Annotated in this window: 38 protein-coding genes and 1 pseudogene (1 of these 39 cut by a window edge); 15 read left to right on the top strand and 24 right to left on the bottom strand. The window is 70.7% G+C overall.

Features of this window, described 5'->3' with window-relative positions; translation table 11 throughout:
* Window positions 1-131: 131 nt before the first annotated feature.
* The 4 genes from EDF64_RS10920 to dnaK all read right to left on the bottom strand — a co-directional run bounded on the left by EDF64_RS10920 (window position 132) and on the right by dnaK (window position 4,206).
* Window positions 132-542: a heat shock protein transcriptional repressor HspR gene (locus tag EDF64_RS10920; protein WP_133520026.1), complete on the bottom strand. Its 411-nt coding sequence runs from the start codon at window positions 540-542 to the stop codon at window positions 132-134.
* A gap of 135 nt (window positions 543-677) precedes the next feature.
* Complete coding sequence (locus tag EDF64_RS10915) at window positions 678-1,685, bottom strand: DnaJ C-terminal domain-containing protein (RefSeq protein ID WP_133520004.1); 1,008 nt, start codon at window positions 1,683-1,685, stop codon at window positions 678-680.
* Window positions 1,686-1,723: 38 nt separating this feature from the next.
* A complete protein-coding gene (locus EDF64_RS10910; protein ID WP_133520003.1) occupies window positions 1,724-2,341 on the bottom strand; it encodes a nucleotide exchange factor GrpE in 618 nt (205 codons plus the stop codon).
* A 2-nt stretch (window positions 2,342-2,343) separates the two neighbouring features.
* Entirely contained in the window at window positions 2,344-4,206 is a 1,863-nt protein-coding gene (dnaK, locus tag EDF64_RS10905) for a molecular chaperone DnaK (protein ID WP_133520002.1), read from the bottom strand.
* Between the two features lie 257 nt (window positions 4,207-4,463).
* On the opposite strand from dnaK, the gene EDF64_RS10900 reads away from it, so the two are divergent.
* The 3 genes from EDF64_RS10900 to EDF64_RS10890 all read left to right on the top strand — a co-directional run bounded on the left by EDF64_RS10900 (window position 4,464) and on the right by EDF64_RS10890 (window position 12,019).
* A complete protein-coding gene (locus tag EDF64_RS10900) occupies window positions 4,464-9,923 on the top strand; it encodes a beta strand repeat-containing protein (RefSeq protein ID WP_133520001.1) in 5,460 nt (1,819 codons plus the stop codon).
* A gap of 127 nt (window positions 9,924-10,050) precedes the next feature.
* Window positions 10,051-10,506, top strand: coding sequence for a DUF3060 domain-containing protein (locus EDF64_RS10895; protein ID WP_133520000.1), 456 nt, complete (start codon window positions 10,051-10,053; stop codon window positions 10,504-10,506).
* 19 nt (window positions 10,507-10,525) lie between these two features.
* On the top strand, window positions 10,526-12,019 hold the full coding sequence (locus EDF64_RS10890; RefSeq protein ID WP_133519999.1) for an oligosaccharide flippase family protein: 1,494 nt from the start codon (window positions 10,526-10,528) through the stop codon (window positions 12,017-12,019).
* A gap of 122 nt (window positions 12,020-12,141) precedes the next feature.
* On the opposite strand, the gene EDF64_RS10885 is transcribed toward EDF64_RS10890, so the two are convergent.
* The 4 genes from EDF64_RS10885 to EDF64_RS10870 are packed head-to-tail and all read right to left on the bottom strand — an operon-like array spanning window position 12,142 to window position 16,392.
* Window positions 12,142-13,278, bottom strand: coding sequence for a glycosyltransferase (locus EDF64_RS10885; protein ID WP_133519998.1), 1,137 nt, complete (start codon window positions 13,276-13,278; stop codon window positions 12,142-12,144).
* Window positions 13,275-14,384, bottom strand: coding sequence for a glycosyltransferase (locus tag EDF64_RS10880; protein WP_133519997.1), 1,110 nt, complete (start codon window positions 14,382-14,384; stop codon window positions 13,275-13,277). Before EDF64_RS10880 ends, EDF64_RS10885 begins: the two co-directional genes overlap by 4 nt.
* A complete protein-coding gene (locus EDF64_RS10875; RefSeq protein WP_133519996.1) occupies window positions 14,381-14,983 on the bottom strand; it encodes a low molecular weight phosphatase family protein in 603 nt (200 codons plus the stop codon). The genes EDF64_RS10880 and EDF64_RS10875 overlap by 4 nt, the downstream gene beginning before the upstream one ends.
* Window positions 14,980-16,392 carry a polysaccharide biosynthesis tyrosine autokinase gene (locus EDF64_RS10870; RefSeq protein ID WP_133519995.1) on the bottom strand — a complete coding sequence of 471 codons (1,413 nt, stop codon included), beginning with the start codon at window positions 16,390-16,392 and terminating at the stop codon, window positions 14,980-14,982. Before EDF64_RS10870 ends, EDF64_RS10875 begins: the two co-directional genes overlap by 4 nt.
* Window positions 16,393-16,466: 74 nt before the next feature.
* Here EDF64_RS10870 and EDF64_RS10865 point away from each other — a divergent pair, with 74 nt between their 5' ends.
* From EDF64_RS10865 to EDF64_RS10850, 4 genes are read left to right on the top strand one after another with little or no spacing between them, the layout of a single operon-like run.
* Entirely contained in the window at window positions 16,467-17,807 is a 1,341-nt protein-coding gene (locus tag EDF64_RS10865; protein WP_133519994.1) for a hypothetical protein, read from the top strand.
* A gap of 9 nt (window positions 17,808-17,816) precedes the next feature.
* On the top strand, window positions 17,817-18,995 hold the full coding sequence (locus EDF64_RS10860; RefSeq protein WP_133519993.1) for an ankyrin repeat domain-containing protein: 1,179 nt from the start codon (window positions 17,817-17,819) through the stop codon (window positions 18,993-18,995).
* Between the two features lie 47 nt (window positions 18,996-19,042).
* Complete coding sequence (locus EDF64_RS10855; protein ID WP_133519992.1) at window positions 19,043-19,705, top strand: hypothetical protein; 663 nt, start codon at window positions 19,043-19,045, stop codon at window positions 19,703-19,705.
* Window positions 19,705-20,349, top strand: coding sequence for a hypothetical protein (locus tag EDF64_RS10850; RefSeq protein WP_133519991.1), 645 nt, complete (start codon window positions 19,705-19,707; stop codon window positions 20,347-20,349). Before EDF64_RS10855 ends, EDF64_RS10850 begins: the two co-directional genes overlap by 1 nt.
* A gap of 86 nt (window positions 20,350-20,435) precedes the next feature.
* On the opposite strand, the gene EDF64_RS10845 is transcribed toward EDF64_RS10850, so the two are convergent.
* The 7 genes from EDF64_RS10845 to EDF64_RS10810 form a co-directional block, all read right to left on the bottom strand.
* Window positions 20,436-21,617, bottom strand: a complete 1,182-nt coding sequence (locus EDF64_RS10845) for a family 1 glycosylhydrolase (protein WP_133520025.1) — start codon at window positions 21,615-21,617, stop codon at window positions 20,436-20,438.
* Window positions 21,618-21,625: 8 nt separating this feature from the next.
* Entirely contained in the window at window positions 21,626-22,498 is an 873-nt protein-coding gene (locus EDF64_RS10840) for an alpha/beta fold hydrolase (protein WP_133519990.1), read from the bottom strand.
* On the bottom strand, window positions 22,495-24,294 hold the full coding sequence (locus tag EDF64_RS10835) for an ABC transporter ATP-binding protein (protein ID WP_243736343.1): 1,800 nt from the start codon (window positions 24,292-24,294) through the stop codon (window positions 22,495-22,497). The genes EDF64_RS10840 and EDF64_RS10835 overlap by 4 nt, the downstream gene beginning before the upstream one ends.
* Window positions 24,291-25,247 carry an ABC transporter permease gene (locus EDF64_RS10830; protein WP_243736342.1) on the bottom strand — a complete coding sequence of 319 codons (957 nt, stop codon included), beginning with the start codon at window positions 25,245-25,247 and terminating at the stop codon, window positions 24,291-24,293. Before EDF64_RS10830 ends, EDF64_RS10835 begins: the two co-directional genes overlap by 4 nt.
* Window positions 25,248-25,305: 58 nt before the next feature.
* Window positions 25,306-26,286 carry an ABC transporter permease gene (locus EDF64_RS10825; protein ID WP_133519989.1) on the bottom strand — a complete coding sequence of 327 codons (981 nt, stop codon included), beginning with the start codon at window positions 26,284-26,286 and terminating at the stop codon, window positions 25,306-25,308.
* Complete coding sequence (locus EDF64_RS10820) at window positions 26,283-28,025, bottom strand: ABC transporter substrate-binding protein (RefSeq protein WP_243736341.1); 1,743 nt, start codon at window positions 28,023-28,025, stop codon at window positions 26,283-26,285. Before EDF64_RS10820 ends, EDF64_RS10825 begins: the two co-directional genes overlap by 4 nt.
* Window positions 28,026-28,327: 302 nt before the next feature.
* Entirely contained in the window at window positions 28,328-29,431 is a 1,104-nt protein-coding gene (locus tag EDF64_RS10810) for a LacI family DNA-binding transcriptional regulator (RefSeq protein WP_166645692.1), read from the bottom strand.
* A gap of 237 nt (window positions 29,432-29,668) precedes the next feature.
* Here EDF64_RS10810 and EDF64_RS18220 point away from each other — a divergent pair, with 237 nt between their 5' ends.
* The gene (locus EDF64_RS18220; RefSeq protein WP_166645691.1) at window positions 29,669-29,821 is read left to right on the top strand and encodes a hypothetical protein; all 153 of its coding nucleotides are present in this window, start codon (window positions 29,669-29,671) and stop codon (window positions 29,819-29,821) included.
* Between the two features lie 60 nt (window positions 29,822-29,881).
* Here the strand turns inward: EDF64_RS18220 and EDF64_RS10805 are convergent, their stop codons facing one another.
* A complete protein-coding gene (locus tag EDF64_RS10805; protein ID WP_208108884.1) occupies window positions 29,882-30,583 on the bottom strand; it encodes a GntR family transcriptional regulator in 702 nt (233 codons plus the stop codon).
* Between the two features lie 84 nt (window positions 30,584-30,667).
* Here EDF64_RS10805 and EDF64_RS10800 point away from each other — a divergent pair, with 84 nt between their 5' ends.
* Window positions 30,668-31,873, top strand: coding sequence for an MFS transporter (locus EDF64_RS10800; protein WP_133519987.1), 1,206 nt, complete (start codon window positions 30,668-30,670; stop codon window positions 31,871-31,873).
* A 208-nt stretch (window positions 31,874-32,081) separates the two neighbouring features.
* Here the strand turns inward: EDF64_RS10800 and EDF64_RS10795 are convergent, their stop codons facing one another.
* A complete protein-coding gene (locus tag EDF64_RS10795; RefSeq protein ID WP_133519986.1) occupies window positions 32,082-33,239 on the bottom strand; it encodes a Vms1/Ankzf1 family peptidyl-tRNA hydrolase in 1,158 nt (385 codons plus the stop codon).
* A 226-nt stretch (window positions 33,240-33,465) separates the two neighbouring features.
* On the opposite strand from EDF64_RS10795, the gene EDF64_RS10790 reads away from it, so the two are divergent.
* Window positions 33,466-34,554 carry an acyltransferase family protein gene (locus EDF64_RS10790; protein WP_347813185.1) on the top strand — a complete coding sequence of 363 codons (1,089 nt, stop codon included), beginning with the start codon at window positions 33,466-33,468 and terminating at the stop codon, window positions 34,552-34,554.
* Between the two features lie 120 nt (window positions 34,555-34,674).
* On the opposite strand, the gene EDF64_RS10785 is transcribed toward EDF64_RS10790, so the two are convergent.
* Window positions 34,675-35,199: a hypothetical protein gene (locus EDF64_RS10785; protein WP_133519984.1), complete on the bottom strand. Its 525-nt coding sequence runs from the start codon at window positions 35,197-35,199 to the stop codon at window positions 34,675-34,677.
* 120 nt (window positions 35,200-35,319) lie between these two features.
* On the opposite strand from EDF64_RS10785, the gene EDF64_RS10780 reads away from it, so the two are divergent.
* The 4 genes and pseudogenes from EDF64_RS10780 (at window position 35,320) to EDF64_RS10765 (ending at window position 41,787) form a co-directional block, all read left to right on the top strand.
* On the top strand, window positions 35,320-36,684 hold the full coding sequence (locus tag EDF64_RS10780) for an ABC transporter substrate-binding protein (RefSeq protein WP_133519983.1): 1,365 nt from the start codon (window positions 35,320-35,322) through the stop codon (window positions 36,682-36,684).
* 83 nt (window positions 36,685-36,767) lie between these two features.
* Window positions 36,768-37,610, top strand: a pseudogene (locus EDF64_RS10775) (carbohydrate ABC transporter permease); the annotation flags it as partial.
* A 167-nt stretch (window positions 37,611-37,777) separates the two neighbouring features.
* Entirely contained in the window at window positions 37,778-38,713 is a 936-nt protein-coding gene (locus tag EDF64_RS10770; protein WP_133519981.1) for a carbohydrate ABC transporter permease, read from the top strand.
* A 2-nt stretch (window positions 38,714-38,715) separates the two neighbouring features.
* The gene (locus EDF64_RS10765) at window positions 38,716-41,787 is read left to right on the top strand and encodes a glycoside hydrolase family 2 TIM barrel-domain containing protein (RefSeq protein WP_432207025.1); all 3,072 of its coding nucleotides are present in this window, start codon (window positions 38,716-38,718) and stop codon (window positions 41,785-41,787) included.
* Window positions 41,788-41,968: 181 nt separating this feature from the next.
* Here EDF64_RS10765 and EDF64_RS10760 read toward each other — a convergent pair whose 3' ends face one another.
* Window positions 41,969-42,391: a DUF3151 domain-containing protein gene (locus EDF64_RS10760; protein WP_133519979.1), complete on the bottom strand. Its 423-nt coding sequence runs from the start codon at window positions 42,389-42,391 to the stop codon at window positions 41,969-41,971.
* A gap of 289 nt (window positions 42,392-42,680) precedes the next feature.
* Between EDF64_RS10760 and EDF64_RS10755 the strand changes: the two genes are divergently transcribed.
* On the top strand, window positions 42,681-44,282 hold the full coding sequence (locus EDF64_RS10755) for an ABC-F family ATP-binding cassette domain-containing protein (RefSeq protein WP_133519978.1): 1,602 nt from the start codon (window positions 42,681-42,683) through the stop codon (window positions 44,280-44,282).
* Between the two features lie 43 nt (window positions 44,283-44,325).
* On the opposite strand, the gene EDF64_RS10750 is transcribed toward EDF64_RS10755, so the two are convergent.
* The 5 genes from EDF64_RS10750 to EDF64_RS10730 all read right to left on the bottom strand — a co-directional run.
* Entirely contained in the window at window positions 44,326-45,021 is a 696-nt protein-coding gene (locus EDF64_RS10750) for an SDR family oxidoreductase (RefSeq protein ID WP_133519977.1), read from the bottom strand.
* A gap of 40 nt (window positions 45,022-45,061) precedes the next feature.
* Window positions 45,062-45,547, bottom strand: a complete 486-nt coding sequence (locus EDF64_RS10745; RefSeq protein WP_133519976.1) for a DedA family protein — start codon at window positions 45,545-45,547, stop codon at window positions 45,062-45,064.
* Window positions 45,548-45,583: 36 nt separating this feature from the next.
* Complete coding sequence (locus EDF64_RS10740; RefSeq protein WP_133519975.1) at window positions 45,584-46,621, bottom strand: YihY/virulence factor BrkB family protein; 1,038 nt, start codon at window positions 46,619-46,621, stop codon at window positions 45,584-45,586.
* 4 nt (window positions 46,622-46,625) lie between these two features.
* The gene (locus EDF64_RS10735) at window positions 46,626-47,138 is read right to left on the bottom strand and encodes a hypothetical protein (protein WP_133519974.1); all 513 of its coding nucleotides are present in this window, start codon (window positions 47,136-47,138) and stop codon (window positions 46,626-46,628) included.
* A gap of 274 nt (window positions 47,139-47,412) precedes the next feature.
* Window positions 47,413-47,465, bottom strand: the 3' portion of a protein-coding gene (locus tag EDF64_RS10730; RefSeq protein WP_133519973.1) for a Gfo/Idh/MocA family protein. It continues 991 nt past the right edge of the window; 53 of the gene's 1,044 nt are visible here — the last part of the coding sequence; the start codon falls outside the window, past its right edge; its stop codon occupies window positions 47,413-47,415.

Here is a 47,465-nt window from a genome sequence, read left to right as displayed (position 1 = left end):
CCACCAAGGGCGGCAAGACCACCTACACCAGCCACGACGTCAAGATCGTCAACTGACCAACACACAACCGAACACCACAACGCCCCCGCCCTCCACAAAGGAGGACGGGGGCGTTGTCCGTTCGACAAGCGTCAGCGCGGCGGCCGCCACAACACGATCTGCGTGTTCCGCTGCGGCCGCGACCCCGCCTTCAACGAGATCGCCGCACCACTCGCCGTGGCCGCGAACACCCGCGCACCCGGCCGGCTGATGAGCTGATCGGCCAACGCCGTCTCGAGCTCCCGCACCCGGTCCCGCAGTTCCTTGTTCTCGTTCTCGAGCTCGAGCACCCGCCGGATCCCCTCCAGCGACACCCCCTCGGAACCGAGTCGCGCGATCTCACGCAGCTGCGCGATGTCCCGCATCGAGTACCGGCGCGATCCACCGCGGGTCCGCCCAGGCACGACCAGGCCGAGCCGGTCGTACTGCCGCAGCGTCTGCGGGTGCATCTCGGCCAGCTCCGCCGCCACCGCGATCGCGAAGACGGGCGAGTTCTCGTCCATGTCGGTCATCGAGTGCTCCTTCCGTCGTTCGCGTGGTCTGAAAACCAGCCTGGAGGCTCGGCGAGCGTCCGTCAGGAAGCCGCGCCGCGCCTCCAGGCCCGGTCTACTGCGTTTCTTGCGTTGTCAACGCGCGCGTCAGCTGCGCGCCTTGGCGAGGAGGTCCTCGCGCGGGTTCTCGTCCGGCAGGGCCTCCGCGAGCGCCTCGACGGCCTCGCGCGCCTTGTCGGACAGGTGCGACGGCACCGCGACCTGGACGGTGGCGAGCAGGTCGCCCGTCCCGTTCTTGGTCGTGACACCGCGGCCCTTGACGCGGAGGACGCGACCCGACGGCGTGCCGGAAGCGACCTTCAGCTTGACGGGCTCGCCGCCGAGCGTCGGGACCTGGATCGTCGCGCCGAGCGCTGCCTCGACGAACGTCACGGGGACGTCCAGGCGGAGGTTCTGCCCGTCGCGCTCGAAGACCGGGTGCTTCCGGACGGTCACGGTGACCACGAGGTCACCGGCCTCACCGCCGTCGGGCGACGGTTCCCCGCGCCCACGGAGCCGGATCTTCTGGCCGTCGGCGACGCCCGCGGGGATGCGGACGTTCACCGGGCGGCCGTTGCCCTGCGAGAGCTTGACCGTCTCGCCGGCGATCGCGGTGGTGAAGTCGAGCGTCGTCGTCGCGGTGACGTCGCGCCCCTTCGTCGGACCGCCGAAGCCGCGGTAGCCGCCGGAGGGCTGGCCGAAGCCGCCGCCCGCGCCGCCACCGAACATGCCGCCGAGGATGTCCTCGAAGCCGCCGGCACCGCCGCCGCTCTGGCCGAAGCGGACACGCTGCCCGCCGCCCTGCTGCCCGAACATGCCCCCGAAGACGTCCTCGAACCCGCCGCCCTGGCCTCCGCCACCCGCCGTGAAGCGAGCGCCGGAACCCATGGCGCGGACCTGGTCGTACTCCTGGCGCTGCTCCTTGTCGGAGAGCACCGAGTAGGCCTCGCTGATCTCCTTGAAGCGGTTCTCGGCGGCAGCGTCACCCGGGTTGGAGTCCGGGTGGAACTGCCGTGCGAGCTTCCGGTAGGTCTTCTTCAGCTCGGCGTCGGAGGCGTCCTTGGACACCCCGAGGACCTTGTAGAAGTCCTTGTCGAACCAGTCCTGACTGGCCACGGATACCTACCTTTCGTCCTGCCGCACCGCTGCCCGGCTCAGGCCGGGACCGCCACCGCGACCTTGGCCGCACGGAGCACGCGCTCGCCGAGCTTGTAGCCCGGCTCGACGACGTCCGCCACGGTCTGGCCGGTGGCGCCCGGTGTCGGGAGCTGCACGATCGCCTCGTGGATGTTCGGGTCGAAGGACTCGCCCTTCTCGCCGATCTGCACGAGCTTGAACTTCTCGAAGCCGCCGCGGATCTTCTGGCCGATGACCTGCATGGGGCCCTCGGTCAGGTCGCCGTGCGCCTCGGCGCGGGTCAGGTCGTCGAGCGCCGGCAGGAGAGCCCGGACGACCTCGGCGATGGCGACCTCGCGGTTGGCCTCGCGGTCGCGCTCGACGCGCTTCCGGAAGTTCACCAGTTCGGCCTGCGCACGGAGCATGTCCGCGCGCATCTCGGCGACGAGGTCGCGGTCCGAGTCGGACAGCTTGTCCTCCTGGATTCCGCGAGCGGCGTCGTCGAGCAGTGCCTGGTCCTCGGGGCTCAGGTCGCTGGGCACCTCGACGTCGGGACCTTCGGCCTCGATGAGGTCCTCCGGCTGCTCGGCGTTGGTGGCGTCACCCTCGACCTGGGGCTCGTCCTCGTTGGGGACGTCGTCCTTGGGATCCGTCATCGTTACTTCTTGTCCTTGTCGTCCTCGTCGTCCACGACCTCGGCGTCGACGATGTCCTCGTCGTCGGCCGGCTGCTCGCCCGCGGGCTGCTCGCCACCGGCGGCAGCGCCTGCGTCCTGCTGCGAGTAGATCGCCTGACCGAGCTTGCCCTGCGACTCGTTGAGCTTGTCGAAGGCCGTCTTCACGGCGTCCTCGTCCTCGCCCGCGAGTGCGGACTTCAGGGAGTCGACGTCGGCCTGCACCTCGGACTTGACGTCCGCGGGGAGCTTCTCGTCGTTCTCCTTGATGAGCTTCTCGATCGAGTAGACGAGCTGCTCGGCCTGGTTGCGACGCTCGTTCGCCTCACGACGGGCCTTGTCCTCGGCGGCGTGCTCCTCGGCTTCGCGGACCATGCGCTCGATGTCCTCCTTCGGCAGCGACGAGCCGCCGGAGATGACCATCGACTGCTCCTTGCCGGTGCCCTTGTCCTTCGCGGACACGTGCACGATGCCGTTGGCGTCGATGTCGAAGGTGACCTCGACCTGCGGGACGCCACGAGGAGCCGGCGCGATGCCGGTGAGCTCGAACGTGCCGAGCGGCTTGTTGTCGCGGGTGAACTCGCGCTCGCCCTGGAAGACCTGGATCGCGACCGACGGCTGGTTGTCGTCGGCGGTCGTGAAGGTCTCGCTCCGCTTGGTCGGGATCGCGGTGTTGCGGTCGATGAGCTTCGTCATCAGCCCGCCCTTGGTCTCGATGCCGAGCGACAGCGGCGTGACGTCGATGAGCAGGACGTCCTTGCGCTCGCCCTTCAGCACGCCGGCCTGCAGTGCGGCGCCGACGGCGACGACCTCGTCCGGGTTGACGCCCTGGTTCGGCGACTTGCCACCGGTCAGCGACTTGACGACCTCGGCCACGGCGGGCATGCGGGTCGAGCCGCCGACGAGGACCACGTGCGCGATGTCGTTGACGGACACGCCCGCTTCCTTGATGACGTCGTTGAAGGGCTTCTTCGTGCGGTCGAGCAGGTCGGAGGTCATCTGCTCGAACTGGGCGCGCGAGATGGTCTCGTCGAGGTTCAGCGGGCCGTCGGCCGTCAGCGTGAGGTACGGCAGCTGGATGCTGGCGCTCAGCTGGCTCGACAGCTCCTTCTTGGCCTGCTCGGCGGCTTCCTTGAGGCGCTGCTTGGCGATCTTGTCCGTGGACAGGTCGACGCCGTGCTCGTCCTTGAACTTCTTGATCAGGTAGTCGACGATGCGCTGGTCCCAGTCGTCACCACCGAGGCGGTTGTCACCGGAGGTCGCACGGACCTGGATCGTGGAGAAGTCGTCGTCCTTGCCCACCTCGAGCAGGGAGACGTCGAACGTGCCGCCACCGAGGTCGAAGACCAGGATGAGCTCGTCTTCCTTGCCCTTGTCGAGGCCGTAGGCCAGCGCGGCCGCGGTCGGCTCGTTGATGATGCGGAGGACGTTGAGCCCGGCGATCTCACCGGCGTCCTTCGTGGCCTGGCGCTCGGCGTCGTTGAAGTACGCCGGCACGGTGATGACCGCGTCGGTGACGTCTTCACCGAGGTACTGCTCGGCGTCGCGCTTGAGCTTGCCGAGGATGCGCGCGGAGATCTCCTGCGGCGTGTACTTCTTGCCGTCGATGTCCGTCGTCCAGTCGGTGCCGATGTGGCGCTTGACCGAGGCGATGGTGCGGTCGACGTTCGTGACGGCCTGGCGCTTGGCGGTCTCGCCGACCAGGACCTCGCCGTCCTTGGTGAACGCGACGATCGACGGCGTGGTGCGCATGCCCTCGGCGTTGGCGATGACGGTGGGCTCGCCACCTTCGAGAACGCTGACGACCGAGTTGGTGGTTCCGAGGTCGATGCCTACTGCACGTCCCATGTGTGGGTGCTCCTTCTGTCGGTGCGTGATGCTGAAGTCTGCGGACTTGCGTCCGATGGACTCAACTCTACTCCGGACTGGAGGCGCGTCAACTCTGGGAGCTGAAAGTTGCGTCAGAGGGACGCAAGTTCTCGGGCCGTGCCCGCGTTGGCATCGCACGGCTATGCAATATTGTGCGTTGGTATTTCACATGCTAATCTTGGAGACATCTGCTGAGCCGTGCACGACGCGTGGCCCGACACGAAGGAACCCAACACATGACTCCCTCCATCAAGGGCACGCTCGCCGCCGGCTTGGCGGCCGCGACGATCCTGTCCGGCCTGAGCTTCGGCCCTGCCGCGGCCACCGCCGCTCCCGCCAAGTCCCCCAAGGCCTCTTCGAACGCCGTCCTCGGCCAGACCAAGCTGCTCTTCCAGGGCTGGCAAACCCAGGTCCACTCCGTTGAGCACGCCGACACGTACAACGAGGTCGTTTCGTACTCGACTCTCGCTGCTGCTCAGGCGGGGGCACGTACGTACAATGTTGTGGAATCGAGCCAGAGTGGATGGTTCAGGCTCGAAAACAGCGGCCGCTGCGTCGTTGGAACGACGACGACCGGCCTCGAGACGTACATCGGCATCTCGACCGGCTGTTCCGATTCGGCCACCAACGACTGGCGACTCCAGAACGGCAAGTTGCAGAACCGCCAGTACAACTCCTTCGTCGGCAGTCCGAAAAACCTCGCCGGAGATGGTCGCCGCGTCATGTCATTCGCCACCCCGGGAAGCGACTTCCTCGGGGACACGTCGGCGTTCGTCTCCAAGACTGCGCTGACGGCGTCGGTGACGAGCGTGAACAACGTCGCGAAGTCGGCCGTCATCGGTGGCACCGCGACGAAGAGCGCGACGATCAAGGTCGGCACGCAGCAGGTCACCGCCAACGCCACGACCGGTGCGTGGTCGATGACCATCACCGGCCTCGCCAACGGTGCGAACTCCCGCACGGTCGAGCAGCACGTCGGTGGGACCAAGATCGACCAGAAGGTCCTCTCGATCACCGTCCTCGCGAACGGCGCAGTCGATCCCTCGGCGTTCAGCTCGTTCACGCTCCAGCGGGGCGCTGACACGAACGTGCAGTTCGGCGTCAAGACGAAGGCCGACGGCTTCACCAGCCTCAACGGCACCGTCGTCCTCAACGCGCCGACGGGCACCACCTTCAAGTCCGGCCAGACCTCGCTCCAGGCGCAGTTCCGTCACGCGGGCGAGACGAACTGGTCGAACACGACGGCCCTCAACCTCACGGGCGGCACGCTGAGCAACAGCAACCGGACCCTGACGTTCCAGCTCGCGTCCGCCGCAGGAGTCCGATTCAACAACAACTCCGAAGTCCGATGGGGCGCGCTCGTCAGCACCCCGAGCAATGCCGCCAGCGGCAACGGCACGCTCGGGTTCACGTTCGACGGCACCACCAACAAGGGCACCTACCGAGCACAGGGCACCACAGGCACGATCATCCCCGCCCCGTCCGAGAACGGCGGCTTCATCTTCGCCGACAAGGACGCCGTTGCCCTCGACCGCGAGAAGGCAACCGCAGTCGAGTCCGGCCTCGTGGCGTACGAAGCGGGGATCACCTCGATGACCGGCTCGGTCGTGTTCACCGCCCCCGCCGGGACGACCTTCTCGACCGGGCAGGCCACACTTCCCGGCCAGTGGCGCCAGGCGGGCGACACCGCATGGGACTCCCGCTTCGGCTACAACCTGACGAACGGCGTCCGGAGCAACGGCGGCCGCACGTTGACCTACGACAGCAACATCACCGGGATGAACAGCAGCGTCGGCTCCCAGTACCGTTGGCAGCCCGAGGTCAAGGTCACGGCCGGCGCAGAGGGCGGCTCGGGAAGCATGGCGGCGACGTACTCCGGCGCCACCAACAAGGGCAGCTTCAACCTGTCGGGTTCGACGCCGACGACGATCGAGACCGAAACCGTCGCGCTGTCCGCCGAGGTCCGCAAGGTGAACAGCGTCGCACGCTCCGCCGTCGTCGGCGGCACGGCGACGCCCGGCGCAACGGTCCAGGTCGGCACGCAGGACGTCACCGCCGACGACACCACCGGCGCGTGGTCGATGACCGTCACCGGCCTGGCCGTGGGCGAGCAGAACCGTACCGTCGAGCAGCTCGTCAACGGCACCAAGGTCGACCAGAAGGTCGTCGCGATCACCGTCGCCGAGAACGGCACCATCGTCCCCGGCACCTCCCCCGCGGTCGAGATCACGGCCGGCGAGACCAAGGCCGTTCAGGTCCTCGCGTCCGCCAACGGTCCCGTCACCAAGCCCGAGGGTGCGATCACCTTCACCGCACCGGAGGGCACGACCTTCCCGGCCGGCCAGGACGAGATCCAGGGTGCCTTCCAGACCGGCGGGACCGGCAACTGGAACAACCAGGCGAGCATGAAGCTCACCGACGGCGTCCGCTCCGACGACGGCACGACCTACACGTACAACTGGGACCCGGCCGCCAACGGCTCGCCCGCGTGGAACGTCGTGGACAAGACGAACGTCCGCTGGTCGATCAACGTCGCCGCGAACGCCGACGCCGCCGCCACCAGCACGAACCTCGGCTTCGTCCTCGCCGGTGACGCCACCCAGGGCGACTTCCGCGCCCAGGGCTCCACCGCCGTCACCATCCAGGACTCCAACGTCGACCTGACCGCGCTGCTGCAGAGCACCGACCACGTCGCCAAGTCCGCCGTCATCGGTGGCATCGCGACCCCGGGCGCGACCATCCGCGTCGGCACCCAGACCGTCGTCGCGGACGCCGAGACCGGCGACTGGACGATGACGCTCGCGGACCTCGCGACCGGGGCCAACGAGATCACGGTCGAACAGCTCATCGGTGGCACCAAGATCGACGACGAGTCGCTCACGATCACCATCCTCGAGAACGGCGGGCTCACCCCCTCCGACTACGACGCCTTCACGCTGAACCCGGCGAAGGACACGAACGTCCAGTTCGGCTTCACCTCGGACGTGAACACGCTCACCGCGATCAACGGGACGGTCGTCCTCACCGCGCCCGAGGGCACCACGTTCAAGTCCGGCTTCCCGACGCTGACCGGTCAGTACCGTCACGCCGAGAGCAGCGGATGGACGAACTCCGCCCTCCTGCAGCTGAAGAACGGCACGATCAGCAACGACGGTCGTACGCTGACCTACGACCACGTCAACGGGAGCGGGATCGCGCTCAAGGAAGGCACCCAGGTCCGCTGGGGCGCGGTCGTCACCACGCCGGCCGTGCAGTCTGCCGGGGCCGGTGACCTCGGGTTCGTCTTCGAGGGTTCGAGCAACAAGGGCACGTACCGCGCCGCCGGCACGACCGACGTCGTCTTCAACGCGTCCTTGACCGCCGGGGTCAGCAAGGTGAACAACATCGCTCGCTCCGCCGTCATCGGCGGCACCGCGACGCCGGGTGCGACCGTCAAGGTCGGCACGCAGGAGGTCACGGCGCACGAGACGACCGGCGCGTGGTCGATGACCGTCACCGGCCTCGCCGTGGGCGCGCAGAACCGCACCGTCGAACAGCTCGTCAACGGCACCAAGGTCGACCAGAAGGTCGTCGCCATCACCGTCGGCGAGAACGGCACCATCGTCCCGGGCACCTCGCCCGCGGTCGAGATCGCGGCCGGCGAGACCAAGGCCGTCCAGGTCCTCGCCACCGCGAACGGTGCGCTGCGTCTGCCCGAGGGCACGATCGAGTTCAACGCTCCGGAGGGCACCACCTTCCCCGCTGGCCAGAACACCATCAACGGCCAGTACCAGATGGGTGGCTCGGGTGGATGGGCCGGCACCGGCATGCAGCTGACCGACGGCGTCCGCTCCGACGACGGCAAGACCTACACGTACACCTGGAAGGCCTCCACCGGTTCGCCGACCTGGGCCGTGACGGACAAGACCAACTTCCGCTGGTCGATCAACGTCGCCGCGAACGCCGACGCCGCCTCCGCCACCACGAGCCTCGGCTTCGTCCTCGCCGGTGACGCCACCCAGGGCGACTTCCGCGCCCAGGGCTCCACGACGGTCACCATCCAGGACAGCGCTCCGGCCACTCCGACGGCGGAGGGGTACTTCACCTCCAACGTCCGCGAGTGGGCAGGCATCCGCGGCACCGGCCAGACCGGTGCGACCGTCCAGGCGAAGAACACCGCCGGCGCGGTCATCGCGAGCCAGGTCATCACCAACTCCAACGGCTCGTACAACCTCGCCATCGACCCCTCGAAGGTCGGATTCGGAGCACAGCAGTTCTCCGTCAGCCAGACCCGTGACGGCAAGACGTCCGAGCCGATCGCGGTCACGCTCGACTACGGCCAGAACGCGCCGCGGATCACCTCGGTCGCCGAAGGCGGTGTGATCGGCAACGAGGGCGTCGAGCTCTCCGGAACCGGCACGACCGGTGGCAACGTCCAGGTGAACGGTACGGACTTCTCGAACAACATCTCCATCGCCAACACGGACGTGGAGAACGGTGTCTGGACTGCCAGCAACGCTGATCTGAACCTCCCTGCTGGCCTCTACCAGCTGTGGGCGCACCAGCGCACCAAGGGCGGCAAGCTCGTCATGACCCACGTCACGGTCCGTGTCGAGCAGAGCACGCCGAGCGCGCCGACGGCCGAGGGGTACTTCACCTCGAACGTCCGCGAGTGGGCAGGCATCCGCGGCACCGGCCAGATCGGTGCGACCGTCCAGGCGAAGAACTCGGCCGGTACGGTCATCGCCAGCCAGGTCATCACCTCCGGCGCCTACAACCTCGCCATCGACCCGTCGAAGGTCGGTTTCGGGGAGCAGGCCTTCTCGGTCAGCCAGACGCGAGCGGGCAAGACGTCCGAGTCCGTGCCGGTGACGCTCGACTACGGCCAGAACACGGTCGCGTTCACGGGCCTCTCCGAGGGCGGAACGATCGGCAGTGAGGACCTCGAGTTCACCGGTACCGGCTCCGCCGGCGGCAACGTGCAGGTCAACGGCACGGACTTCACGACCAACACCCCCATCGGGAACGCGGACGTCCGCAACGGAACCTGGACGGTGTCCAACGACGAGCTGACGCTGCCGACTGGCGCCTACCAGATCTGGGCGCACCAGCGCACCAAGGGCGGCAAGCTCGTCATGACCCACACCACGGTGCGGGTCGAGCAGAGCATGCCGAACGCGCCGACGGCGGAGGGGTACTTCACCTCCAACGTCCGCGAGTGGGCAGGCATCCGCGGCACCGGCCAGACCGGTGCGACCGTCCAGGCGAAGAACACCGCCGGCGCGGTCATCGCGAGCCAGGTCATCACCAACTCCAACGGCTCGTACAACCTCGCCATCGACCCCTCGAAGGTCGGATTCGGAGCACAGCAGTTCTCCGTCAGCCAGACCCGCAAGGAGCAGACCTCGCAGTCTGTGCCGGTGACGCTCGACTACGGCCAGAACACTCCTGCGATCACGTCGCAGACGGAAGGCGGCATCGTCGGTGACCGGAACCTCGAGATCTCGGGGACGGGCAACGACGGCGCGAACGTCCAGGTGAACGGGACCGACTTCTCGGCGTCCACCCCGATCGGGAACACGGACGTGCGGAACGGCGTCTGGTCCACCACCAACTCGGAACTGACGCTGCCGACCGGCCGGTACCAGTTCTGGGCGCACCAGCGCACCAAGGGCGGCAAGCTCGTCATGACCCACGTGACGGTCCGCGTGCAGTAGTCAGCAACCGCTGAACGAGCACCACCCGAGCAAGCCCTGAGAAGCGGGGCATCCGGACTCCCGGATGCCCCGCTTTTCTATGTCACATGTTAGTATATTGAGTACCAGAACCTCCGAAAGGACCACCATGCGCACCTCCACGAAGACCCGCCGCACCCTCATCGCCGTCGCCACCGCTGCGTCCCTGGCCGCGCTCCTGGCCGGCTGCTCGACCGGCGGATCCACCCCCGACAAGACGGCCAAGGCTTCCCCCACCGCGGAACGGACCCCCAACCCGACCTCCGACATCGTCGCCCCTCCGCTCGAGCAGGCCGAGGTCCCGTGCACCGACGGCACGGCCACGATCGCCGACGTCAACAACAAGGAGGTGACCCTCGGCGACTGCGCCACCGTCGTGGTCGAGTCGAGCAACACCGTGATCCACCTCGGCGCGGTCGAGAGCCTCACCGTGAAGGGCGCGATCAACGGCATCGACGTCAAGTCCGTCGACAAGGTGGTCATCTCCGGCGACGGCAACCGCGTCAGCACCCCGTCGAAGCCGAAGGTCGACGACTCCGGCAAGAGCAACACCGTCCAGCGCTGATCCCGGCCGGGCCAGAGCGATGCGCACCCGCACCACGGCACCCGACTGGGCGGACTCACGGGAGCTCGGCTCCGCAGCCACCCGTGGTGTGGTGGCATCGGCACTGACGACCTGGGGCCGGTTCTCGATCCAGCTCGTCACGATGATCCTCGTGGCACGCATGATCGGGCCGTCCGAGTTCGGCGCAGCAGCCACGGCTCTCGTCGCGGTCACTGCCGCCGAGCTCGTCCGCTCCGGGGGCATCACCTGGCTCGTGTCCCGGGCACCCGCGCTCTCCGCCGGCGCGGCCAGCACCCTGCACCGCCTCAGCATCGCGGTCGGCGCCCTCGTTGCGCTCGCGCTGCTCGTCGCCGGCGCCCTCACCCCCGCGGCCGTCCTGCCCGCGGGGGTGTGGACGTTCCCGCTCCTCGCGGTCGTCTTCCTCGCCGCGGGTGTCGGCGCAGTCCCGACCGCCTTGCTCGCCCGGAACCTCAGGTTCCGACCGATCGGCACGGCCGAGGTCGCCGCCGCCGTGGTCTCGTGCACGGTCGCGATCAGCGCTGCCGCCGCGGGCCTCGGTGGTGGTGCTCCGCTCCTCCAGGCGGCCTCGTACGCGGTCGTCCTGTGCGGCATCGTCGTCGCCCGGACACCGTGGCGCCCGGGTGTCGCCGCGCCCCTCCGCACCCTCCGCGCCGAGCTCGCCTTCGCCGGCAACGCGACCGTGTCACAAGGGCTCGAGTGGCTGGTCCGCAGCTTCGATCGACTCGTCGTCGCGGCGCTGTTCGGCACTGCTGCGGCCGGGGTGTACGTCCAGGCGTCACAGCTCGTGGTGCTCCCCGTCGAACAGGTCAACGGTCCACTCCGTCGCGTGGCCGTGCCGGCGCTCGCACGCCTCGTCGAGGATCCGGCACGGTACCGAACCGCATTCCGGGCGGTCCTCCTGCTGGCGTGCAGCGTCCTGTGGCCCGCCCTCGCCGTCCTCGCGGTCCTCGCTGAGCCCGCCGTCGTGTCGCTGTTCGGCACCGCGTGGGCCGAGTCCGTCCCGCTGTTCCGCGCGATGGTCCCGCTGGGCATGGCCACCGTGGTGACGAGCGTCACGACGTTCGTCGCGCTCTCCCACGGCCTGGCCGGTCGTCAGACCCTGTGGGACTGCTTCGTCAGCCGCCCGCTCACCGTCGTCGCGTTCTTCGTCGGCAGCGCGTGGGGTGTCACCGGCGTCGCCGTGGGCGCCTCCGTCGTCACGGTCCTGCTGACCGTCCCCGGCTTCCTCGTCATCGCCGCGCGCGCTGGCCTCGCAGTCCGCGACCTCCTCTCGGCACTCGTCGAGCCCGCAGTGGTGGCGGCCGTCTGCACGGCCGTCGCGCTTCTCCTGACGACCGCGACGGATCTGCCGCAGCTCGGCACGCTGACCGTCGCCGGCGGCAGCGCGATCGTCGTGTGGGCGGTCCTGCTCCTCGCGCTCCCCAGGACGCGAACGCTCGTGGCGCGCGCCCGCCGTCGCGGCGTGACGCTCGCAGGTCCGGCGGCCGGCTGACGGCTCGGAGTTCCACCAGCGGCCGCGCCGCTGGGAGCGCCCTGGGCGCGACGACGGACAGGAGGCGCGGTGCGGGTCGGACCCGCACCGCGCCTCCTGTCCGGGGTCGCGTCAACCGCCCGTCAGCGACATGCGCGCAGCAGTGCTTCCTCGAGTTCGCCGACGATGCCGTCCAGTCCGAACCGGCGTGCGCTGACGCGGGCAGCGGCTCCGAGCCGGTCGCCGAGCGCCGTGTCGTCGACGAGCCGACCTATCGCCGCGGCGAGCGCGACATCGTCGCCCGGCGGGACGAGGAGACCGTCGACACCGTCCTCGATGAGTTCTGCGGGTCCGCCGGCCGCACTGGCGATCACCGGTCGACCAGCTGCCATCGCCTCGACGACGACCTGCCCGAATCCCTCGGGCAACGGGCTGGCGTGGACGGCGATGCCGGCGTTCGCGAGTTCTGTCGACACGTCGGTGACGTGCCCGAGGAAGTCGACGCGGTCAGCGACGCCGAGCTGGTCCGCGAGCGCGCGGAGACCGTCCGCGTACGCGGCGTCACGGGGGAACAGCGCCGCTCCGGCGATCCGGAGGCGCGGCGCGGTCGGCCCCGCCGCCCTTGCCGTGGCGCGAGCGAACGCGCGGATCGCGACGTCCTGCCCCTTGAAGGCCGACAGCCGACCGACGACGACGACGTCGGACGAGGCGACGGGTGTGTGCGGAGGGATGCTGACCGGACACCCGACCACGGTCACCGGTGCGCGACCCCCGAGCGAGCGGGCCGTGCAGCGTGAATTGGCGATCACCGCGGACGGGAGTGTCCTGAGCACGGTGCGCAGCAGGACGGTGTTGGCCCGGTGCACGTCAGCGGTCCCGAGCACCCCGTGCAGGTGCGCGACGACCGGCACCCGGATGAGACGACCGGCCAGCCCGCCGTACAGGTGCGCCTTGGCCGAGTGCGTCGTGACGGCGGCCACGCGGCGAGCGCGGAGCACACGCGCGGTCCGGCGGACGGTCGCCACGACCCCCAGCGACTTGCCGATCGTGGCACCGCCGCGGCTCTGCCCGGTGTGGGAGCGGACCGTCGTGGGGAGCTCCACCACCTCGACGTCGACGCCGCGTTCGACGAGGGCATGCTCGAGCGGGCCGTGCTCCCCGAGCACCACGAGCGGCCGGATGCGTCGCATCGCCGCGGTCACCCGCAGGAGGAAGAGCTCGGCGCCGGACAGCTGCGCCGAGTGTGTCAGGAACGCGACGACGGGACGGCTGTCGTTCACCGGCCGGTCCACGCCGTCACCTCCGCTCGGAACCGCTCCGGAGCGAACCGGTCGGCGTCGCGCCGGCACGCAGCCGGGTCGAGGCGGACGGCCGCGTCCACCGCCGACCGCAGGGTGACCGGGTCGTGATCGGGAAGGTGGACACCGCTGCGGGCCGAGACCGAGTCGCGGCTCCCGCCGATGTCGGACACCAGGACCGGGGTGCCGAGCGCCATCGCTTCGACGGGCAGGATCCCGAAGTCCTCGACGCCGGGGAAGACCAACACGGCCGCACGGTCGAGCAGGCACGCGAGCAGCCGGTCCGACGGCGCGGTGACGAAGGTGACGTCCGCGCCCGACGCTGCGGCGAGGGCTCGGAGCCGCGCTTCGTCCGGACCGCACCCGGCGATGACGACCGGCCGCCCCGTGGCGACGCCGGCAGCGATCACGACGTCGAGCCGCTTGTACGCCACGAAGCGGGATGCGCCGAGCACGAAGTCGTCCGGCAGCTCGTCGAGGACCGTGCGCTCGGCGTCGGTGAACGCATCGGTGGCGCGCACGGCGTCTCGGACGCGCCGCACGTCCACCGGCGGGTGGATGACGATCGACTCGACGCCCCACGTGCGACGGACACGCTCCTGCACGAACACGCTGTTGACGGCGAGGTTCCGGATCCCGGAGGCGCGGGCGCGGTCGAGTCGTCGGAACGCCGGCCCGGCGAGTCGTGCAGCGAGCGACCGGCCCCGCTCGTCGAGCTCGGGGCTCCAGAGGTAGCGAGCGGGTGTGTGCGCGTAGGTGAACTGCCGTTCGGGCGCGACCCCGGCGACCCGCACCTGGTGGGCGAAGAGGTGCGAGCTCACCAGCGCCCAGTCGTGCTCACCGAGGGCGGCGGCGGCGCGGCGCCAGACGCTCGGCATGAACGGCATGGCCGCAGCCTTCCGCCCACGAAGCGGCGTCCGAGCAAGGGGACTCTCGTGCACACGACCGGCTCGGTAGCGGTCCGGGTGGTCGTTCCAGAGGCAGAGGATGTCTGCGTCGGGGTGCATCGCCGCGAACTCGTCGAGCACCCGCTCGGCACCGCCCACGCGTTCGATCCACTCGTGGACGATGAGGCCACGCCCGGTCACAGCGCGCCGCCTCGGGTCGCGTCGTCGAACCGCACCAGGAGCGCCACCAGCGAGTCGATCGCGGAATCGATCCGATCGGCCATCGCGCGGAACTCGGCCGCTGCGCCGCGGACCGGATCAGCGAGGTCGTCCACGCCGCCGCCGGGGTTCCCGGTCACGGCGCGCTGGCGGGCGAGGAGTTCGTGGACCGTGTCACCCGCGCGGACGGTGTCCCCGTCCCACGAGTCCAGCAGCGGCCCTGCGAGCCGGTCCAGTTCGAGCAGGGTGAAGGTTCGCCGGAGGACTGCCGGAGCGAGGTCGAGGACGTCGCCCCGCTGTCGTCGTTCCATGGTGAGGACGAGGTGCTGGCCACGGAGCGCGGCCGTCTCGATCGGACGAGCACGGTGGGCGGTGAGGCCGTCGCGTGCGCCTGCCGTCCGGACGAGGTCGCTGAGGCGTTCGTGGGCGGCGGCTCCGGCGGGAGCCTTCGTGCCGGCGCTCGACACATGTGCCGGGCGCGCACCGGGAAGGGTGCGCCAGCGTTCGGCGAAGGCCGCCACCGCGTAGGGCGAGCGGCAGATGTTGCCCTCGCACACGAACAGGATCGACCGCGGGGTCATCGGGGGCCTGCCTTGCCATCGCGAGCCCGGCGAGCACGACGTGGGCTCTCGCTGACCGGCGTGCTCGGCGCGTACCCGTAGTAGGTCGACTGGCGTCGTTGCCCGCGCACACGGTTGGCGACGAGTCCGAGCACGCGCGCACCGACGGCGTCGAGCGTGGCGAGTGCCTGCCCGACCTCGGTCGTCGTCGCCCGCCCGTCGACCGCGGTCACGAACAGCACGCCCGAGGACAGGCCGGCCAACACGGTGGGATCGGTGACGGGGAGCACCGGCGGCGCGTCGATGATGACGTAGTCGTACGTCTGCCGGACGATGTCGAGCAGCATGCTCATCTGGCGGGAGCCGAGGAGCTCACTCGGGTTCGGCGGGACGCGTCCGGCCGACAGGACGTGGAGCCCGTGGGTGCCGACGGTCTGGACGGCGTCCTCGAGCTCGACCTGGTGCGTGAGGACGGTGGAGAGACCGACCCGACTCTCGATGTCGAGCGAGACGCTCGTCGAGGGACGTCGGAGGTCGGCGTCGATGAGGATCACCCGGTGCCCGTTCTGCGCGAGGGTCAACGCCAGGTTGACGGAGGTCGAGGACTTCCCCTCGCCTGGGACGGCGCTCGTGACGACGACCGTCTGGGGTCCGCCGTCGAGGTTCGTGAAGGTCAGGTGGGTCCGGAGTTGCCGGAACGCCTCAGCCCGACCGGAGTAGTTGCTGTCCATCTCGACGAGGGGAGCGGTCGCCATGTCCTCGTCGAGCGGGATCTCGGCGAGCACGGTGCGGTCGGCGGTCCTGCGGAGGATCTCGACGGAGCGGATCTTCGTGTCGACCGTCTCGCGGAGCAGCGCCAACCCGATCCCCGACCCGATGCCGACGAGCAGCCCGAGTGCGATGTTGACGGGGATCCGAGGAGACACCGGCGCAGACGGGGCCGTGGCCTTCTGGTAGACGCTCAGCTGGACCAGCGCCTGCCCGTCGGCACCGGTCCGCTCGATACCGGCGACGACCGCGACCAGTTCCTCGGCGACGGCGTCGGCGAGTGCGATCGCATCGTTCCGAGTCGCCTGGGTGGCGCCGATGGTCAGGATCACGGTGTCGGCCGTCGACGTTGCGCGGACTGCGCGCTCCAGTTCCGAGACCGATCCCTCGACACCGGCCGCCCGCGCTGCGTCACGAAGGACCCGGGGCGCCGTGGCGAGTTCGGCGTAGGACGAGACCCGCGCCTCGGAGAAGGACCCGCCCTGGCTGAGGTCGCTCGCGCTCACGCTGCCGCTGACGGAGACGAAGACCGAGGCCTCGGCGCGGTACATCGGCGTCTGGACGAGGGTGACGACGCCTGCGGCCGCGATGCCCAGGAGCGTCAGAGCTGCGACCCACCACCGGCGGCGGCGCATCACTGCGAGGAACTGCGAGAGCGTCATGGTGGGCCTCCGGGTCGGTTGTGCTGCCGTCAATATACTGTAACATGTATTTCATATTGCATGTGGGGTGAATCATGACGGTGCTCGGCTCGCTCGCCCTCGTCGTCGCCCTGGTGGGCGTCATGCGCCGCGACCCGCGCTGGATCGCAGTCGCACTCGGTTTCGGCGCCGGGATCCCCGCTTCGGCCGGTGTGTCACTCGGCGGGTTCTCCGCGCCCGTCTTCACGTGCGTCGCACTCGTCGCGGGATGCGCATGGAGCCTGGACCGCACCCGGGTCGCGAACTCGGCGGCCGTGACACTGCTGGTCGCGTTCGTCGTCTGGAGCATCGCCGTCACGGGTCTCGGTCCGTGGGCGTTCCGCGGCATCCCGGTCCTGCTCCCGCGCCTCGGGATCGACCACCAGGTCGGCGCGGCGTCCCAGCTGGCGTACTCGATCAGCAATCTCGCTCAGGTCCTGTACCTCGTCGCCGCTCTGGCCGCGGTGCTCTTCCTCGTCCGCAGCGGTCTGGCCACCCGGGCGCTCTGGATCGCCGCCTGGACCGGGACGGCCCTCAGCGCCTTCCGAGGGGCACTCCGCGCCGTCGGCGTCGATGTGCTCAGTCCGGTGTTCGACACGCTGCAGATCTCCTACAGCTCGGCGGGGGACACCCGACTCCGCGGCGTGTTCTCCGAACCGAGCGAGCTCGCGGCCTTCTCACTCGCGGTCGCCGCGCTCGCGATCACCACGGCGTTGACGTCGACGGGTCGGCACCGCGCGGGGGCACTCGTGCTCGCCGGACTCGCCACGGTCGACCTGCTCGCGTCGGCCTCGGGGACCGCGGTGGCGGCGAGCGCCATCGTCGTCCTCGCGATGGTGGTGGTGCTCGTCCTGCGGTACGTCGGCACCGGCGGCCGAGGGACACCGTGGCTCGTCCTCGGCACCATCGGGGTCGCCGTCGCAGTCCTCGCCGCGGGTGACCGCCTGCTCGACCCGGTCCTGGGGATCATCGAGGCCAAGGTGGGCAGCCAGTCCTTCGACTCCCGCACGGCAGCGGACGCGATCGGACTCGGGGTGCTCCGGGACACACTCGGCTTCGGAGCGGGACTGGGCAGCAACCGGTCCTCGTCGTTCGCCGTCTCGTTGCTCGCAACCGTGGGACTCCCGGGCGTCATCCTGTTCGGCGCGGTCATCGCCGTGCTCGTGGTCGTGGCCTTCCGGAACCGTTCGACCGTTCCCGCGCTCGTCGGGCTGCTCGCCCTGCTCGTCGCGAAGAGCATCGCGACGCCCGACCTCTCCACGCCGCTGCTCTGGGTCTCGATGGCCGCGTGCGCTGTGGCCGTCGAACGTCGGCGCGGCTCGACTCCCTCGGCACCAGCACTCGTCGCCCGTCCGGCGCCGGGCCGGACCGGTCGACCGCTCACGGTCGGCCGCTAGTCTCGACCCGTGCGGTGGAGTCGAGTGAACTGGCCCTCGGTGGGCTACGTGTCCCTCGAGGACTTCGAGGGGCACTCGGAACACCTCACCCGCCTGCTCGAGGACGCTCCCCCGTGGGTCGCCGCGCTCGCGACCGTCCGGTGGACCGACTCACGTATCGCAACCTGGCGCGTCGAGGCCAGCCGGCGCCACGCCTCGGAGCCGAGTGACGACACCGCCGCGCTCCCCGACCACGGCGAACCCGACCCGGTTGTCCTGCACGCGCAGGTCACGGTCCGGAACGACGAGGTGCTCGACACACCGGAGGGCCTCTGGCGCCGCTGGAACCACGCGCGGGTCACCCTGCGCTTCGCCGACGCGGTGCTCGAGCCGGCGACGCTCGACCCCGATGCCCTGCTCGCCGGCGATGCCCACGTGCTCCGCGGTGAGGTCGAGCACGCCGGTCGCGACAGCTGGGAGCTCCGCCTGCTCGTCTCCCCCGTCGGTGAGGTCGCGATCCGCTTCACGGACGTCAGCGTCGAGGTCCGGAGCATCGACGAAGCCGTCTTCACAGCACTCGACGCCCGACCACCCCGCGGCTGGCACGGCCCCGTCCCGGACGGCTGGGTCGAGTGGGCGGACGAGGTCGTCCGCGCCGCCGCGTACGGCGACCTGGGCGGCCTGCACCTGGCGGACGACGCCAGTGACGTCGACGACCTCGACCCGCGCTGGGGGTTCGCCCCGCTGCACGCCGCGGCCTGGTTCGACCGCCCCGAGATGCTCGAGGAGCTCCTCCACCGAGGGGCATCGATCGAGCTCCCGGACAGCGAGGGGCGGACGCCGCTGACGCTGGCGGTCGACCGCGATGCGCGCCGTGCCCTCGCGGTCCTGGTCGCCGCGGGCGCGGACCTGGAGGCACGGGACAGCGACGGCAACACCCCGATCGTCCGTGCTGCGTGGGGTGGCCACGCGGCGATCGTGCGGTCACTCGCCGAAGCAGGTGCGGACACCAGGGCGCTCGGGTCACGCGGGGCGACGCTGCTGATCGCGGCCGTGGACTCCGGCGACGTCGAGACGGTCCGGGTGGCGCTGTCGCTCGACGTCGACCGCCAGGCAGTGGACGACGAGGCGTCGACCGCCGTCGACCGGGCCGAGCTGCTCCGTGACGGCGCCATCGCGGAGCTGCTGGCCATCACGCTCCGCCGGTAGTGCTGACACATCAGATTCCACCATGTCGGCGTCGTAGCGTTCCCGGCATGAACAAACAGCGCATCCTGACCACCGCCATCGGAACCGCCGTCGTCGCCGCCGCCACGCTCGGCGCCACCACGCCGGCCATGGCCGCGGCGACCGCTCCGGCAGCCACCACGAGCGCGGCGGCCTCGAGCAGCACGGCCGCCGACGGCTGCGGCTTCGTCATCACCCGCAGCGTCTCCGAGAACGCCGACGGTTCGTTCACGGTCGCCGGCACCGCCAAGGCCGGCAACCGCATCGAGGGCCGCATCGAGGGCACCGTCGTCGCACGCACCGTCGCCACCAACGGGTCGTACACGTTCACCGTGCCGGCGACCGCCGCCGGGCAGCTCCTCGAGACGTTCAGCATCCTCGGCTCGCAGTCGGTCTCGACGAGCGACCGTCTGCTGTCGCAGGAGCAGAACGGCGCGCGGGTCTCGTCGATCGTCTCGCTCGGTGGCGACCGGTGGCGGATCTCGGTCGTCTCGCCGGGTGCCGCGACGGTGGTCGCCACGCCGACCGGTGACGACTCGATCATCCTCGACGAGGACCGCAAGCGCCCGATCGAGAACCCGACGTCCGAGTTCACGCTCGACGTCACGGCAAAGGCCGGGTCGTCGATCACGCTGTGGAGCGAGGTCAAGTTCGAGTACATCAGCACCGACTTCGTGGTGCAGGCCCGCTGATGCGCGGCGTCTCGAAGGCCCGCACCGCCGTGGTCACCACGACCGTCGGAGTCGGGGTCGCCCTCGCTGCCCTGACGGCCGTGCCCGCCACCGCGGCTCCCGCCGGTGCGACGAGCTCCTCGCCCGCCAGCACCGTGCCGGCGCCCGAGGTCCAGCTCGTTTCGCAGCACGGGCTGGTGTTCCAGATCGACGGACTCGTCCGTCCGGGTGACCGCGTGCTGGCCTACGCCGGCGCGTACCCGGTCGGTGAGGGCATCGCGAAGCCGAACGGCGAGTTCGCGATCGTGCTGCACAAGTCCTACGCCAACGCGAAGCTCGAGCTCGTCACCCGCAGCGGGTCGGCGACCTCGGTGCGCGTCCCGATCACGATGCCGGGGCTCGATCAGCCGCCGGCGCCGTGGAACACCACCTCGGAGCGCACCGAGCAGGGCACGTGGGCCGTCTCCGGCAACACGGTGCTCGGCGGCCTCGACGTGCGGGCGCTCGACAAGAACGACCGCGTCGTGGCCTCCACGAAGTCGCGGGCGGACGGGTCGTTCACGCTCGACGCCCCGGGCAAGAGTGGCGACGCACTGTTCGTGTTCGCGATCGTCGAGACGGTGGGCACCGAGCAGGCGAAGGTCGTCCTCGGCGCCGACGGCTGACTACCGGCCACGTCGATGCCGTGACGCAGCGCGACGGACAGGAGGCGTGCCTCCCGTCCGTCGCGCTGTCCGCGTCGTGACCGGACCTACAGGGCGTTCGCCTTCGCGACGCCGCCGTACCACTGCGCAGACGGCTTCGCCGTGCGCTCGAACGTCACCGGGTCCCACGAGACGAGCCCGAAGGTCGGCCGGAACCCCGACGCCCACTCGTAGTTGTCGAGCAGGGACCAGTGCTGGTAGCCGAGGACCTCGATGCCGTCCTCGATGCACCGGTGGATGCCCTCGAGGGCGCCCTGCGTGTACGCCTGCCGACGGGTGTCGTCGGCGGTCGCGATGCCGTTCTCGGTGATCATCAGCGGCACGTGGCCGGACAGCTCCCACGCGCTGCGGAGCCCGTCGGCCGAGGCCTCCGGGTAGAACTCCCAGCCGGTCAGGGTCGTCTCGACGTCGTCCGCGACGGGCAGCGGCCCGTTCGGCCCGATGAAGGTGCGGGTGTACGCCTGGACGCCGAGGAAGTCGTCGCCGGCGGCGTTCTCGAGGTACCAGTCGTCGCGCGGGTAGCCGTACTCGCGGAGCATCTCGTCCGCACCCGGCTCACCGGTGGACTTGAAGGCCTGGGTCGCGACGGTCCACCCGGACTGGAGGCCCGACACCTGTGACAGGACGTCTCGCGACCGCTTGTGGCTGGCCAGCAGAGCGTCGGCGACTCCCAGGTCCGGGTTCGGCAGGCCGTAGGCCACCAGGTTCGCCGCGTCCTCGCCGCCCGCGAGCATCGCCGCGATGTTCGGCTCGTTGATCGTGCACACGTAGCGGACGCCGTCCTGCACGACGGGGAGCGCGGCCTCGGTGTAGCGGGCGAACAGGTCCGCAGCGTCGGGCGCACGCCAGAAGCCGTCGCGTTCGAACCAGCGCGGCACGGTGAAGTGCATGAGGGTGACGATCGGCTCGAGGCCGAACTCGTGGCACGTCTCGACCATGCGCCGGTAGTGGTCGACCTCGGCGCGGCTGACGAACCCGCGCTCGGGCTCGATGCGGGCCCACTCGATGCTGAAGCGGTACGAGTTGAGGCCGAGGTCGGCGGCGATGCGGATGTCCTCGCGGTACCGGTGGTAGCTGTCCGCCGCGTCGCCCGAGGGTTCGACGATGGTGGTGTCCGGCTCGTGCTCGTGCACCCACCAGTTCGAGTTGACGTTGTTGCCCTCGATCTGGTGGGCGGCGGTGGCGGCACCCCAGAGGAAGCCGTCGGGGAACTGCAGTGTGCTGATGATGGTGCCTTTCAGTGGGCAGAGAGGAACGTGTCGAAGACCTCGACCGTCCCCTGCGGGTTCTCGACCTGGGGGCCGTGGTAGCTCTCCGGGATGACCTCGTACGCGGCCCCGGTGCGCTCGGCCATCTCGCGCTGCCACGGGATCGGCCAGGCGCCGTCCCACTCGCCGTGCGTGACCAGGACCGGCAGGCCGGTGGCGCGGAGTTCGTCGGAGGCGTCGGTGTGGTCCTCGAGGATGTGCGCGCCGGCGATGACGCTGAGCGGGCTCGTCGCGTCGAAGCGGTCGCGGACCATCCGGACGTCGTCGGGGAGCTCCTCGTCGGGCCGGTACGCCCAGAGCGGGTTGGTCGAGTCGAACAGCTGCCGGTTGTTGCCGCCGGTGTCGCGCATGATCGTCAGCTCGGTGACCTTGCGGTACGGCCAGCCGTACGGCCCGGAGCAGAACTGCACGACGTCGCGGAACGCCGACGGGTCCTGGATCGCTGCGGCGCGCACGATCACGCCGCCGAGCGAGTGCCCGATGAGGTGCACGGGGGCGCCGTCGTCGAGCAGCCGGGCGACCCGGACGACGTCCGCTGCCTCGTCGTCGAGCGAGTAGTCGCGGGGCTCCGTCGGCGCTGCCGAGTCGGCCTGGCCGCGGCGGCTGATCGCGACCGCGGTCCACCCGGCGTCGCGGAGGACGGGCAGGAAGGTCCGCCAGTCCTCCTTCGAACCGGTGTAGCCGGGGACGATGAGCACCGTGCCCTTCGATGGACCGGTCGGGACGACGCGGTACGCGGTGAGCCGGCCGATCGGCAGGTCGACGCCGACGACGTCGACGCCGTCAGGGGTGGGCAGGTGCCCGAACGGCGGGACCGTCGGGAAGTCGTGCAGGGTGGTCATGGTCGTCCTTCCACGAGCGCCCGCCGCGGGTTCGGCACCGCGTCGAGCAGGTCGATCGTGTACGAGTCCTGCGGGTTCTGCAGCACCTCGGCCGTGCGGCCCCGTTCCACCACGGCGCCGTCGTGCAGCACCATGATGTCGTCGGTGATGAGTCGGGCACTCAGCAGGTCGTGCGTGATGTAGAGGAGCGAGACGCCCCACTGCTCGCGCAGGTCCTCGAGGAGGGCGAGCACGCCGGCACGCAGGGTCACGTCGAGCATCGAGACGGGCTCGTCGGCGATGATCACCTGCGGGTCGGACGCGAGCGCGCGGGCGATGACGACGCGCTGCCGCTGCCCGCCGGACAGCTGGTGCGGGAGCTTCTGCGCGAACTGCTCCACCGGGGTGAGGCCCACGGTGTCGAGGAGTTCGAGGACCCGACGACGAGCGTCCCGCCCCTTCAGGCCGGTGTAGTTCACGACCGGCCGCGTCAGCGTGTACTCGACCGTGTGCAGCGGGTTGAGCGCGGCGTACGGGTCCTGGAAGACCATCTGCACCTCGGACCGGAGGTCGCGGAGACCGCGCCGGCCGAGTCGCGCCACGTCGAGGTCGCCGAAGCGGACGGTTCCCGAGGTCGGCTTCTCGACGCCGGTGAGCATCTTCGCGATGGTCGACTTGCCCGACCCGGACTGCCCGACGAGGGCGAGGGACTGCCCGGGCTCGAGGGTGAACGACACGTCGCGCACCGCACGGACCGGGTCCTCACCGCGGCGCGGCGGGGCGTAGGTCTTCACCAGATCGGACACCACGATCGGGTTCTTCGCCGCGGAACGCTCGCGCGATCCGACGGTGCTGAAGGACGAGGTGGTCTCCTGCCGCTTCGCACCCGACGCCGCTCGCGCCGACCGGTCCGGGAAGCCCGGCAGGCTCACCACCTCGGCGCGCGGGTCGGCGTAGTGCGACAGCAGCATCTGCGTGTACTCGTCCTGCGGGTCGCGCAGGATCGACTTCGAGTCGTTGTCCTCGACGATGCGTCCCTCGTGCATGACGAGGACGCGCTCGGTGGCCTCGAGCACGATGCCGAGGTCGTGGCTGATGAGGACCGCGGTGAACCCCTCGGTCCGCTGCAGCTCGATGATCGTGTCCATCACCGCGTGCTGGACGAGGACGTCGAGCGCAGTCGTCGGCTCGTCGAAGACCATGAGGCGCGGCTCGAGCGAGAGCGCCAGGGCGATCGACACGCGCTGCCGCATGCCACCGGAGAGCTCCCCCGGGTAGCGCGCCAGCATCGACGCGGGGAGCTTCACCTTGCCGATGAGCTCCTTCATCCGGGCGTCCCAGCGATCGCGCGACACGTGGCCGTGCGCCTTGAAGATGTCGATGAAGTGGTTCCGGATGGTCCGCACCGGGTTGAGCGCGTTCATGCCGGACTGCAGCACCATCGCGAAGCCACCCTGGCGCTGCTGGCGCAGCGCCTCGTCGTCGAGGTCACGGATGTCGTGCCCGGCGAAGACGATGTTGCCGCCGTTGGTGCGCGCCGGCGGCTTCTGCAGCCGGGTGAGCGCGTAGCCGAGGGTCGACTTGCCCGAGCCGGACTCGCCGACCAGGCCGACGAACTCGCCCTTCCGCAGGCTGAACGACACGTGGTCGACGGCCTGGACGGCCTCCTGGCCGGCGGATTCGTAGACGACCGACAGGTTGCGGACGTCGAGCAGGACGTCGTCCGTTCCGTTCGTGGCATCGGACGGGAGGCGCGTGGCGGCGCCGTCCCGCGCCTCCAGGCCGTCTGCTGGTTGCGGTGCACGCGACCCGCTCATGCGGTCTTCTCCTTCTTCCGGCGCGCGCCCTCGCGCAGCCGCGGGTTGGACACGGCGTCGACGCCGAAGTTGATCAGGGTCAGGCTCATCGCGAGGAGGGCGATGCAGAGGCCCGGTGCGAACAGCAGGATCCACTGACCGGTGAGCAGCGCGTTGGAGTTCTGCGCCCAGTAGAGGATCGTGCCCCAGCTGACGATCGACGAGTCGCCGAGCCCGAGGAACTCGAGGCCCGCCTCGGCGAGGATCGCGCTCGTGGCCGCACCGAAGAACGAGCCCACGATGAGCGACGTCATGTTCGGCAGGATCTCGCGGAACACGATGCGGGTCGCGCCCTCACCGGAGAACTGCGCGGCGGTGACGAAGTCCCGACCACGGAGCGACTGCGTCTGGCTGCGCAGGACGCGAGCGCCCCACGCCCAGCCGGTCACGACGATGACCGCGATGATCACCGCGATGCCGCCGTTCTGCAGGTACGCCGCGATGACGATCATGAGCGGCAGGCCCGGGATCACGAGGAAGAGGTTCACGATGAACCCGATGACCTCGGCGATCCAGCCGCGGACGTACCCCCAGCTGAGGCCGATCGCGACGGCCACGAGCGTGGACAGGATGCCCGCGACCGCGCCGACCATGACCGAGATGCGGGCGCCGTAGATGATCTGGGACAGGACGTCCTCGCCGGCGGCGGTGGTGCCCATCCAGTGCGCGGCGGTCGCGTCGGCGGACCGGGCGAAGCCGTTCTGGCTGGCACCGTACGGGGCCAGGAGCGGGGCGAAGATCGCGACGAGCACGAAGACGCCGAGGATGATGATGCCGATCCGGGCCTTCGAGTTCGACCAGACGACGCCGAACTGGCGGCCGGCTGACTTGAGCTTGGACGGAGCCCGGTGCTCGTCGTTCTGGTTCTGTTGCGTGTCCTGGGTCCGCACGGCGACGGTTGCGTTGTTGGTCATCGGCGCGTCCTCGGGTGGTGGTTGTGGGCGGAGCACGCCGCCCATCGCGAGTTGCGGATCATCGTCGTGTCCTCGGGTCCAGGACGCCGTAGAGGACGTCCACGATGAAGTTGGCGATGAGCACCGACACGGTGATCATCAGGAAGAGGGCCTGCATGAGCGGGTAGTCCTGGCCGATCACGGCGTTGAACAGCAGGTAGCCGATGCCCGGGTAGCCGAACACCTGCTCGACGAGCACCGAGCCGCCGACCACGCCACCGAGCGCCAGCCCGAAGCCGGTCAGGTTCGGCAGGATCGCGTTGCGGGCCGCGTACCGGATCGCCACGGTGCGTCCGCGGAGACCGTTCGCCTCGGCGAAGGTCACGTAGTCGTCGCCGAGCGTGTTGATCATCGCGTTGCGCATGCCGATGATCCAGCCGCCGAGGCTCGTCACCAGGATCGTGACCGCCGGCAGCACCGCGTGCTGCAGGGCGTCGCCGATGAACGCGCCGCTCAGACCGGGTGTCGTCGTGGCCGAGTAGGCGCCCGTCGTCGGGAACCAGTGCAGCACGTAGCCGAGGAAGAACAGCAGGAGCAGCGCCGTCCAGAAGTACGGGAACGTCGACATGAAGCTCCCCGACAGCGTCGGCAGCGAGTCGAGCCAGGTGCCGCGCTTCCACGCTGCGCCGACACCGATGAGGGTGCCGAGCACGAAGGCGATGATCGTGACCAGGCCGACGAGGATCAGCGTGTACGGCAGCGCCCGGGCGACGAGGTCACCGACCGGCTGCGGGTAGAACGTGTAGCTCGTCCCGAAGTCCAGCGTGATGACCTGGTGGAGGTAGCTGACGTACTGGTCCCAGAGGTTGCCGCTCGGCACGCCGAGCTGCGCCTCGATGGCTCTCTTGGTGGCGTCGGTGACCGGGCCGTTCTGGCTGAGCTTCGCCAGGGCGGCGTCGGTCGGGCTGCCCGGCATGAGGCGCGGGAGCACGAAGTTCAGCGTGACCGCGGCCCAGAGGGTCAGGACGAAGAGGACGAGTTTCTGGAGGATGTACTTCACTTGGCTTCGTCCTGTTCCTTCAGGATCTTCTGACCGGCGGCGCTGTCCCGCAGCCGCAGCTTGGAGAAGATGAGCAGCGGAGCCGAGTCGTAGTTCTGCGGTGCCATGTACGGGTCCTCCGCGCTGGGCCAGCCGACGAACTTGCTGGTGTTGAACAGTCCCCAGAGGCCGCCGTAGTACATCCCGATCACGGGCAGGTCGTTGTAGACGACCTCCTGGAGCTGGTCGAGGATCTCCTGCTGCTCCGCCGGGTCCGTGGTGGCCTTGTACTCGTCGAGCAGCTTCTGCGTGTCGGCGTTCTTGTACCGCTCGTAGTTGTTCACCGTCGACTTGCCGACCGGCTGGTAGAAGTCGGAGCTCAGCAGGGAGTTGAACGCCTGGTAGACGTCGCCGTTGCCCATGCCGCCCATCGCCATGTCGAACGTGCCGTTGTTGATGGCCTGCTGGTAGCCGGCGGGCTGCGGTGCGCTGATCGTGACCTTGACGCCGATGGCGGTGAGGTCGCGACGGACCTCCTGCGCGGCGCGGAGCCAGTCGGAGTAGCCGTTCGCCGTGGTGATCGTGATCTCGAGCTGCTTGCCGTCCTTGACGATCTTGCCGCCCTGCTCGACCCAGCCGGACTTCGCGAAGCTCGCCTTCGCGGCGGCGACGTCCTGCGTGATCACGCCCTTGTCGGCGATGTCCGGGTTCACGTACTGCTCCTGGTTCGGCAGGATCAGCCCGGTCTGCGCCGCGGCCTTGAGGTTGCCCTCGGTCGCGGTCTCGGCGATGTCGTCACGGTCGAGCGCGAGCGAGATGCCCCGGCGGACGTTGATGTCGTTGTACGGCGCCTTCGTGAGGTTCGGGATGAGGCCGATCACACCGCCCGGCGGGAACCAGTACGTGTTCGTCTTCGATGCAGCACCCCAGGTGCCCTTCACGTCGGAGATGAAGGAGTACGCCCAGTCGTAGCCGCGCGTGACGGTGTCGAGCTGCGTGTTCGTCGCCGGCAGGATGAGGTGCTTGATGGCGATCTTGTCGGCCTGCCAGTACCGCTTGTTCTTGTCCATCGAGTACTGCTGGTCGGTGTAGTTGCCGAGCACGAACGGGCCGGTGCCCACCGGGTTCGGGTCGCGCCACGTGGTCGGGTCCTTGACCTTGCCCCAGTGCTGCTCGCCGAGGATGTACGTCTGCCCGATGATCGTCAGGCTCGGGACGTCCTCGCTCTTGAGGTGGAAGACGACGTGGTCGCCCCGCTGCTCGATCGTGTCGATGTGCTGCCAGGCGCCCTTGACGTCCATGGCGGGGAACTTCTTCAGCAGGTCGAAGGTGAAGACGACGTCCTTCGCGCTGAACGCGTCGCCGTTCGACCACTCGACGCCGCTGCGGATCGTCATGTCGATCGTCTTGGCGTCGGGCTGCGACCAGGAGCTCGCGAGCCACGGGTTGCGCTTGCCGTCGAGGGGGTTCACCTCGATGAGGGGCTCGTACATCCACTTCGACGCCGTGCGGGCGTTCGCGATGTACGGGTTGAAGTTGCGGTCGAACAGCGGGTTGCCGTGGTCCGCGTTGATGAGCATCGTGTCCTTGCCGATGCTCGGGTCCGGCTGGGAACGGACCTGGATGCTGCAGCCGGTGGCCACGAGGGCCACGACCGCCATGCCGGCGATGGCCGCGATGATGCGGCTGCGCCGACCGCGGCGGGTGGCCGGGGTGCGTGGGTCAAGCTGCCCGCGCGCGCGCTGTGGGGGAAGCGTCATTGCTCGGTCGACCTCCGTGTCGAGTGGGTACCGAGACAATGTATGCGCTTACATCGCGTTCTGCAAGCGGGTGCGCGGTCGCGGCGTTTGTTTGCGGGGGCGGCACGTGGGGAGGGGGCACGACGTGCCGCTCACGTTCGCCGAGATCGCACGAAGAGCCGGAGGCCGGGTGCGAGAGCGACACATTGTGCGATCTCGACAGGCGGGCGGCGCGCGGCGGTGCGGGCGTGCGGGGCGGGGCAGGCGTTCGGGCGCGGGCGGCGCGGGCGGCGCGGGCGGCGCGGGCGGGGCGGGCGGCGGGGTCAGAGGGACGGGGGGCAGCTCTCGCGGAGCAGGACCTCGACGGGCAGACGCATCGCGCGCGGAGCGCCCTCGCGCCGCTCGAGCCGGTCGACGATCGCCCGGACCGCCGCGCGCCCGAGCTCTCCCATCGGCTGGTGCACGGTCGTCAGCGGGGGCGCCGAGAACCGACCGGCGTCGATGCCGTCGAAGCCGGTGACGACGAGGTCCTCCGGCACGCGCACCCCGCGAGCCCCGGCGGCGTCGAGCACCCCGAGCGCGGACTGGTCGTTCGAGCAGACGATCGCCCGCGGGACCTCGGCGCCGTCGAGCAGCTGCGCGGCGAGCTCGCGCGCCCGCACCCGACCGAAGTCACCGTGCACGACCCGCACGGACGCGGGCGGCACCCCGTGGTCGTCGAGCGCCTGCCGGAACCCCGCAGACCGTTCCATGTCGTCGGGTGAGTCGATCGGCCCGGCCAGGTACACCAGCGATCGGATGCCGAGCCGCCCGATGACGTGGGCGCCGATGGTACGCATGCCGGCGGCGTTGTCGACGCTCACGGAGTCGAAGCCGTGCGAGCGCCGGTCGTCCGCGAGCACCACGACCGGGATGCGTCTGGCGACGTGCTCGAGCAGGTCGTCCGGCACCGTCTGCGCGAGGACGGCCAGGCCGTCGACCCGGCCCGCGACGTCGTTGACGATGACGTCGCGCGACGAGCCACGACCGGCGGCGACCATGAGCGCCAGGCCGCGCTGCCACGCCTCGGTCTCGGCGCCGCGCAGGACCTCGTCGAAGTACAGGTTGGACGAGAACGGCTGCGTCACGTGTCGGCGGTCGTCGACGACCCGGACGCCGCCGTCGGTGACGAGGTCCGGTCGTTCGTCGGGCACGACGTCGAACCCGGGCAGCAGGAGTCCGACCACGCCGGTGCGCTTGCCGGCAAGGGCGCGGGCATTGCCGGAGGGGACGTAGCCGAGGGTCCGGATCGCCGCTTGCACGCGGTCCCGCGTGCCCTCGCGGACGGCGCCCGGCGTGCGCAGCACGCGCGAGACCGTGGCGATCGACACGCCGGCCGCGGACGCGACGTCGTAGACCGTGGGAGGCGCCGTGCGCTGCTCGGCCAAGCCGTGCCTCCCGTCCGACGCCTGCGTGACGTCCACTGCCTCGTGCCGCGAGCCGGCGGCCGGACCATCCTAGGCAGGCGTCGGCGACGTCTTCTCCACAGGTCGTGGAAACCCCTTGCGTTCTGCGGATGAGCGGCGGGACACTGTCACGACCTCAGTACGTCCCGTGAGGAAGCGCACCGGCGGGCAGGAAGCCCGCGTCACCACGATGCCCACACACGCAGGGAAGGACAGTCCATGTCACAGTCGACACGTTCCGGGAGCAAGCTCTCCCAGAGGCAGAACACCGACGAGCAAGAGGTCAAGGACGCGCTGCTCGACCACTCCGACGGCAGCACGGCGTGGATCTTCGACCAGATCGACGCCGCCGAGGACGCCGCGAGACCGTAGGCCCGCGCCGCGGTCGGCTCGAGGCCTGCGCAGCGTTCGGCGTGACGTCCGAGCCGCGGCTCAGCGTTCGGTCGCGCCGACGATCGCCATGCCCGCTCCGCGGAGTCGGCGGCGCTCCTGCGCGATCCACGCGAGCAACCGGTCGTTCGTGCCCGCGACGTGCGCTGCGAGGAGTTCGGCAGCCCGGTCACCGTCGCCGTCCCGCACGGCGTCGATGATCGCGCTGTGCTCCTCCCACGCGGCGTCGCGGGCCTCTGGCGTGCGCACCTCGATCCACCGGGTGCGCTCGAGGCGTGTGAGCGCGTCGGCGATCGCGTCCGTGATGAACCGGTTGCCGCCGAGCGCTGCCAGGTCGAGGTGGAACGTCGAGCCCATCCGGATGCCGGCCTGCTGGTCGGGCGTCGGACGGAGGGTGTCGAGGTGCGCTCGGACCTCGGCGAGCTGGGCCTCAGACGCGCGGCCGACGGCGAGGCGTGCGGCGGCGGGTTCGAGCACGCCGCGGAGTTCGGCGAGCGAGGCGATCTCGTCGAGGTCGATCGGGGTGACCGTCCACGAGCGGCCCTCGTGCAGGATGAGCCCCTCGCGCTCGAGCCGCGAGAGCGCTGCGCGGACGGGCGTGCGCGACGCGTGGAAACGCGCCTCGAGCCCGCGTTCGGAGATCCGCTCGCCCGGGGCGATCTCGAGCGTCAGGATCGCGGACCGCAGGTTGTCGTAGAGCTGGCTGGTCTGCGACACGGGCGGTGCGTCGGTCGTCTCGCTCACGGCGCACCAGCCTAGTGGCGGTCGACGCGGAATGGTATACCGTTTTGGTATACCAATCAGTTCCGCGACGAAACGACTGCCTCGATGACCTCCACGGTGCCCCACACGACCTCGACTCCACCGATCTCCGGCAGGGCGTGGACGATGCTCGCGCTCGGGGTCGCCGCACAGGCCGCGGGCACGCTCGTCGTCTCGGCACCCGCGCTGCTCATCCCGTACCTGCACGCGCAGGGGACGTCGCTCACGCAGGCGGGGCTCCTCGCCGCGGCGCCGACGTTCGGCATGGTCCTGACGCTCATCGCCTGGGGCGCGATCACGGACCGCTTCGGCGAGCGCATCGTCATCGCCGGCGGACTCGTGCTCACCACCCTCGCGGTCCTCGCCGCGTGGGCAGCGGCGGGCGACCCCGTGCTGCTCGGGCTCGCGTTCCTGGCGGGTGGCATGACGAGCGCCTCGACGAACGCCGCGAGCGGGCGGGTCGTGGTCGGCTGGTTCCCGAAGGAGCGCCGCGGCCTGGCGATGGGGATCCGGCAGATGTCGCAGCCACTCGGGGTGACGCTCGCCGCGGTCACGGTGCCGCAGCTCGCCGAGGTGTCCGGCATCCGAGCCGCGCTGGTCCTGCCGATCGTCCTCTGCGCGGTGCTGGCGGTGTGCTGCGCGATCGGCATCGCCAACCCGCCGCGTCCGGCTCGATCGGCCGCACCGACCGCGGTCACCGACAACCCCTACCGTTCGAACGGCTTCCTGTGGCGGGTGCACGCCGTGTCGATCCTGCTCGTCGTCCCGCAGTTCACGCTGTCGACCTACGGGCTGGTGTGGCTCGTCGGACTCGGGTGGTCGACGCCGGCCGCTGGCCTGCTCGTCGGGGCGTCGCAGTTCGTCGGGGCGATCGGGCGGATCCTCGTGGGGGTCTGGAGCGACCGCGCGGGCTCCCGGGTGGGACCGTTGCGGATCGTCGCGCTGAGCGCCGCCGTGGTGATGGGCCTGCTGGCGCTCGTCGACGTGACGCACCTCGCCGGAGCCGCGGTGTTCCTGGTCATCGCGACGAGCGTGACGGTCGCCGACAACGGCCTGGCGTACACGTCGGTGGCCGAGGCAGCGGGGCCGTTCTGGTCGGGCCGGGCGCTCGGGGCGCAGAACACCGGGCAGTTCATCGCGGCGAGCGCCGTCGGCCCGGGCATCGGCGCGCTGGTGGGAGCGCTCGGGTTCGCCGCGTCGTTCGGGATCGTGGCAGTGCTGCCCGTGCTGGCGCTGCCCCTGGTGCCACGCCGGGACCGCTCGCACGACTGACGATCGCGACGGCTCGCGCGGCTGACGACCACCCCGGCTCGCGCGACCGGCGATCGGCACGGCGTTGCAGCCCATCGCACGAGCGATGGGAGGCGGATCCGCGCATGGGGAGCCGGAAGGACCGACCTCCTATGCGCGGATCCGCCTCCCACGCGCGGAAGCGCCTGCCGCTAGCGCCTGCCGCCTGCCGCCTGCGCCCGCCCTGGGCTCAGGCCGGGACGGCGGGCCCCACCGGCCAGCGCAGCAGCGCCGCGGCTGCCGCACCGCCGGGCAACGACGCCGCGTTCACGAGGACGAGCTCGGCGTCGGTGAGGACCGCCGCGCGCACGAGAGCGCACACGGCCGGCACCGCACCGATCACGGGCGTCCCGGCAGCCTGCTCCGGCGCCGTCGCCACCCACGGGGCCCCGGCGAGCGCGAGCAGCGTCCGGTCCCCCACCGCGACGGAGTCGAGGGCGACGACGGCCCCCTGCGCCTGCTGCAGCGCCGCGACGACGGAGCCAAGTCCGGTCACGGCGAGGTTGTCGCCGCGCCCGACGTGGGTGCGGAGCAGGTCCTCGAGGTCGTGCCGACGCGTGGCGACGACGCGGGCGAGGGCGGTCTCGACGTGCTCCACGAACGCCTGCTTGGATCCGGCGTCCGCTCGCGGGTCGCCGGGGAACACCGACGTCAGGGCCTTCGCCTCGTTCGAGAGTGCCTTGACGAGGAGCTCACGCGCGGTGACGTCACCGGCGACGACCACGAGCCCGGGGCGGAGCGAGCGGACGGCCTCGTCGACCGCCGTGGCGACCTCCGACGAGTTCTGCTTCCAGATCTCCTCGGTGTGCTGCTGCCAGTGCGGCTGCTTCCACCCGGTGCCGGCCTTCGCGTAGTGCAGGGTGTCGTTCCGGCCCTGTACCTGCTGCTCGTCGTGCGTCACCGGTGCGTGGCCGAGACGGTAGACGCGGAGGGCACCACCCTCCTTGCCGGCGTGCACGACCAGGAACGGCAGATCGACCGGCCGGTGTGCAACGAGGGGGACGAGGTCGGGGACGGCACCGACGCCGACAGCCTCGGGCCCGTGCAGGTTGCCGGGCAGCACCTCGCTGAGCACGAGCGCACCGTCGTGCACGAGCACGTAGCGCGTGACGGGCGACGGGACGCCGGGTTCCTGTTCGAACTCGCCGGCGACGAGGTCCACGACGTCGTCGGTCGCGCCCTGTGCGCGGAGGGCTTCCTCGACGGCGCGCAGCTTCAGCGCTGCCTGTCGCCTCGGGTCCTCCACGTTGCCGGAGACGTCGGCGTAGGCCCATGCCCACGTGCCGTCGCCCTCCAGCCGCTGTCCCAGGATCTCGTGCAGTTCACTCGTCGCGTTGGTCGACGTCATGGCAGCTCCTCTCGGACGGTCGCCGGGGCTGTCACGGACCCCGACGTTTCGTGTGCGCCCACACTCCACCCGTCCGCGCGGCGGTGTCCGCGGCGCGGAGCGAACGCCCAGCGAGTCCGGACGCACACGAAGCCGCCCGGACGAGGTCGTGCTGCAGCGCCGTGGTCTCACGCATCGTCTGCCGAGCGCATTGCTCGGAGCGCCTCCCGGGGATATATTGGTATTCATGACGCGTAATATTACTTCGCAACGGCGCCTCATCGAGGTCGACGCCGCACGCGGGGTCGCCGTCATCATGGTCGTGGGCGCGCACGCCGTTCTCGGGCTCCTCGAATCCGGCGCGCTCCCTGAGGACCACGGATTGGTCACCGCGTACGAGATCACACACGTCCCGAGGGTCGCAGCGATCGCCTTCATCGCGGGCCTCTTCATCCCCGGGTCGCTCGCACGACGAGGCGCACTGCGACTCATCCGTGAACGAGCGGTCCTCTTCGGATGGCTCTACGTGGTCTGGTGGACCATTCAGAGCGCGGTCGGCCTCGCCACGGATCCGCTCCGGAACACCCCGACGACCCTCGCCTCCCTGGCCATCTGGACCCCGCCTGCTCAGCTGTACTTCCTCCCCGCCCTCTGGGTCGGAACCGTCCTCACGGTCGCAGTGCTCGTCGCGCCGCGCCACTTCGCGCGACGGAGTCGTCACGGCCACCGAGCCGTCGTCGGCTGGACGGCCGCCGGGCTCGCCCTGCTGGCCGCGCTCGCGATCGTCACCTGGGGCTGGGTCCCGCCGGTGCTGGGTGCTCAGTACCTTGCCCTCTCGTTCTTCGTGGCCGTCGGCGCGGTCCTCGGGCTGCCCGGCGCGCGACACGTCCTCCGACTCCCGACACCGGCGTGGGCCGGCCTCGGACTGGTCACTGGTGCAGTGGCCGTGTGGTGCGGGACCATCGGGATCGTCGGCCCGACCGACCGTTCCTCACTTCCGTTCGACCTCCGGGTGGTCAGTCTCGTCGCGACCTGTGCGGGCGTGCTCGCGCTCTGTGCCGGCGCCGTCCTGCTCGCACGGATCCCGCGGGTCGGCGACCTGCTCGCGTGGATCGGGCGACGGACCGTGGTCGTGTTCACCGCGCACATCGTCGTCGTCGCGGGGACCCGGATCACACTGCAGGCGCTCGGTGTGCAGCCGGAGGCCGTGTTCGTCGCAGCCTGGGTACTCGGGGTGGTCGTTCCGCTCGTGCTCGCGTCGGTCGCGCCACGGATCGGCCTCGGCTGGCTGTTCGCCCCGCCCCGATGGGCGACGTCCCGAGTGGTCGCGAACTGATCACGCGCCCCGACGCTCACGTCGGACACGGCGGAACGCCCGCCGTCGCCCCCACGCCCGCACGCCCGCACCACGAACCGCCGGTGGCCGTCCCGTTCCCGGGCAGCCACCGGCAGCAGGTCAGGAGTACACGACCGTGCCGGACCACGTTGCCGTGCACGCCGGGTCCCACCCCGAGGTGTCGAAGACGAAACGCGCCTGCCCCTGGACCCCGTGGCCGGCGGGGAGTGCGTTCGTCCAGCGGTTCGACCGAGGGTCGATGGTGTGCCAGTGGCCGTCCTGCACCATCGCGTCGGCAGACGACCACCACTCGTTCGACACCATCTGCCCGCGGCCGTCGAGCGACGCCTGCAGGGTCCGGGTGCTGATGTTCGCCTTGCTCCCGCCGGACTGGCCGTTGTGCTTGGTGATCCGGTACCGGGACGGCGAGAACGAGTACGCGTTCCGGTTGTCCGACGTGTACGCGAGCTCACCGACGAAGTTCCCGCTTGAGCAGGAGGCGATGCGGTCCGTCGGGGCGGGGCCGACCGATCCACCGATGTCGCCGATGGGGCCGGCAGCGGCCGGGGCTGCCGCGAGGAGCACCGTCGCCGTGACCGCGGTGAGCGCGAGGGCAGCGGTTCGTACGGATGAGAAGAGCATCATTGCCTTTCGATATGTGGAACTTCACCGTACCGTCACGGTGCCGTGACGAAACTGCACCACCGCTCGGTTTTGTGGTTGGGTGAGTGCAACCCCGCTCGACGACGAACCGAGGTGCAGGCAATGACGCCATCGACCCCACGACGACCACTCACGAGACGACAGCTGTTCGGATTCGGGATCGGAGCGGCCGCCACCGGCCTGCTCGCCGGATGCGCGGTCCCCGGCTCGACGAACGTGAACAAGGCGGCGGTCATCCCCGCCGCCGCGAGCGGCCAGAAGGTCACCCTGACCTACTGGGCCTGGCTCAAGGACCTGCAGAAGGTCTGCGACGTCTGGAACGCCTCGCACCCCGACATCCAGGTGAACGCGAACTGGATCCCCGGCGGCAACAGCGGCGGCTACCAGAAGATGTACTCCGCGCTGGCGGCCGGCGGTGGCCCCGACATCGGGCAGGTCGAGCTCCGGCAGATCCCGGAGTTCATGCTCGCGAACGGCCTGGTCGACCTCGCCCGCTACGGCGCTAAGGACTGGCAGGCGAAGTACGACGACGCAGCGTGGGCGCAGGTCTCGTTCGTCGACGGCGTCTACGGCATCCCGCAGGACACCGGCCCGATGGGCTTCTACTACCAGACGGCACTGCTCGAGCAGGCCGGTGGCGAACCGCCCGCGACGTGGGACGAGTGGCGCGAGCTCGCCGACAAGGTTCGGAAGACCGGGCCGCAGAACTACCTCGAGGTGTTCCCCGTCGCGGACGCCTCGCCGTTCGCCGCGTACGCCCAGCAGGCCGGCGCCCGCTGGTTCAAGGTCGACGGTGACGAGTGGGTCGTGGACATGACCGACGACAAGACCATGATGGTCGCGGAGTTCTTCGACGGCGTGATCGACGACAAGCTCGTCGACACCAGCGCCGGCGCGTACTCCCCCGGCTGGTACGCCTCGGCGGCGAGCGGCAAGATCGCGGCCGTCACGAGCGCGAGCTGGGGTGACGCCCTCATCGAGTCGGTGCAGGGCGGCGAGGGCAAGTGGAAGGTCGCGCCGATGCAGAAGTGGGGCGACACGGGCTTCGGGTCGAGTGCGATCGGCGGGTCGACGGCCGCGGTGCTCGCGAACTCGCAGCACCCGAAGGAGGCGCTCGAGTTCATCACCTGGATGACCACCTCGAAGGCGGGCATCGACGCGATGATCAAGTACTGCGGCATCGGGTGGTCTCCGGCGAAGGACTACATCGGCAAGCAGCGCGAGCAGCCGTCGAAGTGGTTCTCCGGCCAGAACTACAACGAGGACGTCTTCGTCCCCGCTGCGAAGGAGCAGAACATCGACTGGTCGTGGTCGCCGGTGACGCAGTCGGCGTTCACGAGCCTGCAGAACCAGTTCCGGCGCAAGCTCACGAGCGGTCTGAAGCTCACCGACGCGGTGGAGCTCGCCCAGAAGGAGATCGTCCAGTCCTTCAAGGACAAGGGCCTCAGCGTCAGGACGGCACGATGAGCCAGCAGACGAGCACGACCAGCACGAAGCCCGGGTTCCGCACGAGCACGAAGGCCACGGTCGCGCAGAAGCGTGCGCCGTGGATGCTCCTCGCCCCGTTCCTGGCCCTGTTCGTGCTGACGTTCATCATCCCGATCATCAGCGCCCTGTTCCAGTCGTTCACGACCGTGGACCGGAAGGGGCTGTTCGGCGAGGACGGGGTCACCGGCCGGTTCGCCGGCTTCGACAACTACATCACCGCGCTCAACGACACCGGCTTCGTCGCCTCGATCGGCCGGATGCTGCTCTTCGGTGTCGTGCAGGTCCCGGTGATGATCATCGCGTGCACGATCCTCGCGCTGCTCCTCGAGTCGGCGAGCGCCCGCTGGCCGGGCTTCTTCCGTGCGGTCTACTTCATGCCGTACGGCGTCCCCGGGGTCATCGCGACGATCCTCTGGTCGTTCCTGTACGTGCCGGGGCTGTCGCCGATCGTGTCGATGCTGCAGGCGATCGGGTTGCAGCCGGACTTCCTCGGCGCGAACAGCGTGCTGTGGTCGATCGCGAACATCGTCACGTGGACCTACACCGGCTACAACATGCTCATCATCGTGGCGCAGCTGAAGTCGATCCCCGGCGAGGTCTACGAGGCCGCGAAGGTGGACGGCGCGAACGCGTTCCAGGTCGCGTGGCGGATCCAGATCCCGCTCATCGCGCCGGCCCTGGTGCTCACGACGGTCTTCTCGATCATCGGCACGCTGCAGCTCTTCGCGGAGCCGCAGATCCTGTCCACGGTGGCCCCCGCCATCGACTCCGAGTACACGCCGAACTACGCCGCCTACACGAACGCGTTCGCGTTCAACGAGTACGGCGTCGCGAGCGCGCAGGCCGTCATCATCGCGCTGGCCGCGTTCATCCTGTCGTTCGCGTTCCTCGCGTTGACGAACCGTCCGCCGAAGGACGAACGGGACAACCGCAAGCGGGCGAGGCGAGACGGCCTGGAGGCGCAGCGCGCGCTCCGGACGCGCGTGTCCGCCCGACAGGTGGTCACCACCCAAGCCGCACCGGGCCTCCAGGGCCCGTCCGGTCTGCAGAACGGAACGAAGGGGGCGGACGCATGACCAGCGAAGCCATCGAAGCGCCAGCGAGCGCGAAGACCGCCGTCCCCGTCGACACCACGTCGATCGGAGCGCACCAGCGCCGGAAGCTCGACCGCTCCGGAAAGTCCCAGATCGTCGTCACCGGCATCCTCGTGATCGTCGCGATCTACTTCCTCGTCCCGCTCTACTGGGTCGTCATCGCCGCGACGAAGACCACCGGGGCCCTGTTCGCGACGAACGGGTTCTGGTTCGGCGGCGACTTCGCCCTGTTCAGCAACATCCAGCAGGTGTTCACGTACGACGGCGGGATCTTCGTCCGCTGGATCGCGAACAGCATCCTGTACTCGGGTGTCGGCGCGGTCCTGGCGACGTACTTCGCCGCGGCCGGCGGCTACGCGCTCGCGAAGTACGAGTTCCGCGGTCGGCAGCTCGTGTTCGGCACGATCCTCGGCGGCGTGCTCGTGCCGGGGACCGCGACGGCACTGCCGCTGTTCCTGCTGTTCTCGACGATGGGGCTGACCGACACGTACTGGAGCGTGCTCATCCCGAGCCTCGTCTCGCCGTTCGGCCTGTTCCTCTGCCGGGTGTACGCGGCGGCGTCGGTGGACACGGCGCTCCTCGAGCAGGCCCGCATCGACGGGGCCGGAGAGCTCCGGATCTTCCACACCATCGTGCTCCGGCAGATGACGCCCGCACTGGTGACGGTGTTCCTGTTCCAGGTCGTCGGCATCTGGAACAACTTCTTCCTGCCGCTCATCATGCTGGCAGACCAGAAGCTGTACCCGATCACACTGGGACTCAACAACTGGCGGTCCCAGGTGGACCGGCTGCCGGAGTTCTACCAGCTCACCACCGGCGGGGTGCTCGTCTCGGTCATCCCGCTCGTCATCGCCATCATCGTCCTCCAGCGCTTCTGGCGCGGAGGCCTCACGGAAGGATCGGTCAAGGGTTGACCATCGCCGCACTCGTCACTCCTGCCCCGGGCTCGGACACCCGGCTCGCCCCTCGGGCCTGGTTGCACACCGACGCTCCGTCCCTGTCGCTGAACGGGGAGTGGGACTTCCGGTGGTCCCCGGTCGCGGACGTGCCGCTGCCGGGGCCGGAGGACGAGTGGGGCACCATCCCCGTGCCGGCGCACTGGGTCCTGCACGGCCACGGGGCGCCGAGCTACACGAACCTGCAGTACCCGTTCCCGATCGACCCGCCGCACCCGCCGGAGGAGAACCCGACGGGCGACTACCGCCGCACGTTCGACCTGCCGAGCACCTTCGGCGCGGCGGCCAGGGTGCTGCTCCGGTTCGACGGGGTGGAGTCGCACTTCCGGGTGTGGGTGAACGGTTCGGAACTGGGCTGGGCGACCGGGTCACGGTTGGCGACCGAGTTCGACGTCACGTCCCTGCTGCGGCCGGGCGCGAACGAGGTCCGGGTGCGGGTGCACCAGTGGTCGGCGGCGTCCTACCTGGAGGACCAGGACCAGTGGTGGCTGCCCGGCATCTTCCGCGACGTCACCTTGCTCGCCCGACCCACGGCCCCCGTCGACGACGTGTTCGTCCGCGCGCGCTTCGCATCAGGGCGGCGCGCCAGCGACGCCGCGGCGCCAGCGCCGGGCGAGCCTGCGAGCACGGTTCGTTCTGCACGCGGTACACAGGCGGGCACCGCCGCGTCCGGGCGCCCGTCGACGGGTACCGGCACGATCTCGTTCCCGACGCTCGACGCGGTGTTCCCCGTCCGGTTCGCCGTCCCCGACCTCGGGGTGTCCGTCGTGTGGCACACGGCCGACGACGTCGCGCCGATCGAGGTCGAGGGCGTCGAACCGTGGAGCGCGGAGCTCCCGAAGCTGTACGACGCGACGCTGTCCACGGGCGCGGCGGCCGGCGGGGCCGAGGGCGGCGAGACGGTGTCGCTCCGGCTCGGCTTCCGCACGGTCTCGATCGAGGGTGACCGGTTCCTGGTCAACGGCGAGCGCGTCGTGTTCCACGGCGTCAACCGGCACGAGACCCACCCCGAGCGCGGCCGGGTGTTCGACGAAGCCCACGCACGCGCGGACATGGCGCTCATGAAGCGGCACAACGTCAACGCCATCCGCACCTCGCACTACCCGCCGCACCCCCGCGTCCTCGACCTCGCCGACGAGCTCGGGTTCTGGGTGATCCTGGAGTGCGACCTCGAGACGCACGGGTTCGTGTTCCTCGACTGGCAGGGCAACCCGTCCGACGACCCCGCGTGGCGCGAGGCGTACCTCGACCGCATCGCACGGACGGTCGAGCGGGACAAGAACCACGCGTCGATCGTGATGTGGTCGCTCGGCAACGAGTCCGGCACCGGCCGGAACCTGGCAGCGATGGCGCAGTGGGTGCACGACCGCGACGACGAGCGACCCGTCCACTACGAGGGCGACTACACGGGCGAGTACACCGACGTGTACTCGCGGATGTACCCGAGCCTGCAGGAGACCGAGTCGATCGGCGGCGGCCCCGCCACGTCCCTGCTCGGCTGCGGCCCGGCCGAGGCCGCGCGGCAGCGCTCCAAGCCGTTCATCCACTGCGAGTACGTGCACGCGATGGGCAACGGCCCGGGGCAGATCGCCGAGTACGAGGCCCTGGTCGACCGCTACCCGCGCCTGCACGGCGGGTTCGTGTGGGAGTGGCGGGACCACGGGCTCCTCGCGCACACGGCATCCGGTGAGCCGTACTACGCCTACGGCGGCGACTTCCACGAGGTCGTGCACGACGGGAACTTCGTGATGGACGGCCTCGTGCTGCCCGACGACACCCCGACGCCGGGGCTCGCCGAGTTCGCGGCCGTCGTGGCACCGATCCGGTTCGCCGTGTCGGACCGCACCGTGCTCGTCGAGAACCGCTTCCACTCCGCGTCGACCGCCGGACTCCGGTTCCACTGGACGCTCTCGCGGAACGGCGTCGTCGAGCAGGAGGGCCGCTTCGCCCCCGGTGTCGTCGCGGCCCGCGAGTCCGCCACGATCCCGGTCCCCGACGCCGTGCTCGAGGCAGCGACCACCGAGCTCGCCCCGGGCGACGAACTGTGGTTCGACGTCGTCGCGGAGCTCGCCGGGCCGACGGCCTGGGCGGACACCGGCCACGTCGTCGCACGCACCCAATCGCTCGTCGCGAGCCGGCCGGCGGAGGCCCCACGGGCCTCCGGTGCGGGCTGGGACGGCGACCGTCTCGGCGACGGGACCTTCAGCGCCCGCGGGGACCTGGTGTCCTGGAAGGGGCAGCAGGTCGACGGCCCCCGACTCGAGCTGTGGCGCGCGCCGACCGACAACGACCGTGGAGCGTCCCAGGGCGGCTACGAGACCGCGGACCCGGTGCTCACGCACGGCGTCGGCGACCCGAACGCGCCGTCGTCGGCGTCGAAGTGGGAGGCCCGCGGGCTCGACCGGCTGACGCACCGGCTCGTGTCGGTGTCACGGACGACGCACGGGCTGGAGCAGCGCGTGCGCGTCGCGGCGGCGAACAGCGGCTGGGGTCTCGACGTCACGCACCGCTGGACACTGACCGACTCCGGGCTGCTGCTGCAGACCGACGCCGTGCCCTTCGGCGCGTGGGACGTCACCTGGCCGCGGATCGGCGTGCGGTTCGACCTGCCCGGGTCGCTCGTCGCCGAGGACGCCGCCGTGGAGTGGTTCGGGACCGGACCGCTCGAGTCGTACGCGGACTCGTCGCACGCGGCACACGTCGGGCGCTTCGGTTCCCCGGTGTCGCTGCTGCACGCGAACTACTCGCGGCCGCAGGAGACCGGGCACCGTCCGGGGCTCCGTTCGCTGACGGTGGGGCCGTTCACGGTGTCGACCGTGGGGTCGCACCGTGCGGGGTTCGCCCTGTCGCCGTGGACGGCGCAGCAGATCGGCCGCGCCGGGCACCCGTACGAGCTGCCGGCGTCGGAGCACCTGTACCTGTACCTCGACGCGGCGCAGCACGGGCTGGGGTCGCGGGCGTGCGGGCTCGACGTCCTGCCCGAGCACCAGCTGTGGCCGCAGGCGTTCTCGTGGAGCGTGGTGCTGGCGTAGGGGCGCGGGCGCGCGGCGGCTGCGCGGGCGCGCGGCGGCCCCGCTGCGCTTCGCACAACCGAAGTCACCCCGAACCGCGCTATGGCGCGGCTCGGGGTGACTTTCGTTGTGCGGCGGCGCGGCGGCGCGGCGGCGCGGCGGCGCGGGGCGGCAGCGCGGCGGCGCGGGCGGGCGCCGCCGCCTACGCGGCGCTCAGCGCCGGGATCGCCGCCGGGTCGGACGCGTCGAGGAACTCCGTCAGGCGCTCCGGCTCGCCGGCCTCACCGATCGCCTCGGCCGCGCGACGCAACGCGAACAGGGCCCGGAGCACACCGCGGTTCGGCTCGTGCGACCACGGCACCGGCCCGGCACCACGCCACCCCGCCCTCCGCAGGGCGTCGAGTCCGCGGTGGTAGCCGACGCGGGCGTAGGCGTAGGACTCGAGCGTCGCGCCGCGCGCCCACGCCTCGTCGGCGAGGAGCGCCCACGCCAGGCTCGACGACGGGTGCGACACGACGACGCTCGCGACGGGGGCGTCGGCGGCGAGGGCAGCGGTCACCTCCGGTTCGGCGGGGAGGAGGGTCTCGGGGTTCGCGGTCGGGTTCGGCAGCAGGTTCTCCGGCATGCCCCCAGCCTGTCACCTCTTGCGCTCGCTCGGCCCCGGCTCTAGCGTGGGAGACCTCCTCGTCGTCATCACGAGGCACCCGGGGCGGGACGACCGACCGGCGGCACGGATGGCGGTCACGGGGACTCCCCGACGGAAGAGACGTCTTGCTGGCCATCACCGGTTCCGCTCAGCCCACGCGCTGACACCGTGATGACGCGCCCCGTCGGGCGCTCCGCCCCGTGCCCTCGTGCACGTCGTGGCGGGTCCGGTGTCGTGCGCCCAGCATCGACCACCGGGGAGGCACTCCGTGCCCAGCAGTCCATCCGTCGTCCTCAACGACGTCAGCTTCACCTGGCCCGACGGCACCGTCGCGCTCAGTCACCTCACCACCGCCTTCGGTCGGGGCCGGACCGGCCTGGTCGGGAGGAACGGGGCCGGCAAGTCCACGCTCGTCCGGCTGGTGACCGGTCGGCTCCACCCCACGTCCGGCACCGTCACGACGTCGGGTCCCGTCGACCACCTGCCGCAACGCCTGCAGACCGGGAACGACGACACCGTCGCCGACCTGCTCGGCATCCGTCGGTCGCTCACGGCGCTCCGAGCGGTGCTCGGCGGGGACGCCTCCCCCGGTCACTTCGACGTGATCGGCGACGACTGGGACCTCGAGGAGCGTGCCGCAGCGGCGCTCGACGCGATCGGGCTCGGGCTCCCCGGCGCCCGTGACGACGGCACCGGGGCCGACGTCCTGGAGCGTCCGGTGTCCACCCTGTCCGGCGGGCAGGCCGTCCTGGTGGCGGTGGCCGGCATCCGGCTGCGCGGCCTGCCGATCGCGTTCCTCGACGAACCGACGAACAACCTCGACCGCCGCGGCCGTGGGCTCCTGCTCGACATGGTCGACGACTGGCCGGGCACCCTCGTCGTGGTCAGCCACGACCGGGAGCTCCTCGAGCACGTCGACGAGACCGCCGAGCTCCGCGCCGGCAGCATGACCGTGTTCGGCGGGACCTTCAGCGCGTTCGAGGAGCACCTCGCCGTGCAGCAGGCCGCAGTCGAGCGCGAGGTCCGTGTCGCCGAGCAACGACACCGCGCCGAGAAACGGCAGCGGATCGAGGCGGAGACGAAGATCGCACGCCGGGCGAAGGCGGGTGAGAAGGCCGGGCGGTCGATGCCGAAGATCCTGGCGAACGAGCAGCGGAAGAAGGCGCAGGAGACCGCCGGACGGCTCCGGGTCGCGCACGGCACCGCCGAGCAGGAGGCACTCGCCACCGCACGCGAGGCCGAACTCCGGCTGCGCGACGACGAGTCCATCCACGTCGCCCTGCCCGACCCGGACGTGCCGGCCGCACGGCGGATCGCCACCGTGACGGTCCGCGGCCGCGAGACGGTGGTGCAGGGACCCGAGCGGGTCGCCGTCGTCGGGGACAACGGCGTCGGCAAGACGACGCTGCTCGAACAGCTCGTCGGCGCACCCGACGCCCGGGAGCACCCGCTGCCGGACACGCACGCGGAACCGCACGTCGACCGGATCGCCTACCTGCCGCAGCGGAAGGACTCGCTCGACGACGCCGCGACCGTACTCGACAACGTGCGGCGGGACGCCCCGCACGTGTCCCCGGCCGAGGTCCGGAACCGGCTCGCACGCTTCCTCGTCCGCGGGGACACCGTCGACCGGCCCGCCGGGGCGCTGTCCGGTGGGGAGCGGTTCCGGGTGGCGCTCGCCAGCCTGGTGCTCGCCGACCCGCCGCCGCAGCTCCTGGTGCTCGACGAACCGACGAACGACCTCGACCTGACGAGCGTCGACCAGCTCGTGGACGCCCTCCGGGCCTACCGCGGGGCCCTGGTCGTCGTGAGCCACGACGAGACGTTCCTGGACCGGCTGGACCTCACCGCCCGGCTCGAGCTCGGGTGAGGGAGGGGCCGGGCCGGGCCGGGTCAGGCCGGGTCGGGTCGGGTCAGCGGCGCTTCGTCGGGCGGATCGCCAGGGACTCGATCGTGCCGCGCTCCGGCAGGTCGACGACGGTGCGGACGGCGGCCGCCACGTCCTCCGGCGCGAGGTAGTACGCGGTGTCGTAGTCCTCGCCGAGCTTCTCGGTGAGGGCGCGCTGCATGTCGGAGTCCGTCCGGCCCGGGTGCACGCTCGACACCCGGACGCCGTTCGCCCGCTCTTCTTCGCGGAGGGCGTCGGCGAAGGCCCGGAGCGCGAACTTCGACGCCGCGTACACGCCGCCGCCGGGGCCGGAGTGGAAGCCGGAACCGCTGTTGATCGGCACGACGATGCCCCGGGCGGCCCGGAGCGCGGGGAGCGCGAGGCGGGTGAGCTCCGCGACCGCGAAGACGTTCGTCGCGAAGACCGACTCCCACACGGCGCGCGGGGTGTCCGCGACCGTGGTGCCCTGCTCGACGCCGGCGCTGTGCACGAGCACGTCGAGCCGGTCGGGCAGCACCGGGACGTCGCCCGCGCCGAGGTCACCGACGAACGGGGACGCGTTCGGCAGGAGTGCCACGAGCTCGTCGACGGCGCCGGCGGTGCGGCCCCCGACCAGGACGTGGTGGGTGCGCCCGAGGTCGAGGGCGATGGCCCGGCCGATCCCGCGGGTCGCGCCGGTCACGAGGGCGGTGGGCAGGACGGGAGGCTGTTCTGTCGTCACGCAGGCCAGCCTACGGAACGCGAGCCGCGCCTCCAGGGCGTCAGGCGGACGTCGACGAGGTGGACCGACGTCGTCGACGCACCGACCAGGTGCCCACGCCGGCCGCGACCACCAGCGCGACGAGCACGACCACGCCCCACGGTGAGCCGGCGAAGGTGGCCAGGACGGCCCAGAACAGGGCGATGCCGACCGTGGCGTAGATGAACGCCCAGGCCACGCACCCCGGCAGCATCGCGAGCGTGTAGCGCCACCAGGGCACCCGCGCGATCCCGGCGGCGGCGTTCATGATCGTCTGCAGCCCCACCGTGAGGAAGCTCAGCGTGACGACCGGCAGCCCCCAGCGGTCGAGGAGCGCCGACCCACGACGGACCGCGGCCGAGTCGAGCCAGCGACCCCAGCGTGACCGGGACGCCCCCGCGACCGCGCCGCGCGCCAGCCAGTACGTCGTCTGCGCGCGGCAGAGCACCACGGCGAAGAGCGCGATGACGAGCCACCAGAACGGGAGCCCCTCGAGGAAGGACGGCACGGGCGCACCGTAGCGGTCCGGGCCGGGAAGGACCCGTCAGTCGTCCGATCGGCCGGCGCTCTGCCGGATCTTGATCCCCTCGAGGACGTCCTTCGCGCGCTGCTCGTCCTGCTTCTCGATCTGCCGGGTGTCGCGCTCCGGGAGCTGGATGTCCTCCTCCGCGCGGATGCCCGCCTGGAGCTGCCGGCCGCGTTCCAGCTCGGCGTCGAACTCCGCACCGAAGAGCAGGGCGTTGTTCGTGATCCAGATCCACAGCAGGAACACGATGACCCCACCGAGGGAGCCGTACGTGGCGTTGTAGTTCGAGAAGTTGCCGACGTAGAAGCCGAAGCCGACGCTCGCGATGATCCAGATGCCGATGGCGAGCAGCGCGCCGCCGCTCACCCACTTGAACTTCGACTGCTTGATGTTCGGCGCCCAGTAGTACAGCACCGCCACGACGATGATCATGATCGCGAGCAGGATCGGCCACTGCACGATGGACAGCACCAGCGCGGCCACGTCGCCGAGGCCGATCACGTCGCCGAACGCACGGGCCAGCGGGCCGGACACGAGCGCGAGCAGACCGAGGACGAGCAGGACGACCGTGAAGAGCGTCACGCCGAGCATCGTCGGACGGAGCTTCCAGATCGGCCGGCCCTCGCGGACGTTGTAGATGCGGTTCATCGCCCGGCCGAAGGCGCCGACGTAGCCGGACGCCGACCACAGCGCACCGACGAGACCGACGATGAACGTGACCGGGGCGGCCGGCGACCGGACGAGTCCCTCGATCGGCTTCTGCAGCAGGTCGGCGACCTGCCCGCCGCCGACGTTCCGGACGACGTCGAGCAGGGTGTCGATCGTCTTCGCCGGGTCCGAGACGAGCCCGAGGATCGACACGACGGCGAGCAGTCCGGGGAAGAGCGCGAGCACCGTGTAGTACGTCAGGCTCGCCGCGAGGTCGGTGCACTGGTCGCTCGAGAACTCGCGCAGCGTCTTCTTGAGCGTGTACACGAACGTCGGCTTCGTGAGGTCGGCGGGGCTGTCCGGCTTCCGGGAGTCGTCGGGTGCCGGCTTCTGCTGGTCCTGCGCCACGGGTCTACCCCCTCGCCTTCACGGCTTGCTTCGACCGCTTCACCGCTTGCTTGCGGTTCTTGTCGGCCCGGCGCTGCACCGCGCTGATGCCGACCTGCTGCTTCACCCGGGCCTTGTGCATCGGGTCACGTTCGAGGGCGTCCTCGGCGGCCCGCTTCCGGGCCTTGCGCCCCTTGCGGCCGGACTGCGCCTGTTCCTGGGCGGAGGGGCCACCACGCGCGCCGAAGGGCAGGAGCGCGGTGAACGCCGAGCTCGCCGGCGGGTCGGCCAGGTGCCCGGCGGGGCTGTTCCGGAGCGCGATGCCGGTGACGATCGCGGCGATCCCTGCGGCTGCGGTGATGCCCATCGCCACGAGCGGGGTCGGGTCGCGGTGCCAGCGCTGCCGGGTCTTGGCGATCGCCAGCCGTGTCCGGGCAGGGAGGTCCGCACGACGCCGGATCTCGGTCACGGTGTCGGTGATGTGCTCACGCGTGCGGACGTTCGCGAGTTCGAGCTCGGGGAGACTGTCCTTGGCCATTCCCCATTTCCTACACGTCGACCCCGGAACGCCGCACAGTGTGTCGCGCCGCGGGGCCGCGAAAGCGACGGTTCGCGGCTGCCCGGCGCGGTCCGGGCCGCCGAAGCGACAGATGTCCGCGGGAGTTCCGGGGCGGACTGTCGCTTTCGGGGGGGGGGGGGGGGGCGAGCGCGGGGCGGGACCGCGGGGCGGCCGCCGGCCCGGCGCGACCACGGGACGGCCTGGAGGCGCGTGGCGGGCCCGCGCCGCGCCTCCAGGCCGTCAGCCGGTCACGTCAGGACGGGACGACGACGTCCTCGGGGCGGCCGGACGCCGCAGAGCGGCCCG

Source organism: Curtobacterium flaccumfaciens, from assembly GCF_004361695.1.
GTDB classification, from domain to species: domain Bacteria; phylum Actinomycetota; class Actinomycetes; order Actinomycetales; family Microbacteriaceae; genus Curtobacterium; species Curtobacterium flaccumfaciens_B.
This window is presented reverse-complemented; position numbering and strand designations above follow the sequence as displayed.

Excerpts from the sequence above, each read along its gene's own strand:
- EDF64_RS10920 (WP_133520026.1), bottom strand. The coding sequence starts at position 542 with ATGGACGAGAACTCGCCCGTCTTCGCGATCGCGGTGGCGGCGGAGCTG.
- EDF64_RS10910 (WP_133520003.1), bottom strand. The coding sequence starts at position 2,341 with ATGACGGATCCCAAGGACGACGTCCCCAACGAGGACGAGCCCCAGGTC.
- dnaK (WP_133520002.1), bottom strand. The coding sequence starts at position 4,206 with ATGGGACGTGCAGTAGGCATCGACCTCGGAACCACCAACTCGGTCGTC.
- EDF64_RS10900 (WP_133520001.1), top strand. The coding sequence starts at position 4,464 with ATGACTCCCTCCATCAAGGGCACGCTCGCCGCCGGCTTGGCGGCCGCG.
- EDF64_RS10895 (WP_133520000.1), top strand. The coding sequence starts at position 10,051 with ATGCGCACCTCCACGAAGACCCGCCGCACCCTCATCGCCGTCGCCACC.
- EDF64_RS10890 (WP_133519999.1), top strand. The coding sequence starts at position 10,526 with ATGCGCACCCGCACCACGGCACCCGACTGGGCGGACTCACGGGAGCTC.
- EDF64_RS10875 (WP_133519996.1), bottom strand. The coding sequence starts at position 14,983 with ATGACCCCGCGGTCGATCCTGTTCGTGTGCGAGGGCAACATCTGCCGC.
- EDF64_RS10870 (WP_133519995.1), bottom strand. The coding sequence starts at position 16,392 with ATGACGCTCTCGCAGTTCCTCGCAGTGATGCGCCGCCGCCGGTGGTGG.
- EDF64_RS10865 (WP_133519994.1), top strand. The coding sequence starts at position 16,467 with ATGACGGTGCTCGGCTCGCTCGCCCTCGTCGTCGCCCTGGTGGGCGTC.
- EDF64_RS10855 (WP_133519992.1), top strand. The coding sequence starts at position 19,043 with ATGAACAAACAGCGCATCCTGACCACCGCCATCGGAACCGCCGTCGTC.
- EDF64_RS10850 (WP_133519991.1), top strand. The coding sequence starts at position 19,705 with ATGCGCGGCGTCTCGAAGGCCCGCACCGCCGTGGTCACCACGACCGTC.
- EDF64_RS10840 (WP_133519990.1), bottom strand. The coding sequence starts at position 22,498 with ATGACCACCCTGCACGACTTCCCGACGGTCCCGCCGTTCGGGCACCTG.
- EDF64_RS10835 (WP_243736343.1), bottom strand. The coding sequence starts at position 24,294 with ATGAGCGGGTCGCGTGCACCGCAACCAGCAGACGGCCTGGAGGCGCGG.
- EDF64_RS10830 (WP_243736342.1), bottom strand. The coding sequence starts at position 25,247 with ATGACCAACAACGCAACCGTCGCCGTGCGGACCCAGGACACGCAACAG.
- EDF64_RS10820 (WP_243736341.1), bottom strand. The coding sequence starts at position 28,025 with ATGACGCTTCCCCCACAGCGCGCGCGCGGGCAGCTTGACCCACGCACC.
- EDF64_RS18220 (WP_166645691.1), top strand. The coding sequence starts at position 29,669 with ATGTCACAGTCGACACGTTCCGGGAGCAAGCTCTCCCAGAGGCAGAAC.
- EDF64_RS10800 (WP_133519987.1), top strand. The coding sequence starts at position 30,668 with ATGACCTCCACGGTGCCCCACACGACCTCGACTCCACCGATCTCCGGC.
- EDF64_RS10795 (WP_133519986.1), bottom strand. The coding sequence starts at position 33,239 with ATGACGTCGACCAACGCGACGAGTGAACTGCACGAGATCCTGGGACAG.
- EDF64_RS10790 (WP_347813185.1), top strand. The coding sequence starts at position 33,466 with ATGACGCGTAATATTACTTCGCAACGGCGCCTCATCGAGGTCGACGCC.
- EDF64_RS10785 (WP_133519984.1), bottom strand. The coding sequence starts at position 35,199 with ATGATGCTCTTCTCATCCGTACGAACCGCTGCCCTCGCGCTCACCGCG.
- EDF64_RS10780 (WP_133519983.1), top strand. The coding sequence starts at position 35,320 with ATGACGCCATCGACCCCACGACGACCACTCACGAGACGACAGCTGTTC.
- EDF64_RS10770 (WP_133519981.1), top strand. The coding sequence starts at position 37,778 with ATGACCAGCGAAGCCATCGAAGCGCCAGCGAGCGCGAAGACCGCCGTC.
- EDF64_RS10760 (WP_133519979.1), bottom strand. The coding sequence starts at position 42,391 with ATGCCGGAGAACCTGCTGCCGAACCCGACCGCGAACCCCGAGACCCTC.
- EDF64_RS10735 (WP_133519974.1), bottom strand. The coding sequence starts at position 47,138 with ATGGCCAAGGACAGTCTCCCCGAGCTCGAACTCGCGAACGTCCGCACG.